The sequence below is a fragment of the Azospirillum argentinense genome, assembly GCF_000632475.1.
Lineage (GTDB): Bacteria > Pseudomonadota > Alphaproteobacteria > Azospirillales > Azospirillaceae > Azospirillum > Azospirillum baldaniorum.
In genome coordinates this window covers 1,435,001-1,489,904 of record NZ_CP007793.1, presented here as the reverse complement: position 1 = coordinate 1,489,904, position 54,904 = coordinate 1,435,001, and the positions used below count along the sequence as shown (strand labels likewise).

Below are 54,904 nucleotides of genomic sequence, written 5' to 3'. Positions count from 1 at the left end.
TGTCTACGGCTCCTTACGCCTTCCACAAGCGGGCCGTCCCGGTGTCTGACCTGCTCGCCGCCGGCTACGACCGCAAGCAGCTGGACGCGATCCCGTCTTATGGCGATGCGGAGACGGAGGAGGAGCAGGCCCGCCAGACCGACACCATGGGCTCCCCCGATCACGACACGCTCAACCGCTCCATGCGGGAGGTGGAGGTCACGGAGCATTACATCCGCATCGACTATGACGATGACGGCGTGGCCGAGCTGCGGCGCGTCGTCACCGCCGGGCCGCAAGGGGTGGTGCTGACGCGCGACGGCAAGCCGGAGAACGAGGAAATCGACCGGATGCCCTTCGCGATCATGTCGCCGATCATCATCCCGCACCGGGTGATTGGCCGCTCCGTCGCTGACCTTGTCATGGACATCCAGCGCATCAAGACGGCCCTGCTGCGCGCCCTGCTCGACAACGCCTACTTCGCCAACAACCAGCGCATGGAGGTGGCCGAGGCCTTCGCCACGGACCAGACGCTGGACGACATGTTGACCAACCGGCCCGGCGGCATCGTGCGTGTGAAGCAGCCCGGCGGCATCACGCCCATCGCCGTGCAGCCCATCGGCGGCTGGGTCCATCCGCTGATCGAATACACGGACAGCGTGAGGGAGTGGCGTACCGGTGTTACCCGGCAGGGCCAGGGGCTGGACGCCAACGCGCTCAACAACCAGACGGCTACGGCGGCGGCGCAGGCCTTCACCGCGGCGCAGGCGCGCATGAAGATGATCGCTCGCGTCCTGGCCGAAACCGGCATCCGCGACCTGTTCCTGCTGATCCACGAACTGACCCGCAAGCACAGCGACCGGCAGGCCGTCGTCAGGCTGCGCAACAAGTGGGTCACGGTGGACCCGCGCGAGTGGCGCACCCGGAACGACATGACGGTGAGCGTCGGGCTTGGCACGGGCAGCAAGGACCAGATGCTCGGGCACCTGTCGTCGCTGCTGGCCTTCCAGATGCAGGCGCTGGGCGGCGGCGGCATGGGGGGCATGATCACGCCCCGGAACGTCTACGCCACGCTCAAGCGCATGGTCGAGAACGCCGGGCTGAAGTCCATCGATCCGTACGCCCAGGACCCGGCCAACGTGCCGCCCGCGCCGCCGCAGCCTGATCCGAAGATGATGGAGATGCAGGCCCGCATGCAGCTGGAACAGCAGAAGGCCCAGGCGCAGGCAGAGGCCGAGCGGATGCGCGCCGAAGCGGACATCACCATCGCCCGCGAAAAACTGGCGGCGGAGGTGACACTCAAGCGGGAGCAGATGCAGGCCGAAATGCAGCTCAAGCGGGAGCAGATGATCCTGGAGGCGAACATGGCCCGCGCCCAGGCGGTGCTGAACGCCCAGACCAAGCCGGCCACCGTGTCGGCCGTGCAGCTCGGGGGAGAGGTCGGATGATGCGGCAGGCGGTTCCCGGCCTCTTCGGCGCGCTCGCGCCGCAGCCCCCGGAGGTTCAGGCCCCGGCGGTGGCGCCCGGCCTGTTCTCTGCGCAGGAGGACGGCCATTCTGCCACCATCCGGCAGGCGCAGAACGACCTGCAGTCCTTCTTCGCTGATCCGGTCAAGGCGATGACCTACACGACCCTCAACGGCACGGCCGGGCAAGGACCGGACGCGGCGCAGCGGAGCCTTGCGGGGCTGTCCGGGTCGTTCGACCACCGCGGCGGCTTCAGCGACAACAGCGGCCTGTCCGATGTGGCGTCACGCGCAACGAGCCTCGGCGGTTTCCTGTCCGAAGCGCTGGGGAACGTGGCAGCCATCGCCAACCCGACACCGCTCGGCTGGGCAGGGCTCGGCTTCGGCATCGCCAACAACAGAAGCACGCTCGGCGTGAAGGGCCTGTTCGATGCGATTGCTGAGTCGCTTGGTTTTGGCGACGGAGGCGGCTGGGACCGGGGCGGCATTGGTGGATACGGAACATCCGGCCGAGGCGCCTTCGACCCTGGTGTTGCTGGCATGCCCGGCGGCGTGACCGGTCGCGGCTCCGATGGCGGCGGTTACGGTTCCGACCCGACTGGCGGCACCGGCAACACGGGCGGCCCTGGCCACAGCGATGGGAATTGGTGACATGGACGAAGGCAAGCTTCGGCTGGAGGAGCAGCGGGGCGCCCAGGCGCAGGCCCTGCTGGACAACGACCTTTTGCGCGAGGCGTTCGCGGCCTTGCGCCAGGACTACATGCAGGCGTGGGAGGCCACCGGTGCCCGCGACACCGACGCGCGGGAGCGCCTGTGGCAAGCGGTGCAGATCGTCGGCAAGGTGCAGAGCCACCTGAAGGCCGTCGCTGACACGGGCAAGCTGGCCCGCCGGCAATTGGACGAGGTCGCCACCCTCGGCGAGAAGCGCTTCGGAATTTTCTGACGGGAGCCGCATCGGGCGGCCCACCCAACCACAGGTGACCGATGACAATCGAGACGACCCGGCGCGCCCCCCTGATGGGCGGCGTGGCCTTCCTCGCGTCCAGCTTCGGCGGGCATCGCATCCGCTTCGCCCCCGACATGGAGGGTGGCGGCGCCCCGGACGCGGGCGGCGGCGCCGAGCCGTTGTCCCTGGGCGACTACCTGCGCGGCCAGAGCGCCCGCACCGACGAGACGACCGGGCAGGAGGCCGCGACCGGCGCCGCCCATGAGCAGATCCCGGCAGGCGATGCCGGTGATGCCCCGGAAGGGGCCGAAAGCGGCCAGCACGAGGCGGATCAGCACGAACCGGGCGCGGAAGAGCCCCCGGCCATCGAGCCCCCGCCGACGCTGGACGCCAAGCTTCGCGCCAAATGGCCCTCTTTCGACCGCGACACACAGCAGGATTTTGCCCAGTGGGAAGCGGCGAGGCAGGAGGGCGTTCAGGCGAAGCTTCGAGAAGCCGCGGACACGCGCAAGGCCGGTGAGGCGGAGCGCAAGGCCGCGGAGCAGGAGCGGCAGCAGGCGGCGCAGTTCCGTCAGGTTCTGGACATGGCCGTCGCCGAACTCGGCAGCCAGCTCCAGCAGGAACCGGACTGGACGAAGCTCGCCGCGGACGACCCGCTCGGCTACATCCAGCAGCGGGCGACCTGGGACGCGAAGGTCCAGAAGTTCCAACAGCTCCACGCCGAGCAGCAGCGACAGACTGCCCAGCAGCAGGCGGAGCAGACGGAGCAGGTCAAGGCCTACGTCGCGGATCAGTCCCAGAAGCTGCTGGACGCCATCCCGGAGTGGAAAGCGGACCCGACGAAGGCCAAGGCCGAGCAGGCGGAAATCCGGTCGTTCCTGGAGAAGTCCGGCTTCTCGAAAGAGGAGATCGGGAAGCTCTACGACCACCGCATCGGCGTCATGGCGCGCAAGGCCGCCCTCTACGACAAGGCGCAGGCCGGCCTGAAGGCCAAGCCCGCCGCCGCCCCTGCCAAACCCGTCACCCCCGGCGCCGCCCCCACCAAGGGCGAGGCGAAGGCCGGGGAAATCCAACAGATCAGCGCCCGCCTCAGCAAGACCGGCACCATCGGCGACTACCTCGCCCTGCAGCGCGCCAAGCGGGCCTAACCGGAGACACGATCATGGCTCTTCCGAGCAACACCTTCTCGACCTACGCCGCCGTTGGCAACCGCGAGGACCTGACGGACGACATCTACCGCGTCGCGCCGACCGAGACGCCCTTCGTCTCGTCCGTCCAGAACGCCGGCCGCGCCAAGGCGGTCAACCACGAATGGCAGACCCAGGATCTCGCCGCCCCGGACACCGGGAATGCGGTGCTGGAGGGCGACGACGCCACCACGGACGCCGCGACGCCGACCGTCCGCCTGGGCAACATCTGCCAGATTTCGGACAAGGTGGCCCGCGTCACCGGCACCCAGCAGGAGACCGCCAAGGCCGGGCGGGACGACGAGCTGGCCTATCAGGTCGCGCTGAAGAAGCTGGAGCTGAAGCGCGACATGGAGGCGATCCTCCTGAACAACCAAGCCAAGGGCGCGGGCAACACGACCACGGCGCGCACGCTGGCCGGCGTCGAGAGCTGGATCAAGACGAACACCAGCATGGGCAGCGGTGGCGCCAACCCGTCCGCCGCGGACGGCACCGGCACCCGCACCGACGGCACGCAGCGCGCTTTCACCGAAGCCATGCTGAAGACCGTCCTGCAGTCCATCTGGAACGAGGGCGGTAACCCCGACACGATCATGGTCGGCGGCGTCAACAAGCAGCGGTTCTCGACCTTCACCGGCCGCGCGACGGTGCAGGAGGAGGCTAAGACCAAGAAGATCGTGGCCGCCGTGGACGTCTACGAGAGCGACTTTGGCACGCTGAAGGTGGTGCCGAACCGCTTCCAGCGCGCCCGGTCGGCGCTGGTCCTGGAAATGGACAAGTGGGCGCTCGCCTTCCTGCGCAACATGAAGGAAGTGCCGCTCGCCAAGACCGGCGACAGCGAGCGCAAGCAGATCATCTGCGAATACACGCTGGAGAGCCGGAACGAGAAGGCGTCCGGCGGCGTGTTCGACCTGACGACCACGTAACCAGCGTCGCCGTTCTGCCAGCATCAGGGCCGCCCCTCACCGGGCGGCCTTTTCCATGCCCGGAGGACCCCATGGGTATCAACCGCCTGTCCGCCTCTCAGCGCCTCAGCGTCGGGATTGCGTCCACCACGTCGACGGCGATCAGCATCGGCGTCAACGCCGTGCGCCTCGCGGCGAATGTCGGGTGCCACATCGTGATCGGGGACGGAACCCCGGTGGCGACGGCCGCTGCCGCCTACCTGCCGCCCAATGAGCCGGAGTCCTTCGTCGCCGCGCCCGGGCAGAAGGTGGCGGTGATCCGGGAGGCGACGGATGGCTTCCTCACGGTGACGGAGCTGACCCGATGAGCGACATCGCCACCCGCACCCATTACGACGCCGCGGAGCGCGCCTTCATCTTCGAGCGCGTCCAGGATTGCGAACCGATCCTGGAGCGCAACAAGGCCCTGCAGAACGAGCCGCGCGCGGACAGCGATTGGGGCCGGCACATCGCCTCCGTCCCGAACGTGATCCTGGAGCGCTGGATCAAGGAGGACGGAGTGAACCTGCTGGCCCTGCCGGCGCGGGAGTTCGGGGACCTGATCCGCCGCAAGCTCCGCGATCCGCAGTGGTCGTTCCTGCGCACCAACTCCAAGCCGATCTGAGGTCGCCATGGCGATCAGCACCTATGCAGAGCTGCAGGCGGCTATCGCCGACTGGCTCAACCGGGATGACCTGACCCCGGTGATCCCGACCTTCATCGCCCTGGCCGAAGCGGAGTTCAACCGGCGCTTGCGGACCCAACGCATGTTGAGCCGGGCCTCTACCACGGCCACGGACGAATACGAGGACTTGCCGGACAACTTCCTGCAGATGCGCAGCGTCCACGCCAGTGCCGATCCGATCCAGCGGCTTGAGTTCGTGACGCCGGCCAACTTCCTCGACCTTCCTTGCGTGGGGCAGGCGGGGCGGCCCGAGTTCTTCACGGTGCTGGGGGCGCAGCTCTGCCTTGCCCCGGTGCCGAAGAACGAGCCCATCAAGCTCGTCTACTTCTCGAAAATCCCGGCCCTGTCGGACGCCGCCCCGGCCAATTGGCTGCTCGACATGGCGCCGGAGCTGTATCTGCACGCCTCGCTCGGTCACGCCGCCCCGTACATCCGGGATGACCAGCGCGTCTCCGGCTGGAAGCAGCTCGCAGAAGACCAGATCAACGAGATCAACGAAGCCGACAAGCGCGCGGCCTTCAACGCCGGCCCGCTGCTCATGCGCACCGCAGGCCCGACCCCATGAGGAAGACATGACCCTTTGGACCAACGATCTGTCGGGCTCCGTCAACCGTGTCGGGCCGGACGTGACGGATGCGCGGGTGACCCCGACCGGGAGCGACATCCAGCTTTACGTCTCCGATTTGGCGGCGACGGTGGGTGGCACCACCGAAGACGTGACCGCGCTCCAGGTCGCCAAGCTGGATAAGGACGGCGATGCGGGGGCTGTCACCGTGGCCGGCCGCGCGCTTGCCGACCGCGCCGCCGATGTGGTCGACGTGATGGACGCCCCGTATTCCGCCGTCGGCAACGGCGTGGCGGATGACACCGCGGCGCTGGTCTCCGCGATCGCGGCGGCGACCAACGGCCGCATCTTGGTCATCAACTACCCGCTGTATCTGGCCTCTCCGCAGAGCGTCGTCGTGCCAACCAGCGTCACCCTGCGTTTCGAGGGAGCGGGCACGCTGAAGTGGGACTTCGGTCAGCTCCAAGGGATGGTCGTGGCCTCCGCGGGCGGCGATTTCACGTCGATGCCCGTGGTGTCGGTTGCCGGCTCGACCCTCGTCACCACGGCCAAGCTCAACCGCGTGGAGGTGGCGGCTGGCGGGTCCGGCTACGCGCAAGGCGACGTCCTGACGGTGCCCGGCGTGACCGGCACAGCGCCGCCCGTGGTCGTGGAGACGGTGGACGGATCGGGCGCCATCCTGCAGGCTCGGCCCGACTACAACGCCCTGGGCTCGGCGACGGCCATCCCGGCGAACCCCGTCTCCATCACCGGGGGCAGCGGCAGCGGCGCGGCGCTGACCCTGTATTGGAACATCAACACCGTGTCGGTCACGGCTGGCGGCGCCTACATTACCCCGCCGCCGGTGACGATCTCGGGGACCTACGTCCACAAGCCGGTCCTGATCCCCCGCGGGCGCTACCCGACGATCTTCGGCGCCATCGAGGCGCCGTCGATGAAGCCGATCTTCACGGGCAACTATCGCTATGTGCATGGTGCCATCCGCTCCCCGACCTGCCCGGTGACATGGTGGGGCGCTGCCGGCGGTGTCGACAGCACCCACGCCTTCCAGTGCGCCGCTTTCCAGGCGCAGGCGGTTGACGGGGTGGTTGAGGTGCCGCCGCAGAGCGTGCCGTACCGGATCGGCACCGTCGCGCTCGGCATTCAGTATGTGCTGCGCTCCTGCGCCGTCGTCGGGCCGTCGCGGCGCGATGTGCCCTACACGGGCACTGGGGTGCTGATCAAGCTGCTGGATGGGCACGACGGACACATGTTCATCAAGCCGATGCGGACCGGCGCAGTGCAGCTCCGCAATCTGCGGCTGGACGGCAACCAGCCCATGCAGGCGCCCGGCGCCAAGTCGTCCGCGATCTTCATCGAGGACGATTGGACCCGCAGCTACTATTGGGGTGGCTCCATTGAGTCCTGCTGGGTCACCGACACAGCGTGGCACGGCATCTATATCGGCTGGCACCAAGACGCCGGCCAGATGCGCGATGTCTGGGTGCAGTATGCCGGCGGCGGGAATTGGGCCTCAACCAGCACAATCACCGACAACGGCGTCCACGGCATCCTCAACCGTGCCTACGATTGGAAATATTCCAACGTCGATGTTGGCCGCTGCTACGGCGACGGCCTGCACATCGAGCGCGGGTCGCAGATACAAATCACCTCGCTCGCCAGCTATGGCAACGGCGGTTGCGGCCTGTCTCTGGACGCAACGTCAACCGATCTGATGATTGCGACGAGCGCTTTCGACCACAACAAAAAGCACGGCGTCTATCTGGGCGGTGCGGTTGTTGGCAGTATCCGTTCCGGTCGATCCATCGATGCGTGTGTGTTCCGTGGAAACTCTCGCTCGTTGAGCAACGAATACTCCGATATCTACGTGGCGAGCGACCATGACCTTTCGGTTTCGGGGTGCTCCTTCGATGGGTCTTCGGACAGCACGAGGCCGAAATACTGCATCGAGTTCGATGCAGGCTTGTCCCCGTCCTCGGTTGCGTGGTCGGGCAACTCGTATGGGACAAGCGGACGTCTCTCGTACGGGACCGCGCTCACGAATAACTTCTCCAAGCTGTTCGTGGCAGGTGGCGCGGGGGTTGGCCTGCACTTCGACACGGCGGCCAACAACTTCGCCATGGAGGGAGTGACCCGGTTCGCGTCCGGGCTCACGTTCGGCGACGAGGCGTTGTCTGCCTACGATGTCGGATCATGGACGCCGACGCTGACGGCCTCCACGACGTCCGGAACCCACACGTATTCGGTCCAGGCTGGCGAATACGTCCGGATCGGCAATCTGGTCTTCGTGTCGGGCCGGTTGGAAGTGACCGCCAAGGACGCTGCGCTCAACGGCAACGCTCGGATTTCCGGCCTTCCGTTCGTGTCGTCAAACGCGATGGTGAGCAATCACGACAGCGGCGTTCAGCTCACGTCCGTGACCGGGCTGACGCCGACGGCAGGCTATGACCGCGACGTGTTCGGCGGCATCCCCAAGGGCGTGTCGTACATCAGCCTGAAGGCCTCCGGCACGTCCGGCACCGGGACCATCAATCACACCAACCTGGGCTCGGCGCCCACCTTCCAATTCAGCGGCATGTACCGCGTCTGAGGGGGATTACAGAAATGCTGACCGAAAGCCGCGAGCTGCTGTCCGTGAAGATCGTGCCGCCCGTGTCCCTGGAGGTGTGCGTGGTCACCGTCGTCCGGCGCGACGGCGCGGAGATCGCCCGGAGCGAGCGTCACCGCTATGTGTTGGAACCGGGCGACGACCTTTCCGAAGAGCTGCCCGTGGTGGTGGCGCAGGCGCAAGCCCTGTGGACGCCGGAAGCGGTGGCGGCGTGGCGGGGGGCGCAGTCGGTGGAGGAGGCCCCGGAGGCGGGGGCGGGCCAGTAATGGCCCCCCTGCTCTCCGTTCGGGCTGGGGAGCAGGTCGCGAGCGGCCTGTTCGTCTCCACGAACCCGCTCGATGCCCCGCTTTGGGTGGATGGGCGGAACGTCATCTTTCGGGACGGGGGCGTTGAGAAGGCCCCCGGCTTCGTCTCGCTCCTGACGGTGGCCGATGCCGGCACGCTCCGCGGCATGGACGCGATGACGGACACGGCGCTGATCCAGCGTCTGTTCCTGGGGGATGCTGGGAAGCTGTACCAGTGGACGGCGGGCACGCTCTCCACGGTCGGCACGGGCTACGCGGGGGAGGTCGACGAAGGAGGGGCGGCGCCGGCCTCCTGCTGGAGCTTTGCCGGCTACGGCGATTGGATGCTCGCGGCCAACGGGAAGGACCCGGTTCAGGTCTGGAAAAAGACGGTCGGGACCTTCGCCGCCCTCGATGTGGACGGACAGTTCGCGGCGGCAGAGGTGCTTGTCCGGCGCGGTCCGCACCTTCTGGCGTTCGGCACGGCCGGCGGCGCGGCGGGGGCCGCCGGCATGTACCATTGGTGCAGCGCCGACGATCCCGAGAATTGGGACCCTGACGCCACCGACAGCGCGGGCTTCCAGCCCATCGCGGAGCTGCAGGGGCCGATTGTCGCCGCGGTGCCGCTGGGCGACATGATCGCGGTGCTGGGGCGAAACCAGCTCTTCCTGGTCCGCTACACGGGCGCCCCGTTCTACTTCCCCTATCAGCCCGCCTTGACTGGCGTGGGAGCGGTCGGCAAGCGGGCCGTGGTCGAGGCCAACCGGCGGCTCTACGGCATGAGCCGGGCGGGCTTCTGGACGGCGGACGGCACGCAGTACCAGTACATCGACACCCCGGCCCTGCGGGATTACCTGCTGCCCCGCCTCAACACGGCGCAGCTATCCAAGGTGGTGTGCTGGTACGATCAGGCGAACCAACTCGTCCTGTGGTCGGTCCCAACGGTCGGCGCCGAACCTGATGTGACGGTCGGCTACCATGTGGCGTCGGGCGTCTGGACCATCTTCGATTGGGCGCGCAGCGCCGCGGTGCCGCAGGTCGGCGTGTACCGCCAGCCCTACACCGCCGGCGCCGGTGGCGAGGTCTACACGCACAACAGCGGCGTCGATGCCGGGGCCGGTGTCGGCATGGCGGCCTATGTGCAGTCCAAGCCGCTCGACTGCGGCGACGCGGGCGTGTGGAAGGCGGTCACCGAAGTGCGGGCGCGGCTCCGCCGGCTGGCCGGAACGGTCAACCTGCGGATCGGCACGCAACGCAACAGCGATGATCCGGTGACGTGGCTCCCGGCCAAGGTGCTGGACGACGGCAACGAAAGCCTTTGGCTGCGCGCCAGCGGGCGATACCTCACGCTCCGGATCGAAGGTTCCGCCGTCGGCGCTGATTGGGCGCTGACCGGCTTCGATCTGCTGGGCGCCTCTGCGGGAGAGCGGCGATGAACGGCTTTGGGGCGGTGTTGCCCACGCGGGGTCCTGGCGAAAGCGCAGAGGCCTTCCTTGACAGGCTGATGCCGGCGCTGGAGGGCGCCTTCTACAGCATCACCGGCCCGGCGGCGGCGAACACCTACGACAGTCAGGGGCGGGTGATCCTGTCCCCGGCCGGGCACACGGTCTATCGGGATGATGGGTCGGTGGCAATCGCACCCAACGTGATCCAGATCGACACGGACGATCTGGCCGAGGGGGCGGTGACGCTGGCGCAGACGGACATTCCCACGCTGGTCCTGGCGAACAGGGCCGTCATCGGCGATGCCCTGGTGCTGAACCTGCTGGCCGGCGACGTCGAGGCCGTCACCGCGAAGATCGACAACCTGGAAGTCAACGACGCCAACGTTGCGAACATGTCGGTGACGAAGCTCCTGGCCGGCACCATCGGCGTCAATGGCGTCTATGTCGGCTCCCCCGCCTTCGAGCTGGCCGGCGCAGACCGGCAGTTGCGGGTGAAGGACACGCAGGCTGTTCCGGTGACGCGGGTTGAGCTGGGGCGCACGGGCGCCGGATCGGCGGATTACGGCCTTCGGGTTCGCGCCGCTGACGGGACCGAGATCCTCAACGCCAACGGCCTGGGCGTGCATGTGGTCGGAACGGGCAATCTCGCCTATGCCGCCGCGACGGCGCCGGTCTCGGCCTTCACGCAACTGCAATCGACGATCTGGCCATGGTGGACTTCGGCGCAGTCCGTAACCATCACGGTCACGGAGCCAACGAGCATAGTCTACCTTTCGTTCGTCTGCTCCGTCGCAATCATCAGTGACCCTACGGCCGACTGCACTGTGCAGGGCCGGTTGATGCGTGGCGGATACGCCTTGGTCACAACGTCGAATGTCGCGTTCGCTCCGCTCGGCAGCGGCTCCTACCAATCCGTCGTGATGTCCATCAACGACATGCCGGGGGTCGGGACATGGACGTACTCCGCTGATCTGCAAAGCGTCGCCGTCGCGCCACCATCAACGTGTCTGGCCCAGGCCAAGCACATATTCGCGGTGGAGTTGAAGCGATGATTAGATACGCCGTCTACATGCCGGACACCGGGCAAATCCTCCGCACCGGCTTTTGCGCGCCGGACGCTGCGCCGCTCCAGGCCGGACCCGGCGAGGCCGTCACGGAGGTGCCGGCCAACGTGACCGACGAAACCCACCGCATCATGGACGGCCAGGCCGTCGAGAAGGAGTGAACTCATGGGCCTGTTCGACAGCCAGACCACGGTGAGCAACACGCCCGATTGGGCCACCGATTATATGAAGCAGAACCTGGGCCTCGCCGGTCAGGTCGCTGCACAGCCCTATCAGCAGTATGGCGGGCCGCGCGTCGCCGAAAACCCGATGCTGCCCGGCCTGCTCAACCAGTCCTTGGCCCTGGCCGGGGTGCAAGGGATGATCCCCGGCGGCTACAACACCGCGGCGGGGGTGGCCGGCTACAAGCCGGAGACGGTGGCCGGGAAAGACCTGTCCGGCTACATGAACCCGTTCACGCAAAACGTCATCGACAGCACGGCCGGCGAGATGCGCCGACAGGCGGCCATGACCGATCAGCAGATCGGCGGGCAGGCAGGGCAGGCCGGGGCTTACGGCGGCGCTCGCCACGCTCTGCTCCAGGCGGAGAACCAGCGCAACCTGAATGACCAGATCGGCAACATGACGGCCGGCCTGAACCTTCAGAACTTCCAGAATGCCCAGACGCAGGCTGTGGGCGACATCAATCGGGGCCTGCAGGGGCAGGCGCTGAACCTGCAGGCCGCCGGGCAGATGGACCAGTCGGCCGCCGCCGACCTTGCCCGCCAGATGAGTTCGCTCGGCTTCGCCAACCAGCTCGGCCAGCAGCAGCAACAGCAAATGCAGAGCATCTACGACACGAATTACCAGTCGTGGCAGGACCAGCAGAACTACCCGCTGAAGCAGCTCCAGACCCGGTTGGCGGCGGCGGGCAGCCAGCCGATGCCCACGCAACAGACCTACTTTCAGAACGGCGGCGCGAACGCGATCGGCGGTGCGCTGGGCGGGCTGCAACTGGCGAGCAGCCTGGGGGCGGGCGACTGGGGCAAGGCGGCGGGCGCGACCCTCGGTGGCCTTGCTGGACTGTTCGGCTGATAGGAGGGCATCATGGCGTTCATTCCCGGCCTGTTCGGCACGGACGACACCGCAAGCACGTCACCTCTGCTCGGCGGCGCTTTGCCGTCCATGCAGGACTATGCGTTTTCCGGCGGGCTGCAAGCCATAGCGCCGCTCATGGGGCCGCAGCGCGCCCCGGTTGGCATGGGGCAGGTTTTGGCGTCGCTTGGCGGTGGAATGGCCGCCGGGCGTCAGCAGGGGCAGCAGGACAGCCTGCAACTGGCCAGCCTTCAGCAGAAGCTGCGGCAGCAAGAGGCCATCCGGAAGTATGCCGAAGCCCTTCCCGAGGCCGAGCGCGGCGCCTTCCTGGTGGACCCCGCGGCCTACATCAAGGCCAAAAACGAGGGCTACACGCTGGGCGAGGGGCAGAAGCGCTATCAGGGCGGACAAGTCGTGGCCGAAGGGCCGGAGAAGAAGCCGTGGGAAGGCGCAGTGAAGGGGCCGAACGGCCAATGGATCATGGACCCGAACTATCTGCAGGGTCGGACGGCCATTGCGGCGGCGGGCCGGCAGACGACGAACGTCACGGTGAATGGCGACAACGCCCTGCAGAAGGGGTTGGGCGAGGGCATCGCCAAGTCAATCGTTGAAGGGCGCGCTCGGGCGGAGTCTGCGCTGTCGCAGCTTTCCGCGATCAACGAGGCGCGCAAGTTGCTCGACAGCGGCATCATCTCCGGTTCTGGTGCCGGCTGGAAACTCGCCCTGGACAAAGGCCTGTCCAGCATCGGATTCGCCGACGGGACGCGGGCGGCCAACACCGAAGCGTTCATGGCGAACATGGGCCGGCAGACGCTGGAGCTGGTCAAGGGTCTTGGGTCTGGGTCCGGCATCTCGAACGCCGACCGTGACTATGCGGAGAAGGTCGCGGGCGGCAGCATTGAGCTGACCGAACAGAGCATCCGGAAGATCCTCGACATCAACGACCGGGCGGCGCGGTCGGCGGTCCGTCTCCACAACACCAACGTCAAGCCGGTCATCGATGACCCGAACACCCCCGCGACGGCGCGGACCTATCTTGGGGTTCCGGAGCCTGCTGCCCCTGCGTCGGCGCCTGCGGGACTGCAGCCAGGGGCCGTGCAACCCGCCGCGCGGCCGGGTCAGAAGGCCGGGGTTCCGACCTTCGCCAGCCCGAACGACGCGGCGTTCAAGGCGCTGCCGAGCGGGTCCGAGTTCTATGACCCCAACGGCGTCCTCAGGAGGAAGCCATGACCGATCCCGCCGACCCCTGGGCCGCCTATCCCGTCGTGGAGCAGCCTGTTCCCGTCGCCGCGCCCCAGGACGACCCTTGGGCCGCCTTCCCCGTGGTGCAGGACGCTCCGAAGACCGGGGCCGTCATGAACGCGGGGGCGGGTATCAACGAGTCGTTGGCGAACACGCTGGGGATGCCCGCTGATATCGCCAACTGGATACTCAGTGCAGCAGGGGTGCCCGTCGCCGAAAAGCAGTGGCTCGGCCGGGAGTGGTGGAAAGACCGCATGGGCGACATCGGCGCCGATCCGCGTAACATCGCCCCGGCGGACACCGCGGAGAAGGCCATCCGCGGCGCAGCGCGCGGAACCACGGACGCGTTGTCCGTGGCCCTGCCAGCCGGTGTTGCAGCGAACGCCCTGCGGGCCGGGACGATGGGCGAGGGCGTCGCTTCGGCCCTGGCCGCCCAGCCGGTCACGCAGGCGGCGGCCGGGGCTGTCGGCGGGGCCGCGGGGGAGGCGACGGACAGCCCAGCCCTTGGTCTGGTCGCGGCCATGGCCACTCCCTTGGCGGGCGCGGCGGTCCCGCGCGCCGTCACCCCCATCCGGTCGCAGCTCACCGCGGAGCAGGCACGCCTTGCCGGTGTGGCCGCGAAGGAGGGGATTCCCTTGACGCCAGCGCAGGCGACCGGCAGCCGGCCCCTTCAGACCATGGAGGCGGCCTTCTCCACGTTGCCGATGACGTCCGGTCCTCAGCGGTCGATCCAGGACGCGCAGCGTGCCGCCTTCAACCGGGCGATCCTGAAGCGGGCTGGCGTTGACGCCGACCGCGCCACCCCGGAGGTTCTGGACGACGCCTTTCGCGCCCTCGGGCAACGGTTCGAAGACCTCGCTGCCCGGACGACGGTCAAGGTCGACGACAAGCTGTTCTCGGATGTCGATGCCGTCGCCAAGGAGTATGGCCGGAGGCTGCCGTCCGACGTCGCTCCGGTGTTCCAGTCCTATATGGACGACCTGAACGCCATGCGGTCGGCCGTGGGGCAGGGTCAGACCGTCACGATCGAGGGGCGGGCGTTCCAGAACGTCGTTTCCGACGTTAAGGCGTCGGCCCGATCCGCGCAGAACAACCCGGCGCTCCAGAACGCCCTGGGCAAGCTGGCGGACGCTCTGGACAACGGGATGATTCGCAGCTCGCCGCGGGACGTGGCCAACGACTGGCTGAGGGTGCGGCGCGACTATCGGAACCTGCTGACCATCGATAAGGCGATGTCCGGCGGCACGCAAGCGGACCGGGTGGCCGGCGACATCCCGTTCAGCACCCTCCGGATGGCTGTGCGGAAGGCCGACCCTCGCGGGTTCTCTCGGGGGCGCGGGGAGCTGAACGATCTGGCGCGCGTCGGCGACTTCATCGGCGAGACGCGGGTCCCCTCAAGCGGGACATCCGAGCGCAGCACCATGACCGGCATGTTGACGGGCGGCGGCATCGGCGCTGCCGGCACCGGCACGCTCGCGAGCACCGGGGACCCCCTCCTATCGATCGGCGTTGGGCTCGGGGCTGCGGCGCTGCCGCGGGTCGTTCAGGCGCTCTACAACAGCCCAGCGGGTCGGGCGTGGCTGACGAATCAGGCCGCTGCTCAAGCGGGGCCGACCGTCAATAAGGGCTTGGCGGCGGCGCTGCTGGCCGGTGAGGTAAAGGGGCTGCTGGATTAGGGCTTCCAGCTCATGGACTTTGCGGCCTTCCGGCCATAGCGGATCAGGACGTAGAGCTTCATGAGCAGGTAGCTGCCGCCAACACCAAAGAGCAGCGAGCCAAACAGCCTCGCCTTCTCATTCTCGACTTCGTCAACGGTCATTTGCCAGTAAACCGCACACCCAATCACGATAGCAATGCCGCACTGGACGATCTGCCAGACCAGTTCGCTTCGGCTTTCTTTCATGACCCGCCTCATTCAACCCCCAGCAGCGTAGCCGAAGCGCTGCCGGGTGTCACGATCGCGACAACACTCCAACAGGCCGCCTTCCGGGGCGGCCTTTTTCTATGCCCGCAAGGAGGCATCATGAACACCTTCGAATCGGCCCTCGCCTTCGTCCTGCAGAAGGAGGGCGGCCCGGCGATCACCGACGATCCGCGCGACCCCGGCGGCCTTACCCGCTGGGGCATCTCCAAGCGCGCCTACCCGGATCTGGACATCCGCAACCTGACCCGCGATCAGGCGGCGGCGATCTACCGCCGGGACTACTGGGACTGGGCCGGCTGCGGCAACCTGCCGGCGGGCGTGGCGCTGTTCCATTTCGACACCGCCGTGAACCAGGGCGCGGGCACCGCAGCGAAGTTCCTCCAGCTCGCCGCCGGCGTCGAGGCCGACGGCAAGATCGGCCCGAAGACGCTCGCCGCCGTGCAGCGCGCCCGGTCCGCCGACCTGCTGGTGGAGTATGCCGCGCGCCGCGCCGACCACTACGGCCGCCTTCCGCACTTCCCGACCTACGGCCTGGGCTGGATGCGCCGGCTGGCCGCATGCCTCGCCCTGGCCATCACTGCCTGATCACGAACTTGCGCGAAATCGCAAGCTGACCCGCCGCCCGGCATCCCGCCCGGCGGCTTTTTGCTGCCTGAAAGGAGGCATTCATGCCCATCGCCCACCGCAAGAAGCTCGCCCTGGTCGCCTTCGCCGTTGCTGCCGGTGCGGTCGACTACTTCGCTGGAACCAACTTCCTCCCCATGGCGCTCCAGGCTCTCATGGGGATGTGAGAGGGCAGGGGGCGCCCCCGCGCCCCGCTACCTCCATTTGGCACACACGAGGAACGCCATGGACAAACATGGTGGAAAACAATCAATCTAACCATATGAAAATCAAAGGTTTCTGCACACGCTTCAAGTACCTCGACACCGGTCTCCTGCTCACCCTGGCCGTCCTGGGGGCGGAGCGCGGGAAGCGATTGCCGACAGGCTGACGGAAGTGCATACTTATGCGTGTTGAAACATTTCCGTGATCGTTCCATCGTGGAATCTCCGTCCATCCTGTTCGTCAACCGCGTGTTTCCTCCGGACAAGGGGGCGACCGGGCGTTGCCTGTTCGATCTGGCGCAGCGGATGGCCGCGATGGGCTGGCGCGTCACCGTCGTCGCGGACGGCGACGGTCCCAGCGATGCGCCGCCCGGCGTCACCGTCCGCCGCACCGGCAAGGGGCGCCCGCCGGAGTCGGGGGAATCGGCGGGAGACGCGAAGCTGACCACCCGCGGCTATCTGGCCGCCGCGGTGCGGCTGGTTCAGCGGGCGTTGCGCCTGCCACGGCACGACGTCGTGGTGACCATGACCGACCCGCCGCTTCTGGGGTGCGCCGGGCCGCTGATCGCCGCCCGCCATGCTGCGGCCTCCCTTCATTGGAGCCAGGATGTGTTTCCGGCCCTGCTGCCGGTGCTGGGCGTCCGCTTCCCGGAACCGTTGATGCGGATGGTCGAGCGGGCCAGCGTCCAGGCGCTGTGCCGGCAGGACGCGGTTGTGGCCATCGGGCGCTGCATGGCCGGGCGGCTGGCGGCGGCGGGTGTGCCGACCGAGCGGATCACCGTTCTGCCGAACTGGCCCGATCCGCGCATCCGGCCGATTCCGCGCGTCGACAACCCGTTCCGGCGGGAGCATGGACTGGGCGGCCGTTTCACCGTGGCCTATTCGGGAAACATGGGGCTGGCCCACCCGATGGCCCCCCTGCTGGACGCGGCGACTCTGCTGGCGCGCAGCGACCCCGACATTGCGATACTGTTGATCGGGGAGGGGCGGCGGCGGGCCGCCGTGGCGGAGGCGGTGGAGCGGCGTGGGCTGACGAACGTCCAGGTGTTGCCGCTCCAGCCGCCGGACCGGCTCGCCGAAAGCCTGTCGGCGGCCGATCTGCATCTGGCGACCATGGACCCGCGGGCCGAAGGGCTGCTGGTGCCCAGCAAGGTGGCCGGCGTCTTGGCGGCCGGGCGGCCCTGCCTGTTCCTCGGGCCGGCGGGCAGCGATGCGGCAGCCATGCTGGAGGGCTGCGGGCAAAGGCTGGCGCCGGACGACGTGACGGGGCTGGCCGCCGCGATCCGCCGCTATGCCCGCGATCCGGCCCTGTGCGCCGCGCAGGGAGCGTGGGCGCTGTCCGTCGCATCGGCTTGGGACGCCACGGTGGCGGCGCGGCGCTTCGCGGCGCTGGCGGACGGGCTGCGCCGGGCGAAACGGCGCGGTGACGCCGTTCTGCCGGGGCGGAGTCTGCCCCATGCCTGACGGAATGCCGTTGCGCCGCTTTCCGTTGGAGGCCGGAGCCGCGGAGGCGGGACGACGGCTGCGGCGCTTCGTGTGGACGATGCGGCAGGGTTGGCCGATCCTGCTCGTCGGGGCGGCGCTGGGCGTGGTGGCGTCGGTGGCCGCCTTGCGGCTGGTGGCGCCGCAATACACCGCGGTGATGGTGATCGGGCCGACCGCGCGCGTCGGCGCGGCAGCCATGGGGGCGCGGCTGCCCGTTCTGATCGGCCGGGAAACCGCCGCCGCGGCGTCGGAACCCGGTCCGGGGGACGAGATCCTTTCGGATTTCGCGCGTTACCTCCAGCTTTTCACCTCCATTCCGGTGGCGGAGCGGATGATGGCCGATCCGTTGCTGCTGCGTGGCCTGTTCCCCGACCGCTGGGACGAGGAGGCGGGGGCTTGGCGCCCCGTGCCCGGTCCCACGGCGTCCGCCAAGCGGCTGTTCCTCGCGCTCGTCGGCCGGTCGGACTGGGTGGAGCCCGATGCCGAGCGCGTGGCGAGCGCGCTGCGCGAGCGACTGACCGTCGACATGGTGGGCAGCGGGCCGATGCGGCGGCTGCGCCTGCGTCACGCCGACCGCGCCATGGCGTTGCGGCTTCTGTCCGCCGCCGCCCAGGCGACCGACGCCCATCTGCGGGCGGAGGCGTCCCGCCGCAGCGCCGCGCAGATCGCCCATGCCCGCGCCCGTCTGGTCGGAATCACCGTGGCCGAGCACCGCCGCGCCCTTGCCGGCCTTCTGTCGGAGCAGGAGCGCATCGCCATGATGATCGAGGTCGATCTGCCCCTGGCGGCGGACGCCATCGAACCACCCGCCGCGGCACAGCGCCCGGACTGGCCGAACCCGCTGACGGTGGTTCCGATGGCGGCGCTGGTCGGGCTGGTGGCCGGGGCGTTCGCCGCCAGCCTGCGGCGCCTGTGGCGGGCCGGTGGGGAGGCGGGACCGTGATCCCCGTATCGGTCGTGGTGATGACCCGCAACGAGGCGGTCAATCTCCCCCACTGCCTGTCCGCGCTCGACCGTTTCGCCGAACGCTTCGTGGTGGACAGCGGAAGCACCGACGGGACCCCGGCCATCGCCACCGCGACGGGCGCGCGGGTGGTGCCCTTCCAATGGGACGGGCGGTACCCGAAGAAGAAGCAATGGTGCCTGGACCAGCTGCCGTTCTGCCAGGATTGGGTTCTGTTCGTCGATGCGGATGAGCGGCTCGGTGGTGCTCTGGTGGAGGAGATCGCCGCGCTGATGGCGACGGGGCCGCGGCATGCCGGCTACTTCATCGACGGCCGTCCGGTGTTTCTCGGCCGGCGCCTGCGCTTCGGAACGGGCAACCGGAAACTCGCCCTGTTCGACCGCCGCAAGGCCCGCTTCCCCCCGGCGCCCGATCTGGACGTCGCCACCATGTGGGAGGTGGAGGGGCACTACCAGCCGGTGATCGACGGCACTGTCGGACGGCTGCGCCACAGCCTGGACCACGCCGACGACAAGCCGGTCGCCGCTTGGTTCGAACGGCACGCCCGCTACGCCGACTGGGAAGCGGCGCTGCGTTCGGATGGGCGGATGAGGGACCTGATTGGGCTGGAATCCAGGGCGCGGCGGTGGCTGAAGATGGGCTTCAACCAGTTGCCGGCCCGTCCGCTCCTGGTCTTCCTGTATGGATATGTTTTGCGGCTGGGCTTCCTGGACGGCGGTCCGGGACTCCAGCACGCGCTGGCCCGGGCCTTCTATTATTGGCAGATCGGCGTAAAGATCGCGGACACGAGACGGCGGGCCGGGCTTCCCGCGTCCACCGATGACTGAGGGCCGGATGACGGTGCCGTGCCTTACACCGCCTCGTCCAGGGCGCGCTCGCCGCCCAGAGCCTTGAGAAGGTCGAAGGTGCGCTTGCGCACGGAGGAGTCTTCGATGCGGTAGTAGGCCCGCACCAATTCCAGGGTCTCGCGGCGGGCCATCGACTCGAACTCTTCCGTTTCGGACGGCGGAACGTCGGGCGACGGGGTGGCGATGTGTTCCGGCGACGGCATGTCTTCGAAGAAATAGCTGACCGGGACGCCCAGAACCTGCGACAGGTTGAACAGGCGGCTGGCGCTGATGCGGTTGGAGCCCCGCTCGTACTTCTGAAGCTGCTGAAAGGTGATTCCCACGGCCTCGCCCAGCTTCTCCTGGCTCAGGCCGAGCAGGGTCCGGCGCAGCCGCAGCCGGGCGCCGACATGGATATCGATCGGGTTGGGTCCCTCGCCACGGCGTGACAGCGTGTGGGCGGGTGATAGTTTGGATTTCGTGGCGCTCATAATAGACCCTCAGTATGGAGGTGGCGCGCGCCACCAGGGAAATTGGTTAGTTCAGAAAGTAAATTCTATGCAACTTTTCGTGCGCATCAATAGCTAGATGCGTGAAATCGTCGTCAAAGTTTATGAAAGAAATGATCGTTCATTTGATGAGAAACGATATTTCGCGTAAAGCCATGGAGTTGTCTGCCGCAGGGTAAGGGCAAGCCATTGTAATGCCCATAATGTTGCGTTGGCCGTGTGGCCGAGCCCAAGCAACTCGCGACGGATGATCGCCTGCTCCCGACGGCCGCGCGCCGGGTCCTGCTGGGACCGTCCGCCAGGGGCGAAAATGCATACTGAAAGTGGCAGGCGGTGCGCCGGGGTCCCCCGTCCGAGGACCGTCACGGTAAACGCATAATCGGCGGCCAGCCCGTGGCGCAGATCGAATCGGATGTCGGACAGACCCGCCAAACGGTAGACCATAGCTTGGTGGTGCGTGAACATGCCCAGCAGGGCGCGGCGGTGCGACCGTGCCCGTTTCACCACCAGCCGTCCGCCGGAACGTTCCTCCAACGCGTCGCCATAGAACAGGCCGGTGTCCGGATGTTCGGCCAGGATCGGGAGAAGCCGCTCCAGAACCCGGTCGTCGGCCAGCCGGTCGCCGGCGTTGAGGAACAGGACGTGGCTGCAGGCGCGGAGAGGCGACCGTTCGGCGATGGCGTCCAGGGCGATGTTCATGGCGTCGTACAGTCCACGGTCAGGGGCCGAGCGCCACCAGACCGCCTCGTGGCCGTGGCGGGCCAGCCAGCGGCCGGTTCCGTCGACGGAGCCTCCATCCGCCACGAACCAGTCGTAGGCCGCCGTGGTCTGGGCGCGCAGGCTGGCGCGGGTGGCCATCAGGCCGGTCCGGTCGTCGCGGACCACGGTCACCACGGCCAGCCGGAGCCGTCCCGCTCCGTCCGTCATTCGGAGATCACCGCGATGGCCGCGGCCGAGATGGCGAGCTGGCCGAGGATCGTTCCCATGTTCTTGGAGAATTCCATCAGGTCGAACGGCTTCGGGTCGCGCGGCACCACGATGGAGGAGCCGGGCGGGATCGCCGTCACCGTGTGGTTCCAGGAGGACAGGGAGAGCGGCTGCGCCCGCCCGTCCGGTAGAACCAGGAAGATGCGGGCGTCATCGGCGTTGCGGCTCGCTCCCCCTGCGTCGCGCAGATAGCCGTCGGCGGTCTTGCCGCTGACGAACTGGGCGGCGGTCGGGTGCAGAACTTCCCCGGTCACGGTGACGGTAAGCGGGCGTTTTGGGATGACGATGCGGTCATCCGGCTCCAGCAGCACATCCAGTTCCGGCCGCTGGCGCAGCACCAGAGGATCGGCCTCGACCACGATGCGGCCCAGCGGCTCCACCCCGCGCAATTGGGTGGCAAGCTGCCGGGCCAGCCCGACCACGTCCGAGCGCGCGGCCTCGCCCTTCTCGACCTCCTGCACCATCCAGCGCTCCAGGTCGCGGGCCTGCTGGTCGAACCAGGCGCGCTCGCGCTTGCGCTCGCTGTCGCGCAGGAAACTGGTCCCGGCGGGATAGGCTTCCTCCGTCAGGCCGCCGGCCCGGTCGATCAGGGACGAGAGCGTCTCGCCGCGCGCCACGTCGTAACTGCCGGGGCGGCGCACCGCACCGGAGATGGTGACCGCCCGCGCCTCCAGGGCCTGCGGCACCGGGTTGATGCGCAGGCTGTCCCCCGGATGCAGCGCCGTCCGGGCCGATGCACCGTCGCGGAGGTCCAAACGGCGGCGCTGGCCGGCGGCGGTGGTGATCTCCACGCTGGAAAAGTCGGCGGTCGTGGCGGGGCCGCCGGCGGTTGCCAGAAGAGCCTCGACGCTCGCCGTCTCCGCCACGGGATAGGTGCCGGGGATGCGCACGGCACCCCGCACCTGCACGCCGCGTTCCCGCACCAGCGCCGTGACGCCCTCGGGGAGCGTTTGCCGGGCGTCGGCGGGTTCGGAGTCGGTCGGCGGCGCCTGGGGCTTGCCATCCTTGTCGGAAAGGCTGGTCAGCGAACGAACCTCGGCGATGGAGAGCAGCCGCACCCGATCGCCGTCGGCGAGCGCGCGGTTGGCCTGTCCGGAGGCCACCTCCTGCGGCGAGAACGGAAGCAGACGATGGGAGAGGGTGCGGCGGTCGAAGCGCTCGATGACGCCCAGCAAGGGGTAGACATCCCGCCTCAGGGCATCGCCGCCGGACAGCGCGTCGCGCAGCGTGGCGACCCCCGCCAGCGGACGGACGCCGGGGCGGCGGGCGTGACCGATCAGCTCGTAGACGGGGGTGTCCGGCTCCAGAATGCTCCCCGCTCCTGCCGGGCGGCGTTGCGCCGCGCCTCCGATCGAGGGAGGATCATCGTAGGGGCCGGCCTCCGGCCCCCCGGCGGCAATCGCCAGTTCCGTCGCGCTTCCCCGTCCGGCGGAGGGATAGAAGCCGGGACGGGGGACGCCGCCCATCAGCAGGGAGGCATGCTCCAGCGCGAAGACGAGCAGGTCCGGAACGGCGTCGAACAGGGGTGGGCAGGGCGTGCGGCCTCCGGTGAGTCCCGCCGCCGCCCGTGCCTGAGGTCCGCTGGACAGCGGACCATCCGGCTGCGCCGTCAGCGCGCGGGCCAGCACGACCAGTCCGCGGCACGCGTCCGGGGCCGGCTCGCGCGCGCCGCGCAGCAGCTCCAGCACCGGTTCGGAAGTCAGGAAGTCCACGTCGTCCGCGCCCAGAACGTAAAGAACGTCGTTCTCGGCGAGGGTGCGGCGGTCGCGGCCGTTGAGCACGGCCCCCAGATCGACCGGCTGGAGAACGCGCGCACGGCCGCCCGGACGGGTCGAGGCCAGAACCGCGAAGGGAAGGTAGGGCGACGGCCCCAGATCCGCCGCCGAGACCAGGGCCGTGATGCTCGGGGTCCGCTCCAGCGCCCGCGGACCGGGGCGCAGGACATGGCCGTCCAGCCGCAGGTCGCCGCGCCGGTCCTCGCGGCGTGGCGCCATCAGCAGCAGGTCGCCGTCGCTCAACCGGGTCGCGTCCGCGTCCGCCAGTTCCTCGGCCAGCTCCTCGCCGTTGGGTCCGATGGCGTAGCGGAGCGCCCTATGCGCGCCGGGCCGCAGGAAGCCACCGGCCATGTCCCGCGCCGCGGCGGCCGGCAGCCGATCCTGATCGGGAGGAAGCTCATAAACGCCGGGGCGCTTCAGCGGACCGGCCAGCGCCACGGTGGGGCCAAGCGGCGGCACGAAGATGCGGTCGCCGTCGCGCAGGCGGATGCCGGCGCTCGCGCCGTCCCCGGTCATGAACAGGTCGTACAGGTCGACGGGCAACCCTGTGGACGGGACGTCTCCGGCGGTCTGGGCATGGAACAGGCGGATGCGGCGCAGGGACCCGGCGCGGGTGACGCCGCCCGCAGCCGTCAGCGCGTCGATCAGCGTGGCGAAGGCCCCCACATCCTGCCGGCCCGGACGCGCCACGGCGCCGGTCACCAGCACGCCGATCCGCCGGATTTCGGTCACCGAGACATAGACCTCGGTGTCGGGAAAGGAGGCGGTCACGGCGTTCGCCAGTTGGGCGCGCAAGTCCGCCAGGGTCAGACCCTGCGCCACGACGGGCCGAACGTCATCGGCGGTGAGCAGCCCCGCCGCATCGATGATGTGGCGCTTGCTGGAGGATTTCTGGCCGCGCAGGGTCACCAGGAGCTCGTCGCCCGGTCCCAGCGTGTAGTCCGCCTGCACGCCGCCCGATCCGTCCCGCCGCGGCGGTTCCGCGCCGAACTGGTCGTAGCCGAACTGCAGAAGGACGGACCCCGCCCGTTCGCTGTAGGCGGCCTCGATCGCGGACAGGGCTCCCGGGAGCGGGGCGGGTTTCGTCTGGGGCAGCGGCTCGGGCGGGCGGGCGTGGAGCGCCGGAGGGGGCGGTTCCGCAGCCGATGTGGCGAGCCCCCAGACGATCACGGCCAGCGGCACCAAAAGAGCGAGGATTCTGCGCAAAGAGTCACACGTGGATTGTGGTGGCGCCGCACCTCTGCCCCATAGCGGGTGTTCAATCCGGGTGCTATGAACACTATTGCGTGCGTGTTCGTGAAAAGGCAACGGCCAAGCTGCGTTGCCGCGCCGTCCCGCGGCGTGTAGACTGCTGGGCATCGCGTGGAGCGCGCAGGAGCCGCGAGCCCATGGTTGCCGGTGTATCGTCCAGTGGCGTTTACGGCGTGCCGCTTCAGCGGCCCGGCCAGCCGGCGCGTGACCGGAGCCAGGACGGCGCTCGGGACACCGCTCAGACCGGCACCGGGCGCACCATCGCCGACCAGCCGGGCACGCTGACCGACGATCAGCAGCGGCAGGTTCAGGACCTCAAGCGCATCGACGCCAGCGTCCGCCAGCACGAGGCGGCGCACCAGGCGGCCGGCGGCCCCCATGCGGGTGGCGCAACCTTCACCTTCACCCGTGGGCCGGACGGCAAGAACTACGCGACCGCCGGTGAAGTGCAGGTGGATGCCGGCGCGGAGAGCGACCCCGAAGCCACCGTCCGCAAGATGGACACGGTCAAGGCGGCGGCCCTGGCACCCTCCGACCCGTCCGCTCAGGACCTGCGTGTCGCCCAACAGGCCGACGCCGCCAAGATGCAGGCGCAGCAGCAGTTGCGGCGGACGGGTTCGGGATCAAGCGCACGCAACGGCGGTCCGTCCGACCGGCAGGATGGCGGCGATGATGCCGCGATGCTGAGGGATACCGCCGCGCCGGCGCTGGCGGCGCGCGGCGCGGCGGCTTATGCGTCGGCGTCCGGCATCGGCCAGCGCACCGGCAGCGCCGGCATCATGGTCTGACGCCGGACGGTCCGGTTGCGGGGCTCAACGGCGGACGGGGGACTCGCCGTCGAGGGTCAGCAACGGGCCGTACAGCTCCGGACGGCGATCGCGGAAGATGCCCCAGGAGGCCCGCTGGGCGGCGATGCGGTCGAGGTCGAAGCTGGCGGTCAGGACCGTCTCGCTCTCCCGGTCGGCCTGCGCGACCAGCTCCCCGGTCGGCCCGGCGATGAAGGAGGAGCCGTAGAAGGTGATCCCGCAGGTGTCCCCCTCTTCCCGGCCGATGCGGTTGGAAGCGACCAGCGGCATCAGGTTGGCTCCGGCGTGGCCCTGCATGACCCGCGTCCAGTGGGCCTGGCTGTCCAGCGAACCGTCCTGGGGTTCGGACCCGATGGCGGTGGGGTAGAACAGGATTTCCGCGCCCTTCAGCGCCATGGCGCGGGCCGATTCCGGAAACCACTGGTCCCAGCAGATCGCGCAGCCGATGGCGGCGTAGCGCGTCTTGTAAACCTGGAAGCCGGTGTCGCCGGGGTTGAAATAGTATTTTTCCTGATAGCCGGGGCCGTCCGGGATGTGGGACTTGCGGTAGACGCCCAGCACCGAGCCGTCCGCGTCGATCATCGCCAACGAATTGTAATAGGCGTTCCGCGCCCGCTCGAAGAAGCTGGTGGGGATGACCACCGACAGTTCGCGGGCGAGCGCGCTCATCCGCGCGATCACCGGGTGATCCTCGACCGGGTGGGCGAGGGCGAACAGATCCTGCTTCTGATCCTTGCAGAAGTAGGGCGTTTCGAACAGTTCCTGAGGCAGGATGATCTGGGCGCCGCGCGCCGCCGCGTCGCGCACGAGGCGTTCGACGCCGTTCACATTGGCGTCTCGGTCCCAACCGCAGGCCATCTGGGTCGCCGCGACGGTGACGGTGCGTCCGGTGCTGGGGCGCATAGGCTGATGCTCCTGTGCTCTTGCGTGGTGCTGTGCCGTGTTAAGGGGCGGATGGCTGGGCGCGCAACCCCATCTCCGCCCTGTCACAAACCTTTCAGATTCGTCCATGTTTCAAAGCTGGGCAACATCCTTTCCCAGTCGTTGCCGACATACGGGCGCAGACCATGAAGGTCATACGCATAAATACGAAAAAATGCCCTTCAGAGGTCGCGCGACGGTTACGTGACATATTATTGCATGCACGAGAAATTTATATCCGCAATCTCTTTGCGATTTTTCCGGGAGTGGATATGATCGGGCAAGTTGATTTCGTCCGCTGCACCGCACCACGGCCTGACGGACGTCTGCCGAGAGATTGTCGTCATGGTTGGGCGTTTCAAGAGACAGGAACCGATGGTCGCCGAGCCGCACAGGGAGGACGCCGACGGGCTTCCCCAGTCCGGGGCGGCCCTGCCGCGGGCCGTGCGCGAGGCGCACCGTGCCATCGCGCGCGCTTTGCAACTCCGCATCGCCGATCATGGCGTCAGCATGGGGCAATGGTATTTCCTTCGTGCCCTGTGGGAGGAGGACGGGCTGACCCAGCGTGAATTGAGTCAAAGGGTCGGCATGATGGAACCCACCACCGTAACCGCGCTGAACAATCTGGAGCGGTGCGATCTCGTTCAACGGGTGCGCAACTCCCACGACCGGCGCAAGGTGAACATCTATCTGACGCCGAAGGGCAAGGCGTTGCGGGCCGACATCCTGCCCTGCGCGGAGGAGATCGACGAAACCGCCACCCAGGGCATTTCCCCGGGCGAACTGGCGCTGACCGTCAGCGTGCTGCGCCGCGTCTCCGCCAACCTCGGCGGCCTGCCGTCGATCAGCGGGGACGACGATCTGGCGTGACGGACGCTGCGGCGACCGACCTCTCCCGATCGGTCGTCGCGGTCAATCGTCGAGATCGGGCGGCGGCGGCAGGCTGGCGCCGGTCAGGTTGGCCCCGGTGAAGCGCGCGTCGCGGATGTTCGCGTCGCTGAGAATGGCCCCGGTCAGGTCGGCGCTGGAGAAGTCGCAGCCGGCAAGATTGGCGCCGCGCATGTTGGTGCGGATGCAGGAGGCTCCGGTGAAGTTGCTGCCGGTCAGATTCGCCGCCCACAGGCGTCCGGTTGGCCGCCCGTCCGGACCCTTTATATCGACCCAGCCGATACCCGCCCCGTCGAACCGGGCCCCGGAGAGGTTGGTGCCGCGAAGCGTCGCCCCGTCGAGGATGGCGCCGCCAAAATCGCTGCCGGTCAGGTCGGCGGCGGAGATGTCGCACATGATGAGCAGGGAATCGCGCATCTTGGCGCCGACCAGCCGCACCCCGCGCAGGTTTGCTCCCGACAAATTCACGCCGTGAAGGTCGATGTGCGACAGGTCCGCCCCGCTGAGATCGGCGCGCGACCCCATGGCGCCGTTGGTGTTGATCCAGGTGTAGTGATTGTGCAGGGCTTCCTGGATCTGGATCGAGAAATTCTCGGCGGAGCGCGCCATGTTGGCGCCCGTCGTGTCCGCCCCGGCAAGGTCCGCCCCCTCCATCTTGGCGCCTTGGAGGTCGGCGTTGCGCAGGTTGGCACCGGCCAGCACCGCGCCGTTCAGGTTGGCGTCGCGCAGGATGGCGCCCTGCAGGTTGACGCCGGACAGGTTGCAGCCGCGCAGGTCGGCGCGGGCGAGGTTGCAGTTCTTCATGGTCGAGCGCATCAATGTGGCCCCGGCCATCAGCGCGCCTTCGCAATCCGCGCCGTTCATCGACACGTCGGTCAGGTCGGCGCCGGACAGGTTGGCGTTCGACATCATCGCATCGTCCATGTCGCTGCCCGACAGGTCGGATCGCACGAAGTCGAGGCCTTTGCTGCCGTTCGCCCCGTTCCCGCCGTACAGCAGCGCGCCGCCGCGCAGGTCGGCCTCCTTCAGAATGGCGCGTTTCAGCTTGGCCCCGCGCATGTGGGCGCCGCGCAGATCGGCCCGGTAGAAGTTGCAGCCGGTCAGGTCGGCCTTGGTCAGATGGGCGGCGAACAGGTCGGCGTGGCTGAGATTCGCGTTGGACAGGTCGCAATGGGCCATGTTGGCCCCCGACAGCTTGCCTTGCGTCAGCTCCACCCCGGCGAGATTTGATCCCTCCAGGTTGGTCATGGTCAGGTTGGCGCGGGTGCCGCCCGACCGGTTCTTCAGCCAACGCTCGTGCTTTTCCAGCACGGCGACCAACTCATGTGGCGTCATGACCCCGTCCGACAATCGGCCCGTTCCCGGCGCGAGGGGAGGTGGGCGCGGTTACTCCAGCGCTTTGGCAGTGTCATAAGATATTCTGGTTTATTTGTTAACATGCCGTTCCGTTGCCGGTCGCAATGCGAGATCGGACCGGTGCGCCGTGGACTGGTGCGCATGGGCGATGTCGCGAGTTCGGTCGCCAAGCGCGCGGTCACCCTGGCGGACCTGCAGGTGGAAACCCCCGTCGCGTTGCTGTTCTGGATGGGTGAAACGGTGCTCGGCATGATCCTGGTGGCCGCCTATGACGAGCAGGATGCCGAACGGGCGATGGCCGTCCGCAACCGGGACGGTCAGGTCGATGCGGCCTACACCAGCCTGTTCCGCGAATTCCTGACCTACATGATGGAGTCGCCGTCGCACATCACCGGCTGCACCCATCTGCTGTTCGTGGCGAAGTCCATCGAGAGGGCTGGGGATCACGCCACGAACGTGGCCGAAAACATCTGCTACATCGTCCGGGGACGTTTGCCGTCCGAGGAACGGGCCAAGGGCGACCTCAGCAGCTTTACGGTGGTGGAGAGGCAGTAGGCGCGCCGGGCGCGCCCACCGGTTTGTCCGTGGCCGTTCTGTTCGGGGCCGTTCTGTTCATGGCTGTGGTGGCGTCTCAGTGTTTGGGGCGCCAGCCGCCGTCGTCCGGTTCGTAACGCCGCCGGACCGCGGCCCAGGCGACCTTGTGGGCCAGCCGTTCGCGCTGCAGGGCCTGACGGGCCTCCGGCGACCGGCACGCTTGCCAAGTGTGATTGAAGGCTGACCGGTAGATGTCCTGCGCGGGCGACGGCAGGCATCGCTTCACCGATTCGGGCAATTCGGTGTTTCGGCGGAAGGTCATCGGGCGTTCCTCCGGCTTATGATTGCTTGGTTGCCTCCAGTATAGCCGTTATTCCACTGGAGTCCGTAGGGCTTTTTCCTGCGGCGTTGGAGGTAGGCGGTGCCGGCGAATGGTCTAGGTCAAAGGTCTGAAGCCTGATGTTCGGGCATGAAAAAAGCCCTTCCCCAAGCGGTGGGGAAGGGCTTTTTCGTAACCCAAGCAGTGTTGCAAAGACCCGTTCTGATGGCCTGCCTTACGGCGTGCGGCGTGCGGTGCGGTGCGCCGGGATCGGAATGGGCCGGATCGCCTGTTCCTCGCGGCGGCTGGCCGACATGTCGATCTCGATGCGGGCCAGGGCCTTGCGCAGTTCGTGTACCGCTTCCGACAGCGTCTGGATCGACGCTTCGCCCGGTTGCTGGCGCCAGCCGCGGTAGGCGTTCAGGCAACCGCGTGCGGTGTCGCGCAGCCGGGCCTCGACGGCGTCGACCGGCGGGGGATTGGTGCCGGCCGGGCGGCTTCCGTCGGCGGAAGCGGGCTGCGGAGCGGCTTGGGCGGGGGCCGCCGTCGGCTGGACCGGCGTCGGCTGAGCCGGAGCCGGAGCCGGTTGAGCGGCCGGCTGTGCCTCCGGACGGTTGAGGCGCAGAGTCTCGGTCTGGGCCGGAGCGGCCGGAGGCACCGGCGCGGGCTGCGGAGCCGCGGTCGGGGCTGCCGCCGGAGCGACCGTCTGGGCAGCCGGAGCAGGAGCCGGGGCCGAAGCCGGAGCGGCGGCGCGGCGCGCAGGCTTCACCGGTGCCGGCGCTTCCGGAGCTGCAACCGGAGCGGGCGGCGGCTCCTCGGCCATGGCGTCGCCGGCCGGCGCTTCCGCGGCGGCGTCGCTGGCGGTGCCCTCTTCAGCCGGCACGTCCTTCTCGCCGGCCGCCTCGTTGGCCGCTTCCGCCTTGCGGATGATGTAGGAAATGGCGCTCGGCGTGCATTCGAATTCACGCGCGATTGCCGACAGGGTAGCGCCGGAACGGTAACGCTCAAGAATCTGCGGCCACGCCGACTGGGGGATTCGTCCGCGCTTCTTCGGAGCCTCCGGTTCGGACCCGGTTTCTGCGTTCATTATGTCGCTCGGTTGCCAAAGTGAATTTTGAGTCATGCGTACGCTGCTTGGGCCGTATCGCGCGCCTTCTGACGCAGCGGCACGCGGGCGCGTGCACGAGCATCACGTCAGGAGCCGTTTTTGCGTGCGATGTTGTCGGTATGGATGAATATCGGGAACTTGCTGGGAAAATACCAGAAGAACTTTGCGCCGCATGGAAAAATTGCGCTTAGGCGGGTTGCCGGAGCTTTAGTCCGAAGGCCGGATTGCCTTGCGGCGCTGCCCGTGCGAACCGCATAGGAACATCCGCGGACGAGAATTTTAAAAACTGTATTTCACGAATCGGTCGTGCAGGAAGCGGTTGCAAAGAGGTTTGAAAATCGGCGGCGGGCCGGAATGCGTTGCGGAGCGTTCTGTTGACATGAAGCGCCACTTGCATGGCGCGCGCTGTCCGACAGGCGGAGTTTCTTTATGCCGCATTCCATCGATCGATTCCGGCCCCGGTCCGGTCCAGTCCGGCGGCAAGCCGGATTGAAGACCGGATTGACGAGCGGATCTGCATCGCGTTCGGCGGTGCCCACCGTGTCCGTGGGGTTTTTCGCCGCCATCCTGGCTTTTTCGGCACCGGCCTTCGCGCAGGATGCGGGCGGAGCCGCCCCGGCCCCGGCCGCGCCCCCGCTGGCGTCCGTCCTGCCGCCCAACGCCCCCCCGACCTTCGCCGATCTCGCGGAGAAGCAGTTGGACGCGGTGGTCTTCATATCCACGACGCAGGCGCCTCCGCAGGGCGGTCCGCAGGCGGGGCCGCGTGGACCGGAGCTTCCCGGCTTCCCGCCCGGTTCGCCCTTCGAGGAATTCTTCCGCGAGTTCCGTGACCGCCAGCGCGGCCAGCCGCAACAGCAGCAGGCGCCGCGCCCGACGGCGGCGTTGGGCTCCGGCTTCATCATCGACCCGGCGGGCTTCGTGGTCACGAACAGCCATGTCGTGTCCGAAGCGGCGGAGATTTCCGTCACCATGCACGACGGCACGAAACTGCCGGCGAAGCTCGTCGGCGTGGACGGGCCGACCGACCTTGCCGTTCTGAAGGTCGACACCAAGAAGCCGCTGGTCTCCGCCCCCTGGGGCGACAGCGAGGCGCTGCGGGTCGGCGACTGGGTGGTCGCCATCGGCAATCCCTTCGGCCTCGGCGGGTCGGTGACCGCGGGAATCCTGTCCGCGCGGCAGCGCGACATTCAGCAGGGACCCTACGACGACTATCTGCAGACCGACGCCTCGATCAACCGCGGCAATTCCGGCGGGCCGCTCTACAACCTCAACGGCGAGGTGATCGGCATCAACACGGCGATTTATTCGCCGACTGGCGGTTCGGTGGGCATCGGCTTCGCCATCCCGTCCTCCGTCGCGCGCCCGGTCATCGAGCAGTTGCGCGACCATGGGCAGGTGCGCCGCGGCTGGCTGGGGGTCCAGGTGCAGAGCGTGACCCCGGACATCGCCGAAAGCCTGGGCATGCAGGAGCCGGCGGGAGCCCTGGTCACCAGCGTGTCGCCGGAAGGCCCGGCGGGGAAGGGCGGTGTCCGGCAGGGCGACGTCATCACCCGCTTCAACGGCGAGTCCATCGAGCAGATGCGCGAACTGCCGCGCGTCGTCGCCGCGACGAAGATCGGCTCGGCCGTGCCGCTGGAACTGCTGCGCGAGGGCAAGGCCGAAACCTTGACCGTGACGGTGGGCGAACTGGAGCCGCAGGAGCAGGTCGCCCTGTCGGGGGCGAGCGGGGCGCCGCGTCCGGAGACGACGGTCGACACCAAGCAGGTCCTCGGCCTGACCCTGTCGCAGCTGACCCCCGGTCTGCGCGACAGCTTCTCCATCAACCCCGACGTCGAGGGCGTGGTGGTCACCGAGGTCGGCGACGCCAGCGCCGCCAGCGAGCGCGGGATTGAGGCCGGCGACGTCATCGTGGAGGCCGGGCAGGAACCGGTGAAAACGCCGGAGGATCTCAACCGTCTGGTCGACGACGCGCGCAGCCAGGGGCGCAAGACCGTGCTGATGCTGCTCAGCCGCGACGGTGACCTGCGCTACGTGCCGATGCCGATCGAGGACCGCAAGGGCTGAGGGCTGAGGGCAGCGGGCCGCCGTCCCAACCTTTTCCTCTACCGTTTGCCGGGCGGCGGGAGTAATTTGCCCGCCACTTGGCGAATGGGATTAATCCAGTGAGCGTAGATTCCGAGGGCCGTCCGCCCGTGCGGCTGTCGGTCGTGGTTCCGGTCTTCAACGAGGCCGAAAACGTCCTTCCCCTCCTTGAAGAAATCGAGCGCGCGCTGTCGCCGGCCGATGCGCTGGGCCGCGCCTTCGAGGTGATCTATGTGGACGACGGGTCCAGCGACGACACGCTGACGCGCCTTGCGCCGGTCGTCGCCGCGGGCCGTCTGCGGCTGATCCGCCATGTCCGCCGATCAGGACAAAGCGCCGCCGTGCGCACCGGGGTGAAAGCGGCGCGCGGGGAGTGGATCGCCACCCTCGATGGCGACGGCCAGAACGATCCCGCCGACATCCCCGCTCTGTTCGCGCTGGCCGCCAAGGGCGGCCCGGACGCGCCGGTGCTGGTCGGCGGCCTGCGCAAGAAGCGGCAAGACACGCTGTCCAAGCGGCTGGCTTCGCGTTTCGCGAACGCGGTGCGGCAGTCCTTCCTCCAGGACGGCTGCACCGACAGCGGCTGCGGGCTGAAACTGTTCCGCCGCGACGCCTTTCTCGATCTGCCCTTCTTCGGGGCGATGCACCGCTTCCTTCCCGCCCTGTTCCGGTCGCACGGCCATCCGGTGGCCTATGTGCCGGTCAACCACCGCCCGCGGGAACGCGGCGTGTCGAAATACAACAACTGGCGCCGCGGGCTGATCGGGGTGGTCGATCTGCTGGGCGTCTATTGGCTGAAGCGGCGCACCGCGCTGTCGCCCGCGGTCGAAGACCGCTGAGCCCTTTTCCGTCCGAACCGGCCGCCGCCCGATGCTCGAACGCGCCATCGCCTGGTACCAGAGCCAAAGCACCGCCGACCTGATCTGGGTCGGCGTCGGCTTTTTCGCGCAGACGCTCTTCATGATGCGCTTCGTCGTGCAATGGATCGCCAGCGAGCGCGCCCGGCGCAGCATCGTGCCGGAGCTGTTCTGGTATTTCTCCATCGGGGGCGGGGTTCTTTTGTTGGCCTATTCGATCCAGCGGGGTGATCCGGTGTTCATGTTCGGGCAAGGGCTGGGCCTCATCATCTATTCCCGGAATCTCTATTTCGTCTGGAGCAACCGCCGGAACGGCGGAGCGGACGGCAGCGCGGCGGGCACGCCGTGAGCGCCGTGCCGGACACCCCCGCCACCCGCCTGCCGGTTCTGGCCTATCTGCTTCTGGCGGTGATCAGCGTTCTGCTGTTCCTGCCCGGCTTCTTCGACCTGCCGCCCTTCGACCGCGACGAGGCGCGCTTCGCCCAGGCGTCGCACCAGATGCTGGAAAGCGGCGACTATGTCGACATCCGCTTCCAGGACGAGGCGCGCCACAAGAAGCCGGTGGGCATCTACTGGCTGCAGACCGCGGCGACGCGGCTGGTCGAGGGGGCAAGCGGGCTGCCGAAGGACATCTGGACCTTCCGCATTCCCTCCCTGATCGGCGCGGTGCTGGCGGTGCTGGCGACAGCCTGGACCGGGGCGCGGATGTTCGGCGGGACGGTCGGGTTCCTCGCCGGGCTGATGATGGCCTCCTGCGTCGTGCTGGGCGTCGAGGCCCGCATGGCGAAGACCGACGCTGTGCTGCTCTCCACCATCGTGATCGGGCAGGCGGCCCTGGCCAGCCTCTATCTGAACCGCCATGCGGAGCGGTCCGGCTGGGCGGCGCCGCTCGCCTTCTGGATCGCCGCGGGTGTCGGCATCCTCATCAAGGGTCCCATCGTTCTTCTGGTGTCCGGCACCACGGCGCTGGTGCTGGCGGTGGTGGACCGCCGGGCCGGCTGGCTGAAGCGGCTGCGCCCGCTGGTCGGGCTCGCCATCGTGGTCGCCATCGCCGCGCCCTGGCTGATCGCCATCACGGTGAAGACCAAGGGCGCCTTCTTCGCGGAATCGGTCGGCCACGACATGATGGGCAAGGTGGTCGGCGGCCAGGAGGCGAAGGGCCTGCCGCCCGGCTATTACCTGGGCACTTTCTGGGTCACCTTCGCGCCCTGGTCCTTCCTGGCGCTGCTGGCCGTTCCCTGGGCGTGGCGCCACCGCAAGGGCACCGGGCCGATGGCGGACGCCGTGCGCTTCTGCGTCGCCTGGATCATCCCGAGCTGGCTGGTCTTCGAGGCGGTGCCGACCAAGCTGCTGCACTACACGCTACCGGTGTTCCCGGCCATCGCCATCCTCACCGCCGCCGCGGCGCGGGAGCATTTCCTGCGCCGCGCCGACGCGCCGCGGTGGGGGCTGTTCTCGGTCGCCACCGTTCTCGGGGCGGTCGGATTCGGCGCACTGACGGTCGCGGTCGCGGTGATCCCCTATCTGGTGGACGGGCGCGTCGATCCGGTGGCGGTTGCCATGCTGCCGGTGGTTCTGGTGTTGTACGCGCTGGCCGTGCGCCTGTTCGCCCAGCGCCGGGAGACGCAGGGTTTCGCGGCGGGGCTGGCGGCGGCGGCGGTGCTGTACGCCGGCACCTATGGCGCGGTCCTGCCGGGCATCGACGGCGTGTGGATCAGCCGTCAGGCGGCGCGGACGGTCGCGGCGGTGCGCCCGTGCGCCGACAGCGTGGTCGCCTCCGCCGGCTATTCGGAACCGAGCCTCGTCTTCCTGCTGGGGACCGACACGCGCCTGACCCATGGGGCGGGGGCGGCCGCTCATCTGGTGGAGAACCCGTCCTGCGGGCTGGCCCTGGTGACCGACCGCGAGGAGGCGGAGTTCCGCACCGCCCTGAAGGGGGCGGAGCCGGTGCCGCTCGGCCGCTTCACCGGCTTCAACTACAACACCGGCAAGCGGCTGACCCTGACGCTCTACGGCGCGGCGCGACCCTGAACGAACCGGAATGGGGTGTCCGTCGGATGGAGGTTTCCGGACGGAGGTTGCGGGCTGAGTAACCCGCCTCCTCCCTGGACATGCGCGGCCGCATCCGGCGGAATCCGTCTTCCACACGCAAAAGGATGGAAGGCCGCCGTGTCATGCTTCGAACGATGACTGTAGCGACCCTCGCGGTGCTGGCCTTTGCCGCACCCGCCGAAGCGCAGAGGCAGGAATACCCCTCCTGGGTCTATGAGGAGATGGTCCCGACCGGCCCCCATATGCGCCGCATGGAGGAGGCCCAGCCGATTCCCGGCGCGCGGCCGTCTCACTGGGGCGCCATGGGCAACGGCGAGCAGTTCCGCGCCGGCTCGCGCGGTTACGGCACCGATCCGGCCCGCGCCACCCCCTCCTACTCCCGGACCAATTCGCTGACGCCGCCGGTCCGCGACGGGCGCGGCGCCGCTGCGGCGGCGCGGCGTGGCGGTGGCGGCGACAATGTGCCGGGCACCCCGCGCGAGGTGACGCTCAATCCGGAGTACAATTTCGAGCGTTGACCGCGGCCTCTTCGGGCCGCCACAGCCAGGCGGCTCCGCGGACCCCGCTCGAATCGCCGTGGACGGCGCGGCGGACCGGCGTGTCCAGACTATCCGTGAAGGCCCAGCGGGCGATGACCGGGGGAAGGGCGGCGTAGAGGAACTCCAGGTTCGACAGTCCGCCGCCCAGCACGATCACGTCCGGGTCCAAGACATTGACGATGCCCGCCAGCCCGCGCCCCAGCCGCTCCACCAGCCGGTCGAGGGTGGCGCGGGCCGCGGCGTCCCCGCGCTCCGCCAGCGCCGCGATGGCCTCCGCGGTCAGGTCCGCCCCGGTGACGCGGCGGTGGTCGCCGGCGACGGCGGGGCCGGACACGAAGGTTTCCAGGCAGCCGGTCTTGCCGCAATAGCAGGCCGGGCCGGGGCGCTCCTGGTCGGCGGGCCAGGGCAGGGGGTTGTGCCCCCACTCGCCGCCGATGGCGTTGCGGCCGCCAAGGGGGCGGCCGTCGACGACGATTCCCGCCCCGCAGCCGGTGCCGAGGATCGCCGCGAAGACCACGCCGCAGCCGGCCCCCGCCCCATCCGCCGCCTCCGACACGGCCAGACAGTTGGCGTCGTTCTCGACCCGCACCGGCCGCTTGAGCGCTGCGGCAAGATCGCGGTCGAAGGGCTTGCCGATCAGCCAGGTCGAGTTGGCGTTCTTCACCAGCCCGGTCGCCGGCGAGATGGCGCCCGGAATGCCGATTCCGACGGTCGCGTTCGCCGACCCCGTCGCGCTCTCCAGCCGCGCCACCAGATCGGCGATGGTCCGCACCGTCGCGCCGTAGTCGCCGCGGGGAGTGGGCACGCGGAGGCGGGTGCGCTCTTCTCCGGCCGCGTCGAGCGCGATCCCTTCCGTCTTGGTGCCGCCGAGGTCGATGCCGATGCGGATGAGAGAAGAGGGAGGGTCGGTGCGCTTCATGAGGAAACTGCCCTGATGTGTGGCCTGCGTCACAGACGCACGCCGAGGCTGTTGCAATACTGGGAAAGACCGGCAACCCGCAAGCCAAGCAACCGCCCGACCTCTCCGGCGACTCCCGCGCCACAGGCTGGGACAAATGGTCTTTGCTCGGGCGATATGGGTTGACCGTCTGTCGGGATCTTGTAGAACCAGCGAAGGAGAGGGCGTGATCCGTCGGATTCCGCCCGTCAATCAGGGCCACCGGAGCCGGACCAACGATGAATCGCCAGCGCGCCGCCCATCGCATTCCTTCCTTCACCTTGCGCAGCGCCGCCGCCGTCGGCCTCGCCGTGCTGTTCGCCGGCACCGCGCTGCCGGCCGTCGCCAAGGAGGCGGCGAAGCCGGCTGCTGAAAAAACGGCCGCGAAGGCCACCGCGAAGCCGGCCGCCGCCAAGAGCACTGCTGCCAAGAGCACCGCGACCAAGCCCGGCGCCTGCTACAGCCGCGCCGAGCACGCCGCGGAGCAGACCATCCGCATGCACACCGAGATGATGGTGGTCGGCCTGACCTGCCAGCAGGTGAATCCGGACAAGAAGCCGTTCAACCTGTACCAGGACTTCACGGTCAAGAACCGCTCGCTGATCTCCAACTCGGAAGCGTCGATGATCGACCACTTCCGCAAGAAGGGCGGCGGCAACGCGACGCGGCAGTTCGACATGTTCCGCACCGAGCTGGCCAACGAGGTCAGCCGCCGCGCCGCGGTGATCGGCACCGGCCTCTATTGCGCCAACTTCGTGGACCGTTCCAAGGCGGCGATGGACCTGACGGCGGACGACCTCCGCGTCCTGACCGGCGATGAAAAAAGCGCCGGCCTGATGCATTTGTCGTCAAAGCCGCTGTGCGACGTGCAGGTCGTCAGCAACCCCGACGTGAATTACGACGTCGCCCAGGCCCCGGCCTCGCGCAGCGGCAGCGCGGCGGCGCCGTCCAAGTCGACCGGCAAGGCAACGGCCAAAGCCCCTGGAAAGCCCAAGGACCCGGCGAAGGCGCAGGTGGTCTCCGCCAAGCGCTGATCGGCCAGTACCGATGGTGATGCCGGAGGTCATAGGCGATCCGGCATCATGCATCGCAGCAGTGGCACAGTTGTTGCGAAACCCTCTTCACCACAGTGAAGAGGGTTTTTTCATGCGATGCATTCGCTATGGTAGAACGCAAGCGCAAAGTTCACGGAACTGACATGAATCGATATTGCAAATTCTCGGAAAATTGGTATTACCGCAGATAGAGTGCGGGTTTGCCCTCTTGCTCTGTTGAGAGCCGCTGGGCTAACGTTCCGCTCACACAACAATCTTGGCCCCGCGCTCAAGAGCACGGGTAAGCCAATTCGGGGAGTGGCACTTCACGTGACTGGTGTACGAGCGCGCTTGTCTCGCTCGCCGAAGCCTGCGCATCGCGCCGAGGCGAGGTAAGACAATGGAATACTTTCTTCAGCAGCTGATCAACGGCCTGTCGCTGGGCGCCATCTACGGCCTCATCGCGATCGGGTACACGATGGTGTACGGCATCATCGGCATGATCAACTTCGCCCACGGCGAGATCTACATGATCGGCGCCTTCGTGGCCCTCATCACCTTCCTGGCCATCGGCAGCCTGGGGATCACCTGGGTTCCGCTCGCCCTTCTCGTCATGCTGGTTGCATCGATGCTGTTCACCGCCGTCTACGGATGGACGGTTGAGCGCATCGCCTATCGTCCGCTGCGCAGCTCGCCGCGTCTGGCGCCGCTGATCTCGGCGATCGGCATGTCGATCTTCCTGCAGAACTACGTGCAGATCCTGCAGGGCGCCCGCAGCAAGCCGCTGCAGCCGATCCTGCCGGGCAACCTGACCCTGATGGACGGCGCGGTGTCGGTCAGCTACGTGCGTCTGGCGACGATCGTCATCACGATCGCGCTGATGTACGGCTTCACCCAGCTCATCACCCGGACCTCGCTCGGCCGCGCCCAGCGCGCCTGCGAGCAGGACAAGAAGATGGCCGGCCTGCTGGGCGTCAACGTCGACCGCGTCATCTCGCTGACCTTCGTCATGGGCGCCGCCCTGGCCGCCGTGGCGGGCATGATGGTCCTGCTGATCTACGGCGTGATCGACTTCTACATCGGCTTCCTGGCCGGGGTTAAGGCCTTCACGGCCGCGGTGCTCGGCGGCATCGGCTCGCTGCCGGGCGCGATGCTGGGCGGCGTGGTCATCGGCCTGATCGAAGCCTTCTGGTCGGGCTACATGGGCAGCGAATGGAAAGACGTGGCGACCTTCACGATTCTCGTGCTCGTCCTGATCTTCCGTCCGACCGGCCTGCTGGGCCGTCCGGAAATCGAGAAGGTGTGAGGCCATGACCGCGATTTCCATGTCTTCGCCGCGGGCCATCGCCTGGCCCGCGATCCTGAAGGAGGCGGCAATGACCGCCTTCGTCGCCCTTCTCCTGACGATCCCGCTGGTCGGCCTGCGCACGGTGGACCGTCCCACCGGCCTCGGTCTGGAAACCCGCTGGAACGAGGTGGCCGCCGCCGTCGGTCTGGTCTTCCTCGGCCGTCTCGGCCTCTGCCTGATCCGCGAGGGCCACGCCGTCACCGTGCTGGTGCTTGCCGCCGCCGCCACCGCCGCCGGCTTCTTCATCGCCATGCCGACGGAGGCCCTGCGGATCATCCTGATCGCCGGTGGCGCGGTCATCGCGATCCGCGCCGTCCTGGCGATCCGTACCGGCCGCTCCAAGCTGTCGCAGGCGGAGCGCGACAAGCGGATGGACCACATCGCGGCGCAGGTGCAGCACGCCTCGCGCTGGCTCGGTCCGATCGCCGTCGTCGTGGCGCTGGCCTTCCCGTTCACGCCGCTGGCCGACCGCCAGCTGCTGGACATCGGCATCCTTCTGCTGACCTACATCATGCTGGGCTGGGGGCTGAACATCGTGGTCGGCCTTGCCGGCCTGCTCGACCTCGGCTATGTGGCCTTCTACGCGGTGGGCGCCTACTCCTACGCGCTGCTGGCCCATTATTTCGGCTTCAGCTTCTGGGTCTGCCTGCCGCTGGCCGGCTTCCTGGCGGCGATGTCGGGCGTTCTGCTGGGCTTCCCGGTCCTGCGTCTGCGTGGCGATTATTTCGCCATCGTGACGCTGGGCTTCGGCGAGATCATCCGCATCATCCTGATCAACTGGTACCAGTTCACCGGCGGCCCCAACGGCATCTCCGGCATTCCGCGCCCGAGCTTCTTCGGCATCGCCGACTTCACGCGGACCCCGGCGGAGGGCACCGCGGCCTTCCACGAGATGTTCGGCCTGGAGTTCAGCCCGCTGCACCGGATCATCTTCCTCTATTACCTGATCCTGGTGCTGGCCCTGGTGGTGAACCTGTTCACCATGCGCGTCCGCAAGCTGCCGCTGGGCCGCGCCTGGGAAGCGCTGCGCGAGGACGACATCGCCTGCGCCTCGCTGGGCATCAACCGCACGAACATGAAGCTGGCGGCCTTCGCCATCGCGGCGATGTTCGGCGGTTTCGCCGGGTCCTTCTTCGCCACCCGCCAGGGCTTCATCAGCCCGGAGAGCTTCACCTTCATCGAATCGGCGATCATCCTCGCCATCGTGGTGCTGGGCGGCATGGGCAGCCAGATCGGCGTCGTCGTGGCCGCCTTCCTGGTCATCGGCCTGCCGGAAGCCTTCCGTGAGCTGGCCGACTACCGCATGCTGGCGTTCGGCATGGGCATGGTGCTGATCATGCTGTGGCGTCCGCGCGGCCTGCTCGCCCACCGCGACCCGACCATCCTCCTGCACGGCCGCCCCAAGGGTGGAGCTGGCGGCCCCGCCGCGGGCACCGCCGCCGCCGGCGGCCAGGGCATCGCCGGGGGGAGCGCGAAGTGATGACGACACAATCCATGACCCCCACCACGCCCCTGCTGACGGTCGAGCACCTCACCATGCGCTTCGGCGGCCTGGTGGCGGTCAACGACGTCTCCTTCTCCGCCAACAACGGCGAGATCACCGCGATCATCGGCCCGAACGGCGCGGGCAAGACCACGCTGTTCAACTGCATCACCGGCTTCTACACCCCCACGGTGGGCCGTTTGACCCTGCGCCACGGCGACGGGAAGGAATTCCTGCTGGAGCGGATGCCGGGCTACCGAATCTCGCAGAAGGCCAGCGTCGCCCGCACCTTTCAGAACATCCGCCTGTTCGGCGGCATGAGCGTCCTGGAGAACCTGATCGTCGCCCAGCACAACAAGCTGATCCGCGCCTCGGGCTTCTCCATCGCCGGCCTGCTCGGCCTGCCGTCCTACACCAAGACGGAGCGGGAGGCGGTCGATCTGGCCAAATACTGGCTGGACCGCGTCCGCCTGCTGGAGTTCGCGGACTGGGAGGCGGGCAATCTCCCCTACGGCGCCCAGCGCCGGCTGGAGATTGCCCGGGCCATGTGCACGGAGCCGGTGATGCTCTGCCTGGACGAGCCGGCGGCGGGCCTCAACCCCCGCGAGTCGGGCGAGCTGGCCGATCTGCTCACCTACATCCGCGACGAGCACAAGATCGGCGTCCTGCTGATCGAGCATGACATGAGCGTGGTGATGACCATTTCCGACCATGTCGTGGTGCTGGATTACGGGCGGAAGATTTCCGACGGCGATCCGGCCTTCGTGAAGAACGACCCGGCGGTGATCCGCGCCTATCTGGGCGAGGAAGAGGACGAGGAACTGCCGCCGGAGATCAAGGCCGACCTGCCGGAGGTCGCCAAGCGAGCCGAGGAGGGGGCCTGAGCCATGCTGAAGGTATCGGGCGTCCACACCTTCTACGGCGCCATCGAGGCGCTGAAGGGGGTCGATATCGAGATCGGGGCCGGCGAGATCGTCTCGCTGATCGGCGCCAACGGCGCCGGAAAGTCCACGCTTCTCATGACCATCTGCGGCAGTCCGCGCGCCCGCATGGGCCGGATCACCTTCGAGGGGCAGGACATCACGCAGATGCCCACCTACGAGCTGGTCCGCCTGGGCATCGCCCAGTCGCCGGAAGGTCGGCGGATCTTCCCGCGCATGAGCGTGCTGGAGAATCTGCAGATGGGCTCCATCACCGCCAAGCCGGGCAGCTTCGCCAACGAGCTGGAGCGGGTCCTGACCCTGTTCCCGCGCCTGAAGGAGCGCATCAGCCAGCGCGCCGGCACCATGTCGGGCGGCGAGCAGCAGATGCTGGCCATCGGCCGCGCGCTGATGAGCCAGCCGCGGCTGCTGCTTCTCGACGAGCCGTCGCTGGGCCTCGCCCCGCTGGTGGTGAAGCAGATCTTCCAGGCGGTGAAGGACATCAACCGCGAACAGAAGATGACCGTGTTCATGGTCGAGCAGAACGCCTTCCACGCGCTGAAGCTCGCCCACCGCGGCTATGTGATGGTCAACGGCAAGGTCACCATGTCGGGGACCGGCGCGGAACTGCTGGCGAACGAGGAAGTGCGTTCGGCCTATCTGGAGGGAGGTCACTGATGGACGGCGTTCTCGGGTCCTCTCTGCCGGTGTTCCTGGGCCTGACGGTCCTGGTGTTCGGCGGCTGCGGCGTTTTGACCGGCCAGACCCTGGCCGAAGGCTGGAAGCCGCTGTCGAGCGCCATCGCCTACTCCATCCTGCTCGGCTTGGGCGACCGGTTCCTGGTCTGGGGCCTGTTCGGCGGCCAGCTCCTGTCGGTGTATGGATTCGTGGTGCACACCCTGGTGATCGGCGCGATCACCCTGACCACGTACCGCATTTCCATGGCGCGCCGGATGGTGTCCCAGTATCCTTGGCTGTACGAGCGTTCGGGACCCTTCGGCTGGCGCGAGCGCGTCGGCGGAACGCTCGCTGAATGATTGCGAATTCCATGGGGCCGATCGCGACCAGGACGTGGGTGAAACTGTCGCACTTGGCGATGATCGGACTATAGTGGAACCTTGTCGGCACCGGTGCCCCCAGCCCTTGGGGGACCGGTGAAAAGGCCCCGGCGGGGCCGGCGTACGACTCATAACAGGGAGCCAACGAAACTATGAACTACAAGCTTTCCCTCCTCGTTGCGGTTGCGGCGACCGCTATGACCGCCTCGGTGGCGAAGGCCGACATCGCGGTGGCGACCGCCGGCCCGATCACCGGCCAGTACGCCACCTTCGGCGAGCAGATGAAGAAGGGCATCGAGCAGGCGGTCGCCGACATCAACGCCGCCGGCGGTGTCCTGGGCCAGAAGCTGAAGCTGGAAGTGGGCGACGACGCCTGCGACCCGAAGCAGGCCGTCGCCGTGGCGAACCAGCTTGCCAAGGCGGGCGTGAAGTTCGTCGCCGGTCACTTCTGCTCGGGCTCCTCGATCCCGGCCTCGCAGGTCTACGCCGAGGAAGGCGTCCTGCAGATCTCCCCGGCCTCGACCAACCCGAAGCTGACCGAGCAGGGCCTGAAGAACGTTCTGCGCGTCTGCGGCCGTGACGACCAGCAGGGCCAGATCGCCGGCAAGTATCTGCTCGACAACTACAAGGGCAAGAACGTCGCGATCCTGCACGACAAGTCGGCCTACGGTAAGGGTCTCGCCGACGAGACGCAGAAGGCGCTGAACGCCGGCGGCCAGAAGGAGAAGATCTACGAAGCCTACACGGCGGGTGAGAAGGACTACTCGGCGCTGGTGTCCAAGCTGAAGCAGGAAGCGGTCGACGTCGTCTATGTCGGCGGCTACCACACCGAGGCCGGCCTGCTGGCCCGCCAGATGAAGGATCAGGGCCTGAACGCCCCGATCGTGTCGGGCGACGCGCTGGTGACCAACGAGTATTGGGCGATCACCGGTCCGGCCGGCGAGAACACCATGATGACCTTCGGCCCCGACCCGCGCGAGATGCCGGAAGCCAAGGACGCCGTGGAGAAGTTCCGCAAGGCCGGCTATGAGCCGGAGGGCTACACCCTCTACACCTACGCTGCCCTGCAGATCTGGGCGGAGGCGGCCAAGCAGGCCAACTCGACCGATTCGGCCAAGATCGCCGACGTGCTGCGCAAGAACACCTACAACACGGTGATCGGCAAGATCGGCTTCGACGCCAAGGGCGACGTGACCTCTCCGGCCTACGTCTGGTACCGCTGGAACAACGGCCAGTACGCCCAGGTCAAGTAATCTGGCCGTACGATTCGTTGTCTTTCAGGGACATGATGTCGTGCAAAGGCCCGGCGGGAAACCGCCGGGCCTTTTGCTTGGCGTGGTGTCTGCGGAGTGGTTCAGAGGGTGGCCGGATGCGCCGACATGGGGGGCGCCATGGGGGGCGACGTGTGAGGGGGTGCCACAGCCGGGGAGCGCTCCGCCAGAAGCCTCTCCGAAGTGTGCATCACGTCCCGCCAGAAGGCGGCGGCGCGCAGGTTGTTCGCAGCCGTGAGTTCGACGAGGCGGACGCGGCTGATGCGGATGGCGGACTCGCCCAGTTCTTCCACGAGGCGGGTCGCGAACAGGAGCACGTCGTGATCGATTTTCATGACGGCATCAACACGCCGGACCGGCGGTTTGTTCCGCAGGTGCGAAGGCGGTTGTTGCAGCACCGCTACATCACGGCTTCGGTATGCGTGGCGCACACAACGGACACTCGCCAACCGGGGGCGGTTTGGTGTTTGAATGGTCCGCCGTATCCGCAAGGTTGGCGGGTTTGACGTTTTTGGGTTTTGGAGATCGGATATGCGCAGAAAGCGCGAAGTCGTCGAAGGTCAGATGTTCCGCAAACTGGGTCCCGGCGGCGGCATCTGGCAGGTGATCGCCATCCGCAAGGATGGGTTGGGCACCCAGCACGCCCAACTTCAGCGGTCCGACGACCATAAGACGTTGAAGACTTTGGCAGTTTCCGCCTTGCTGGACGTGAACCAGTTCGAGATGGTCGCCGAACCGCAGGATTGATCCGCGCTCCGGCGCCGCTTCCCTTTTTATTTTTTGAACCGTCACGGACGCACGTGCCCTGCCCGAGTCCGGGTGCCGCCCTGTGTCCGTTTCGTTGGACGTAGGCACAAATCCACCCCGAAAGTTATGAATATCATCCTTTTGTGTTAGGAAGAATTCGCTGTCCGAATGCTTCGAACTCAAAGGAATAGGAAGAGTAAGACAAACGTTCGAGTAATGCAGAAATGCAACATCTCTGCGCGTCTTATCACAGAGCCCTTGTGACGGTGGGTGGTTGCTGTTATTTCGAAGTCATGACGCTTCAACCGCCGACGGAATGCGGCGGGCTCGCCCGATGAAGGTCGGTGTGATCAGACACCAACCTTCCGAACGGTTCGCATCGACAGCCCCGGCAACGCCGTGCACAAAGGAAAGAAGAAAATGACTCTGCGTGGGATTCTGCTCGGAACGGCGCTCGCGGCGATGCTGCCGACCGCCGCCATGGCCGCGACCGAGGGCTTTTACGTCGGCGCCGGCGCCGGCGTGAACTGGACGCGCGACGCCGATCTGCGCTTCGAGAACACCCCGACGGACGCCAGCACCAGCTTCAAACTGGGCGGCATCGGCGACATCTCCGCCGGCTATGCGACCGCCGCCGGCCCGCGCGCCGAACTGGAGTTCGCGTGGCGCTGGCGCAATTCGATCGACAGCACCGACAGCTCCAACGCGGCGGTGAACGGTCTGGGTGGCAAGGCCAGCTCGCTCGCCTTCATGGGCAACGTGCTGTACGACATCAAGACCGGCACCGCCTTCACGCCCTACATCGGCGTCGGCGCCGGTATCGCCCAGGTCCGTCTGGACCTCGGCGGCTTCGATGACCGCGACTGGGTGTTCGCCTACCAGGGCATCGCCGGCGTGTCCTACGCGCTGACCCAGAATCTGGCCCTGACGCTGGACTATCGCTACTTCGCGACCCTCGATCCGAAGTTCGATCTGGGCGGTCCCGCCGGCCTCGCCACCTCCACCGTGAAGGGCGAGTACCAGAACCACACCATCCTCGCCGGCCTGCGCTACACCTTCGGCGCCCCGGCGGCCGCTCCCGCGGCGGCCCCGATCGCACCGGCGGCTCCGGTCCAGGCGCAGCCGCAGTCGGAGTATCTGGTGTTCTTCGACTGGGACAAGGCCAACATCACGGCGGCGTCCGACAAGATCATCGGCGATGCCGCCGCCTCGGCCGGTCAGGTGCGGGCGGTCAGCATCCATGTGGTCGGCCACACCGACACCTCGGGCTCGCCGGCCTACAACCAGCGGCTCTCGCTGCGCCGCGCCGACGCGGTGAAGAACGCGCTGGTCGGCAAGGGGGTCGCCGCCAACCAGATCACCGTCGAGGGCAAGGGCGAGACCCAGCTCCTGGTGAACACCGGTGCGAACGTCCGCGAGCCGTCGAACCGCCGCGCGCAGATCCTTATCCGCGTGCAGTGATCCGGCGGGCCGGCGGTCCCGTTCCGGGCCGGTCGGCGCGATCAGAACAGGGAAAGGGCGTCGCCACCGCGGCGCCCTTTTCGCATCTGCGGCAGAAACACGCGCGGCATTGCGGAATCATGCATCAATTGTGGCATGAAACCTCCGGTCGGCGTATGAGGTTCATACCGGAAGCCGCACTTTGGTTTGAGACGACCGAGGCCGGCCCGGTCCCAGCGGACCCTGTCCCATCGGGTCATCCCCTCCAGCCGCCTTCGCCGAAGCAGGGTTGTCATGCAGGTATTGATCGCCGACGATCACTCCATCGTTCGCAGTGGCCTGACCCATCTGGTTGGGGAGCTGGACGAACAGGCCAAGGTGGCCGCGGCGACCAGCTTCGGCCAATTGACCCAGCTGCTGGATCAGGGGACCTACGACCTCGTCATTATGGACCTGCGCATGCCGGGCCTCGGTGGGCTGGACGATGTGGAGGCGGTGGTGAAGCGGGTGGCGCCGGTGCCGGTCGTCGTCTTCTCGATGATCGATTCGCCGGACGAGATGCGCGCCGTGCTGTCGCGGGGGGTGCGGGCCTTCATCCCGAAATCCACCGACGACGTGCTGGTCGTGAACATCCTGCGGCTGGTCATGGCCGGCGGGTCCTACGTGCCGCCGGTGCTCGGCATGCCGGGGATCGGCCAGACGCCGGCCGCCGCCAAGCCGCATGAGCCGAGCGTCTTCGACGGCATGACCCGCCGCCAGCTGGAGGTTCTCGACCTGCTGGCTCGGGGCCTGTCGAACCAGGAGATCGGGGAGCGGCTGGGCCTGAACCTCTCCACCGTCAAGACCCACGTCACCGGCGTGCTCAAGGCGCTGGGGGTGGGCAGCCGGACCCAGGCGGTGCTGCTGGTCAAGGAATCAGGCCGCGACCGTCTCGTGTAGGCTGCGGACCAAGGGGACGCCCACGGCGAACACCGTTCCGCGCCCCTCGACGGAGCGAAGCTCCAGCGGGTGGCCGAGCAATCGGGCCAGCCGGTCGACGATGGCCAAGCCCAGACCGATCCCCTCGCTGCGGTCGCGGTCGGGCCGGTCGAGCTGGACGAACTCCTCGAAAATGCGCCGGCGGTCGGCCTCGGCAATGCCCCGGCCGGTGTCGTAGACCTCGATCCACGCCGTGCCGCCGCGGTGCCGGCAACCCATCAGCACACCGCCCTGTTCGGTGTAGCGCACCGCGTTGGTCAGCAGGTTGCGCAGGATGCGTTCCAGAAGGAACGGGTCGGTCCGCACGGAGAGGTCCGTCGGCACGACGCGCAACCGCAGCCCCTTGTCCTCGGCGATCCCGGTGAATTCCGCTTCCAACTGGTCGAACAGGGCGGACAGGGCGACGTCGGCGGGCTTCGGCTCGACCACGCCGGATTCCAGCTTCGAGATGTCCAGGATGGCGTTCAGCAGGTCGTGCATGGAGCGCTGGGCCAGCCGCAGATCCTTCACCAGCGCCAGGGCGCGGGGCTTGTCGAGCTGCCGTTCCAGCATGCCGGTGAACATGTTGATGGCCTGGAGGGGCTGCTTCAGGTCGTGACCGGCGTGGGCGAGGAAGCGCGACTTCGCCAAGTGGGCCTGTTCCGCCGCCACCTTCGCGGTGTGCAGCTCAGCGGTGCGGGCGCGCACCTGGGCTTCCAGAGTGACGTTGGTCTGCTCCAGCGCCTGCGTCATGCGGGTGATGTCCGCGAACTGGCGTTCGACCTGCCGGACCATCGGGCGGAAGATCACCAGAACCTCGGCGCACAGGGTCAGCAGCGTCAGGATCAGGGCGGCGAAGCCGAGATTGTGCAGGGTGGCGAAGCCGCGTTCGCCGGCCTCCTGGTAGCGCGCCACCATGTCCTCCAGACCCGCCAGCAATGGGCCGAGCGCCTGATGGGTCACGAGGTCGGCCTCGGGCATGTCGGGTGGCAGACCGGCGGGGCCGGCGGCGATCACCGCGCGCAGCGCGGCGATATGGCGGAGCACCAGATCGTTCAGCGGCTCCGGCCCGTCGAAATAAAGGCGCCGCACGTCCTTGCCCATGGCCGGCCCCTCGTCGGCGCCGGTCAGGCGCCGGTGGGCGCGCTCGAACATGTCCGTCGCCTCGGCCAGGCGGGCGGTCAGGGCGCTCCGCTCGGCATCGGTCCGGGCGTTGCGGAGCTGCTCCGCCAGCAGGGCGGTGCGCTGGGACAGCATGCGCTGGCGGCCCGAGATGTTCACCACCTCCAGCATGTCGGCGTGCTGGTCGATGACGCGTTCGGTCATGACGAAGCCGGCCAGCGTGCACAGCGCGATCACCCCGAGCGCCAGCCCGTAGCGAAGCGTCATCCAGCGCGCCGTGGTGTTGCCGATGGGGACCATGCCGTCCGTCCTTCCGGTGCGGACCTTGACGACGATCAAGGTCGGGTGGTGCACGAAGGATCACTGTACCGCCATCGCCGATGCGCGGCATTCGCGAATGCAGCAAACGAATGCAGCAAACTCTGGGCGACGGATAAGGAAGGGGAGGGCGACCATCATGGCGATCAGTCGCGCGGATCTGTTTCGGGGACGCCTCCGGTCCGAGCCCGTTCCGTCCGAGGCGCCTCAGGCCATGGTGGCGCGCATCGGTGCGGCGTGCCTGTCCTACACCGGGACCGATTGCCGGATGTGCGGCGACCATTGCGACCACGCGGCGATCCGCTTCCGCCCGCTGGGGCGCGGGCGCTGGCTGCCGATCATCGAAGAGGGTGGTTGCACCGGTTGCGGCGACTGCGCGACCGTGTGCCCGGTCAAGGCCGTGACCATGGAGGTGGCGACCGCCTGAATGTGCCGGCCGGGGTTGCCGGCCGAATCTTGGAACGCTGCTTCTAAACCCTCTGTTGGTAAGGCGGTTTCATCCCCTGTCTGCCAACGGAGACACACATGTGGTGGCGCAACGTAACGCTGGTCTACGCCGCGGCTTTTACGGCGATCGGCATATTGGGCTTCATTCCGACCTTCCTGTCCCCGCCCCCGGAAGGCATGACCCTCGCCGTCGAATCCTTTCACGGCTATCTGCTCGGGCTGTTCCCGGTGAACCTGCTGCACAACGTCGTGCATCTCCTGTTCGGCCTGTGGGGCTTCTTCGCCTACTTCTCCAGCCGTCTGGCCTCGCGCAGCTATCTGCGCAGCGTCGCCGTGGCCTACGCCGTCCTGACCGTCCTCGGTTTCATCCCGGGTCTGAACACGCTGTTCGGGCTGGTGCCGCTGCACGGCAACGACATCTGGCTGCACGCCGTCCTCGCCATCGTGGCCGGCTATGTCGGCTTCATGGTGCATGAGACTGAGGCCGGCACGGAGAAGCGCGCCGAGTGGCGGGCGTAACGGCCCGGCCGTCAGGCCGCGTCGTCTCCTTGAAAGCCGCAGGCGGCGAGCGCCGCACGCATGTGGGGCGGAACCGGCGCCACTGCGCCGACCGCCTCGCGGGAGGGGTAGAGGGGCAGCGAAATGGCCCGCGACTGAAGGTGCAGCGGATGCCCCTCCGGCCCGCCATACTGCGGATCGCCCAGCAGCGGGCAGCCCAGCGCCGTGGCGCAGTGCACGCGGATCTGGTGCGTGCGCCCGGTGTGGGGCTTCAGTTCCAGCCACGTCATGCCCTCACCGCGGCCCAGGACCCGGTAGTCGGTGACGGCGCTCTGCCCATCGTCGGCGACGACGATGCGCCAGCCGCCGGTCTTGTTGGTGACCTTCTTCAAAGGCAGCTCGATGCGGCCCTGCTCCTCCGGCGGGGTGCCGGCGACGACCGCCCAGTAGGTCTTGTCGACCTTGCCGTCCTGAAACAGCTTGCCCAGCTTGCGCAGGGCCTTCGGGTGCCGTCCGAGGATCAGGCAGCCGGAGGTGTCGCGGTCGAGCCGATGGGCGAGCCCCGGCGGCTTCGGAAAGCCGAAGCGCAGGGCGTCGAAATGGCGCTCCAGATTCGGGCCGCCGCCCGGACCCGCGTGGACGGGCAGCCCGGCGGGCTTGTCGATGATGAGCATCAGCCCGTCGCGGTAGAGAACGCGGGCCTGGATTTGTTCGGGTGTCATGATGCCTTAACGGACGAGTCGGTCAGTCTTCCTCATCCTCTTCGGGGTTGAAAGCGGCTTCGTCAACCATTGTCAGCACGTCGGGCCGGATCGCGGCCAAGGCAAGCAGCACCGCCCGGACCGTTTCCGGAGGGTGGGCATCGCCCGCGACCTCGGCCACCAGCGCGTCGGTCACCGGTGGAGCGGCCGGAAGACGGCAGCGGATCGCGCGGATTTCCTTCTCGATGGCCTTGCGCTCCTCCGCCACGTCATTGGCGTAGTGCGTCTGGTGGCGCATCGAAAAATCGTGAAGGCGCCGATTGACGATCACCTCGGCGGCGAACAGGGCGCGGCGCTGGGCGTCGGCGATCTTGGCGGCCAGGTCGTCAGACATGGCAGGCCCTTGAACGGCAGACACTTGCCCCCACCCTGACCCTCCCCCGCTACCGCAGGGGAGGGAAAAGGCACGGGCGTCAGGCCAGCTTCAATTCCTTGAAGAAGTCGTTGCCCTTGTCATCGACGATGATGAAGGCCGGGAAGTCCTCGACCTCGATGCGCCAGATGGCTTCCATGCCGAGTTCCGGATACTCGATGCACTCCACCTTCTTGATGCAGTCCTGGGCGAGACGGGCGGCGGCGCCGCCGATGGAACCCAGATAGAAGCCGCCGTGAGTCTTGCAGGCCGCGGTCACCTCGGGGCTGCGGTTGCCCTTGGCCAGCATGACCATCGAGCCGCCCGCCGCCTGGAACTGCTCGACGAAGCTGTCCATGCGCCCGGCGGTCGTCGGACCGAAGGAGCCCGAGGCGTAGCCTTCCGGGGTCTTGGCCGGGCCGGCGTAGTAGATGGGGTGGTTCTTGAAATAGTCCGGCAGCGGCTCGCCGGCATCCAGCCGCGCGCGCAGCTTGGAGTGGGCGAGGTCACGGGCGACGATCAGCGGACCGCTCAGCGAGAGGCGGGTGCGGATCGGATACTGCGTCAGCGTGGCGAGGATCTCGCGCATCGGCTGGTTGAGGTCGATCTTGACCACCTCGCCGGCCAGATCGCCGTCGGTGATCTCCGGCAGATACTTCGCCGGATCGGTCTCCAGCTGCTCTAGAAAGATGCCGTCCTTGGTGATCTTGCCCACCGCCTGACGGTCGGCCGAGCAGGACACGCCGATGCCGATCGGCATGGAGGCGCCGTGGCGCGGCAGGCGGATGACGCGGACGTCGTGGCAGAAGTACTTGCCGCCGAACTGGGCGCCGATGCCCATGCTCTGGGTCAGCTTGTGCACCTCGGCTTCCATGGCGAGGTCGCGGAAGGCGTGCGCGTCCTCGCCGCCCTCGGTCGGCAGGTTGTCGAGGTAGCGGGCCGAGGCCAGCTTCACCGTCTTCAAATTCTGCTCCGCCGACAGGCCACCGATGACGATGGCGAGGTGGTAGGGCGGGCAGGCCGAAGTGCCGAGGTAACGGATCTTGTCCTCGAGGAACTTCAGCAGCCGGTCCGGCGCCAGCACCGACGGGGTGGCCTGATGCAGGAAGGTCTTGTTGGCCGACCCGCCGCCCTTGGCCATGAACAGGAACTTGTAGGCGTCCTCGCCCTCCGCGTAGATCTCGACCTGGCCCGGCAGGTTGTTGCGGGTGTTCTTCTCCTCGTACATGGAGATCGGGGCGAGCTGGCTATAGCGCAGGTTGCGCTTCAGGTAGGCGTCGCGGGCGCCTTCGGACAGGGCGGCCTCGTCGCCGCCCTTGGTGAAGACGCGGCGGCCCTTCTTGCCCATGATGATGGCGGTGCCGGTGTCCTGGCACATGGGCAGCGTGCCGGCGGCGGCGATGTTGGCGTTCTTCAGCAGGTCCAGCGCCACGAACTTGTCGTTCGGCGAGGCCTCCGGATCGTCGAGGATCGCGCGGATCTGGCCGAGATGGCCGGGACGCAGCAGATGGTTGATGTCCTTGAAGGCCTCTTCGGCCAGCAGGCGCAGGCCCTCCGGCTCCACCTTCAGGACCTGTTCGCCGTCGAACTCGACGACCGAGACGTGATCGGAGGTCAGCTTGCGGTAGGTCGTGTCATCCTTGGCCAGCGGAAACAGCGTCGCGGCGCCGCGGGCGGGGCTGATGTCATCGGGCATTCGGGGGGCTTCCTTCCTGTTTTTGGGTCACAGGCCCCGATGCGGCGCGTTGGAGCGCGCAAAAGGGCCAGGGCCACGCTCGCGCACCGTTATACACCCCTGCGCCCGCCGCACAACGGGAACGGAACGCCCTGCGGCGTTAAGGAAAGGGTCTGACCTCGGCCTCGAAACGATGCGGCCCGGCCCCATCGCCGAAGCGCTGGATGCCGGGCCGCAACACACCAACACGGACAAGACCTTACGCAGCGCTCTTGAACTGTTCGTTCAACTCCACCTGTCCTTCGACCACCGGCTCCGCCGGGGCGCCGACCCATTCGGTGTGGGCCGGGATCTCCTCGCCCTTCATGACCAGGGTCAGCGGGCCGAGTTGGGCGTAATCGCCGACGCTGGTGTCGTACAGCACGGTGGACCCGGCGCCGATGGTGACGCCGCGGCCGACCTTCACGCAGCCGACCTTCATCACGCGGTCCTCGTAGAGGTGCGTCTGCAGGGCCGACAGGGCGTTCACCGCGCTGTGGTCGCCGACCGAGACGCAGTCGAACTCGGTGATGTCGGTGGTGTCCATGAAGACACCCTCGCCGAACTTCGTGCCGAACAGGCGCAGCACCCAGGGCAGCATCGGTGTGCCGCGCAGATGGTCGAGCAGCACCTTGCCGGCGAGACCCCAGTAGAGCACCGCCACCGCTTCGGTCTTCATGGCCCACCAGGACCACATCGGCTTCACGGTCGGCGTGTAGCGGCCCATCAGCAGCCACTTCACCAGGATGACCACCGCCACCATCGCCACCGGGATGGCGACGCTGACGCCCAGGAACTGCGCCAGGAAGGCGCCGTAGCGCTGCTCCAGGATGGCCGGGGCAAACAGCTCGACGGCCAGCGTGCCGAAGGTGATGAACAGCATCGTCGGCATCGACAGGCTGAAGGCCTCGAACACCGCGCGGCCCAGGCGGCGGGCCTTGGACGGCTCGTAGGTCCAGTTGGCGCCGACCCCGTCGAAGCGCTGGCGCACCGGCAGCTTGATCGGCGGGCTGCCGAACCACGTCTCACCGGCGGACATCGCCTCGTTGGCGGGCGGCTTCGACTTGATGCCGATCAGCGAGCCGGTGGGGATGCAGGCGCCCGCCGGCACCACCGCGTCGTTGCCGACGAACACGCGCGCCTCGGTCTTCACCGGCTTCAGGAACATCCAGCCGCGGCGGATGTCCTCGTCGCCCAGAACCACCTCGTCGGCGATGAAGCACTTCTCGCCGATCTCGACGAGGTCGTAGCGCCCGGCGAGGTTGGTGGAGATTTCGGCGTCCTTGCCGATCTTGGCGCCCATCAGCCGGTACCACGCCCGCATGTAGACCGTGGCGTAGAGCGAGCTGAGCGTGTCCAGCATCACCTCGGTGGACAGCGCCACCATCCATTTGCGCAGGTAAAAGCCGCTGTGCACCGAGTAGGTGCCGGCCTCGACGCGCGGCAGGACGATCCAGCGCACGGCGGCGATCATGCAGACCGTAACCGCGACCAGCGCCATGGCGGTCGGCCAGGCGATCAGCGGCAGGTAATAGAGGTAGCTGACGCCGAACACCGACCCCAGCACCCCGTCGAGATTGTCGAACAGGTAGAAGGCCGGAAAGATCGGCATCAGCGAGATCGGCGGCAGGGCCAGCAGCATCGCCGTGTAGAAGGCGGTGTTCAGCCCGCGGCGCAGCCGTCCGGCGGTCGCCGGGGCGGGCAGCTCCGCCCGGTCGACGCTGCCGACGCGGCGGGCGGGCGAACCGTCCCAGCGCTCATAGGCGCCGGTGCGGGCGCCGGCGGGCAGGGCGGTCAGGTCGGCCAGCTCCGTGCCGTGACCGACCACCGCGTCCATGCCGATGACGCAGGACGTGCCGATGTAGGCGTCAGCGCCGATCTCCACCGCGCCGATGACCAGCTCGTTGCCGATCACCTCGGCGTTCGCCAGCTTCACCTTGCCGCCGATCGAGGCGCCGGCACCGATGGTCACGAGGTCGATGGCGCCGGACTCGAATTCGCCGATCAGCGCCTCGTCGCCGACCTTGGCGCCGAGCGCGCGCAGGAGGACCCGCATGACCGGCGAGCCCTGGAACCACTTCAAATGGACGAGGCTGATGAAGCGCTGCGCCAGCCACCAGCGGTAATAGTAGGTTCCCCACAGCGGGTAGCGCCCGGGCTTCGTCCGCCCGATGACCAGCCATTTGGCGGCGACGGCGATCACCACCGTGGCGGCGTTGATGACCATATAGACGCCAAGCAGCGTGACGATTTCCTGAAGGAAATTGGCGTCCTCGCCGGACAGCAGCATGTAGCTGACGAAGACGCCGAGCCACTGTGCCGTCATCAGCGCCAGGATGAAGGGCAGGGCCGCCGCCTGTGCAGCACCGCAGAGGAAGCGACGCAGCAGGGGAGGCGGCGTGAAGGAGCGGTCCTTGCGTTCGGCTCCGCCGCCATTGCCGCCACGCGGCGCGCGGGCGTCCAGCCGCTCGGCCATGGCGCGCAGGCTGCGGGCGCCGTAGACGTCCTGCAGGGTCAGCCCGTCGAGATGCCGGGTCTCCCGCACCGCCGACACGAACCGCGCGGCGAGCAGCGAATGCCCGCCCAGATCCATGAAAAAGTCGGCCTCCAGCGGCACCGCCTGACCGGGGAAGACGCGCTTGGCGGCCTCCAGCAGGGCGGCCTCCGTCGGGGTCTGCGGCTCGTCCTGTTCGCCGGGGCCGGCGTCGTCGGTCAGCGGCGCGGCCTGCAGCGCCTTGCGGTCGGCCTTGCCGGAGGTAAGGCGGGGCAGGCGGTCCGTCACCTCGAAATGCGACGGCACCATGTAGCTCGGCAGTTGGGCGCGCAAGCCGTCGCGCAGGGCCGTTTTGTCCAGCGTGGCGCCGGCCTGCGGCACCAGGAAGGCGACCAGCCGATCCAGCCCGTTATCGTTGCGCAGCACGACGGTGGCCTGGCTCACGCCGGCCATGTCGGTCAGCTTGGCCTCGATCTCGCCCAGCTCCAGCCGGAAGCCGCGGAT

General features: G+C 68.0%; 56 protein-coding genes (2 of these 56 cut by a window edge). 41 read left to right on the top strand and 15 right to left on the bottom strand.

What is annotated here, in order from left to right; genetic code table 11:
* The 16 genes from ABAZ39_RS07060 to ABAZ39_RS06990 all read left to right on the top strand — a co-directional run.
* Positions 1-1,427, top strand: the 3' portion of a protein-coding gene (locus ABAZ39_RS07060) for a portal protein (protein WP_051657851.1). It extends 697 nt beyond the left edge of the window; only the last 1,427 of its 2,124 coding nucleotides appear in the window; the start codon falls outside the window, past its left edge; the stop codon is at positions 1,425-1,427.
* Positions 1,424-2,095 (top strand): hypothetical protein, encoded by a 672-nt coding sequence (locus ABAZ39_RS07055; protein WP_038527984.1) that lies wholly within the window; start codon positions 1,424-1,426, stop codon positions 2,093-2,095. The genes ABAZ39_RS07060 and ABAZ39_RS07055 overlap by 4 nt, the downstream gene beginning before the upstream one ends.
* Before the next feature lies 1 nt (position 2,096).
* The gene (locus ABAZ39_RS07050) at positions 2,097-2,387 is read left to right on the top strand and encodes a hypothetical protein (RefSeq protein WP_038527981.1); all 291 of its coding nucleotides are present in this window, start codon (positions 2,097-2,099) and stop codon (positions 2,385-2,387) included.
* A 41-nt stretch (positions 2,388-2,428) separates the two neighbouring features.
* On the top strand, positions 2,429-3,538 hold the full coding sequence (locus ABAZ39_RS07045; protein ID WP_038527978.1) for a hypothetical protein: 1,110 nt from the start codon (positions 2,429-2,431) through the stop codon (positions 3,536-3,538).
* Between the two features lie 14 nt (positions 3,539-3,552).
* On the top strand, positions 3,553-4,503 hold the full coding sequence (locus tag ABAZ39_RS07040; protein ID WP_038527976.1) for a DUF5309 domain-containing protein: 951 nt from the start codon (positions 3,553-3,555) through the stop codon (positions 4,501-4,503).
* 71 nt (positions 4,504-4,574) lie between these two features.
* A complete protein-coding gene (locus ABAZ39_RS07035) occupies positions 4,575-4,850 on the top strand; it encodes a hypothetical protein (RefSeq protein ID WP_051657850.1) in 276 nt (91 codons plus the stop codon).
* Complete coding sequence (locus ABAZ39_RS07030; protein WP_038527974.1) at positions 4,847-5,146, top strand: hypothetical protein; 300 nt, start codon at positions 4,847-4,849, stop codon at positions 5,144-5,146. The genes ABAZ39_RS07035 and ABAZ39_RS07030 overlap by 4 nt, the downstream gene beginning before the upstream one ends.
* Before the next feature lie 7 nt (positions 5,147-5,153).
* The gene (locus ABAZ39_RS07025) at positions 5,154-5,771 is read left to right on the top strand and encodes a phage adaptor protein (protein ID WP_038527972.1); all 618 of its coding nucleotides are present in this window, start codon (positions 5,154-5,156) and stop codon (positions 5,769-5,771) included.
* 7 nt (positions 5,772-5,778) lie between these two features.
* Complete coding sequence (locus ABAZ39_RS07020) at positions 5,779-8,361, top strand: right-handed parallel beta-helix repeat-containing protein (protein ID WP_038527970.1); 2,583 nt, start codon at positions 5,779-5,781, stop codon at positions 8,359-8,361.
* 14 nt (positions 8,362-8,375) lie between these two features.
* Positions 8,376-8,645 (top strand): hypothetical protein, encoded by a 270-nt coding sequence (locus ABAZ39_RS07015; RefSeq protein ID WP_038527967.1) that lies wholly within the window; start codon positions 8,376-8,378, stop codon positions 8,643-8,645.
* The gene (locus ABAZ39_RS07010; protein WP_038527965.1) at positions 8,645-10,099 is read left to right on the top strand and encodes a hypothetical protein; all 1,455 of its coding nucleotides are present in this window, start codon (positions 8,645-8,647) and stop codon (positions 10,097-10,099) included. Before ABAZ39_RS07015 ends, ABAZ39_RS07010 begins: the two co-directional genes overlap by 1 nt.
* Positions 10,096-11,160 carry a hypothetical protein gene (locus ABAZ39_RS07005; RefSeq protein WP_144243470.1) on the top strand — a complete coding sequence of 355 codons (1,065 nt, stop codon included), beginning with the start codon at positions 10,096-10,098 and terminating at the stop codon, positions 11,158-11,160. Before ABAZ39_RS07010 ends, ABAZ39_RS07005 begins: the two co-directional genes overlap by 4 nt.
* Positions 11,157-11,333, top strand: coding sequence for a hypothetical protein (locus ABAZ39_RS36065; RefSeq protein WP_160174803.1), 177 nt, complete (start codon positions 11,157-11,159; stop codon positions 11,331-11,333). Before ABAZ39_RS07005 ends, ABAZ39_RS36065 begins: the two co-directional genes overlap by 4 nt.
* A gap of 4 nt (positions 11,334-11,337) precedes the next feature.
* Positions 11,338-12,246, top strand: a complete 909-nt coding sequence (locus ABAZ39_RS07000; RefSeq protein ID WP_038527952.1) for a hypothetical protein — start codon at positions 11,338-11,340, stop codon at positions 12,244-12,246.
* Between the two features lie 12 nt (positions 12,247-12,258).
* The gene (locus ABAZ39_RS06995) at positions 12,259-13,476 is read left to right on the top strand and encodes a hypothetical protein (RefSeq protein WP_038527950.1); all 1,218 of its coding nucleotides are present in this window, start codon (positions 12,259-12,261) and stop codon (positions 13,474-13,476) included.
* Entirely contained in the window at positions 13,473-15,164 is a 1,692-nt protein-coding gene (locus ABAZ39_RS06990; RefSeq protein WP_038527948.1) for a hypothetical protein, read from the top strand. The genes ABAZ39_RS06995 and ABAZ39_RS06990 overlap by 4 nt, the downstream gene beginning before the upstream one ends.
* On the opposite strand, the gene ABAZ39_RS06985 is transcribed toward ABAZ39_RS06990, so the two are convergent.
* On the bottom strand, positions 15,161-15,391 hold the full coding sequence (locus tag ABAZ39_RS06985; RefSeq protein ID WP_038527946.1) for a hypothetical protein: 231 nt from the start codon (positions 15,389-15,391) through the stop codon (positions 15,161-15,163). The genes ABAZ39_RS06990 and ABAZ39_RS06985 overlap by 4 nt on opposite strands.
* Positions 15,392-15,511: 120 nt before the next feature.
* Here ABAZ39_RS06985 and ABAZ39_RS06980 point away from each other — a divergent pair, with 120 nt between their 5' ends.
* From ABAZ39_RS06980 to ABAZ39_RS06965, 5 genes are all read left to right on the top strand, one after another.
* Positions 15,512-15,997 carry a glycoside hydrolase family 108 protein gene (locus ABAZ39_RS06980; protein ID WP_038527944.1) on the top strand — a complete coding sequence of 162 codons (486 nt, stop codon included), beginning with the start codon at positions 15,512-15,514 and terminating at the stop codon, positions 15,995-15,997.
* 83 nt (positions 15,998-16,080) lie between these two features.
* Entirely contained in the window at positions 16,081-16,203 is a 123-nt protein-coding gene (locus tag ABAZ39_RS37385) for a hypothetical protein (RefSeq protein ID WP_014241519.1), read from the top strand.
* A gap of 252 nt (positions 16,204-16,455) precedes the next feature.
* Positions 16,456-17,703, top strand: coding sequence for a glycosyltransferase family 4 protein (locus tag ABAZ39_RS06975; protein ID WP_038530897.1), 1,248 nt, complete (start codon positions 16,456-16,458; stop codon positions 17,701-17,703).
* Positions 17,696-18,667, top strand: coding sequence for a GumC domain-containing protein (locus ABAZ39_RS06970; RefSeq protein WP_247881643.1), 972 nt, complete (start codon positions 17,696-17,698; stop codon positions 18,665-18,667). The genes ABAZ39_RS06975 and ABAZ39_RS06970 overlap by 8 nt, the downstream gene beginning before the upstream one ends.
* Entirely contained in the window at positions 18,664-19,515 is an 852-nt protein-coding gene (locus tag ABAZ39_RS06965) for a glycosyltransferase family 2 protein (protein WP_081862904.1), read from the top strand. The genes ABAZ39_RS06970 and ABAZ39_RS06965 overlap by 4 nt, the downstream gene beginning before the upstream one ends.
* Before the next feature lie 23 nt (positions 19,516-19,538).
* On the opposite strand, the gene ABAZ39_RS06960 is transcribed toward ABAZ39_RS06965, so the two are convergent.
* From ABAZ39_RS06960 to ABAZ39_RS06950, 3 genes are all read right to left on the bottom strand, one after another.
* Complete coding sequence (locus tag ABAZ39_RS06960; RefSeq protein WP_014240329.1) at positions 19,539-20,006, bottom strand: helix-turn-helix domain-containing protein; 468 nt, start codon at positions 20,004-20,006, stop codon at positions 19,539-19,541.
* A 120-nt stretch (positions 20,007-20,126) separates the two neighbouring features.
* Complete coding sequence (locus ABAZ39_RS06955) at positions 20,127-20,951, bottom strand: glycosyltransferase family protein (protein WP_038527940.1); 825 nt, start codon at positions 20,949-20,951, stop codon at positions 20,127-20,129.
* Entirely contained in the window at positions 20,948-23,968 is a 3,021-nt protein-coding gene (locus ABAZ39_RS06950) for an SLBB domain-containing protein (RefSeq protein ID WP_247881650.1), read from the bottom strand. The genes ABAZ39_RS06955 and ABAZ39_RS06950 overlap by 4 nt, the downstream gene beginning before the upstream one ends.
* A 206-nt stretch (positions 23,969-24,174) precedes the next feature.
* On the opposite strand from ABAZ39_RS06950, the gene ABAZ39_RS33905 reads away from it, so the two are divergent.
* Positions 24,175-24,825, top strand: a complete 651-nt coding sequence (locus ABAZ39_RS33905) for a putative metalloprotease CJM1_0395 family protein (RefSeq protein ID WP_081862903.1) — start codon at positions 24,175-24,177, stop codon at positions 24,823-24,825.
* Between the two features lie 24 nt (positions 24,826-24,849).
* Here the strand turns inward: ABAZ39_RS33905 and aguB are convergent, their stop codons facing one another.
* The gene (aguB, locus tag ABAZ39_RS06940) at positions 24,850-25,746 is read right to left on the bottom strand and encodes an N-carbamoylputrescine amidase (RefSeq protein ID WP_038527936.1); all 897 of its coding nucleotides are present in this window, start codon (positions 25,744-25,746) and stop codon (positions 24,850-24,852) included.
* A gap of 393 nt (positions 25,747-26,139) precedes the next feature.
* Here aguB and ABAZ39_RS06935 point away from each other — a divergent pair, with 393 nt between their 5' ends.
* Complete coding sequence (locus tag ABAZ39_RS06935; protein ID WP_247875023.1) at positions 26,140-26,634, top strand: MarR family winged helix-turn-helix transcriptional regulator; 495 nt, start codon at positions 26,140-26,142, stop codon at positions 26,632-26,634.
* A gap of 42 nt (positions 26,635-26,676) precedes the next feature.
* Here the strand turns inward: ABAZ39_RS06935 and ABAZ39_RS06930 are convergent, their stop codons facing one another.
* Positions 26,677-27,987, bottom strand: coding sequence for a pentapeptide repeat-containing protein (locus ABAZ39_RS06930; RefSeq protein WP_038530890.1), 1,311 nt, complete (start codon positions 27,985-27,987; stop codon positions 26,677-26,679).
* 162 nt (positions 27,988-28,149) lie between these two features.
* On the opposite strand from ABAZ39_RS06930, the gene ABAZ39_RS06925 reads away from it, so the two are divergent.
* Positions 28,150-28,563, top strand: coding sequence for a phosphate signaling complex PhoU family protein (locus tag ABAZ39_RS06925; protein ID WP_247881642.1), 414 nt, complete (start codon positions 28,150-28,152; stop codon positions 28,561-28,563).
* Between the two features lie 76 nt (positions 28,564-28,639).
* On the opposite strand, the gene ABAZ39_RS06920 is transcribed toward ABAZ39_RS06925, so the two are convergent.
* Both ABAZ39_RS06920 and ABAZ39_RS32870 read right to left on the bottom strand, forming a co-directional pair.
* Positions 28,640-28,864 (bottom strand): ChaB family protein, encoded by a 225-nt coding sequence (locus ABAZ39_RS06920; protein WP_038527932.1) that lies wholly within the window; start codon positions 28,862-28,864, stop codon positions 28,640-28,642.
* Positions 28,865-29,096: 232 nt separating this feature from the next.
* Complete coding sequence (locus tag ABAZ39_RS32870; protein ID WP_051657849.1) at positions 29,097-29,948, bottom strand: hypothetical protein; 852 nt, start codon at positions 29,946-29,948, stop codon at positions 29,097-29,099.
* 561 nt (positions 29,949-30,509) lie between these two features.
* On the opposite strand from ABAZ39_RS32870, the gene ABAZ39_RS06910 reads away from it, so the two are divergent.
* The 5 genes from ABAZ39_RS06910 to ABAZ39_RS06890 all read left to right on the top strand — a co-directional run bounded on the left by ABAZ39_RS06910 (position 30,510) and on the right by ABAZ39_RS06890 (position 35,478).
* Complete coding sequence (locus ABAZ39_RS06910; RefSeq protein ID WP_247881641.1) at positions 30,510-32,033, top strand: Do family serine endopeptidase; 1,524 nt, start codon at positions 30,510-30,512, stop codon at positions 32,031-32,033.
* A 98-nt stretch (positions 32,034-32,131) separates the two neighbouring features.
* Positions 32,132-32,890, top strand: a complete 759-nt coding sequence (locus ABAZ39_RS06905; RefSeq protein ID WP_081862901.1) for a glycosyltransferase family 2 protein — start codon at positions 32,132-32,134, stop codon at positions 32,888-32,890.
* Positions 32,891-32,921: 31 nt separating this feature from the next.
* Positions 32,922-33,257 carry a lipid-A-disaccharide synthase N-terminal domain-containing protein gene (locus ABAZ39_RS06900; RefSeq protein WP_038527927.1) on the top strand — a complete coding sequence of 112 codons (336 nt, stop codon included), beginning with the start codon at positions 32,922-32,924 and terminating at the stop codon, positions 33,255-33,257.
* Complete coding sequence (locus tag ABAZ39_RS06895; RefSeq protein ID WP_051657848.1) at positions 33,254-34,939, top strand: ArnT family glycosyltransferase; 1,686 nt, start codon at positions 33,254-33,256, stop codon at positions 34,937-34,939. The genes ABAZ39_RS06900 and ABAZ39_RS06895 overlap by 4 nt, the downstream gene beginning before the upstream one ends.
* Positions 34,940-35,094: 155 nt before the next feature.
* Positions 35,095-35,478 (top strand): hypothetical protein, encoded by a 384-nt coding sequence (locus ABAZ39_RS06890; RefSeq protein ID WP_051657847.1) that lies wholly within the window; start codon positions 35,095-35,097, stop codon positions 35,476-35,478.
* On the opposite strand, the gene ABAZ39_RS06885 is transcribed toward ABAZ39_RS06890, so the two are convergent.
* Entirely contained in the window at positions 35,450-36,418 is a 969-nt protein-coding gene (locus ABAZ39_RS06885; RefSeq protein WP_051657846.1) for an ROK family protein, read from the bottom strand. The two genes, ABAZ39_RS06890 and ABAZ39_RS06885, sit on opposite strands and share 29 nt — an antisense overlap.
* Positions 36,419-36,675: 257 nt before the next feature.
* Here ABAZ39_RS06885 and ABAZ39_RS06880 point away from each other — a divergent pair, with 257 nt between their 5' ends.
* From ABAZ39_RS06880 to ABAZ39_RS06850, 7 genes are all read left to right on the top strand, one after another.
* Positions 36,676-37,470, top strand: coding sequence for a hypothetical protein (locus tag ABAZ39_RS06880; protein WP_038527925.1), 795 nt, complete (start codon positions 36,676-36,678; stop codon positions 37,468-37,470).
* A 400-nt stretch (positions 37,471-37,870) separates the two neighbouring features.
* Positions 37,871-38,776 carry a branched-chain amino acid ABC transporter permease gene (locus tag ABAZ39_RS06875; RefSeq protein ID WP_014240349.1) on the top strand — a complete coding sequence of 302 codons (906 nt, stop codon included), beginning with the start codon at positions 37,871-37,873 and terminating at the stop codon, positions 38,774-38,776.
* A 4-nt stretch (positions 38,777-38,780) separates the two neighbouring features.
* Positions 38,781-40,298, top strand: a complete 1,518-nt coding sequence (gene livM / locus ABAZ39_RS06870; RefSeq protein WP_038527923.1) for a high-affinity branched-chain amino acid ABC transporter permease LivM — start codon at positions 38,781-38,783, stop codon at positions 40,296-40,298.
* On the top strand, positions 40,298-41,185 hold the full coding sequence (locus ABAZ39_RS06865) for an ABC transporter ATP-binding protein (RefSeq protein ID WP_051657845.1): 888 nt from the start codon (positions 40,298-40,300) through the stop codon (positions 41,183-41,185). The genes livM and ABAZ39_RS06865 overlap by 1 nt, the downstream gene beginning before the upstream one ends.
* Before the next feature lie 3 nt (positions 41,186-41,188).
* On the top strand, positions 41,189-41,899 hold the full coding sequence (locus ABAZ39_RS06860) for an ABC transporter ATP-binding protein (RefSeq protein WP_014240352.1): 711 nt from the start codon (positions 41,189-41,191) through the stop codon (positions 41,897-41,899).
* Positions 41,899-42,258 (top strand): DUF6867 family protein, encoded by a 360-nt coding sequence (locus tag ABAZ39_RS06855; protein ID WP_038527921.1) that lies wholly within the window; start codon positions 41,899-41,901, stop codon positions 42,256-42,258. Before ABAZ39_RS06860 ends, ABAZ39_RS06855 begins: the two co-directional genes overlap by 1 nt.
* A gap of 173 nt (positions 42,259-42,431) precedes the next feature.
* On the top strand, positions 42,432-43,532 hold the full coding sequence (locus ABAZ39_RS06850; RefSeq protein ID WP_038527919.1) for a branched-chain amino acid ABC transporter substrate-binding protein: 1,101 nt from the start codon (positions 42,432-42,434) through the stop codon (positions 43,530-43,532).
* A gap of 101 nt (positions 43,533-43,633) precedes the next feature.
* On the opposite strand, the gene ABAZ39_RS06845 is transcribed toward ABAZ39_RS06850, so the two are convergent.
* Positions 43,634-43,885 (bottom strand): hypothetical protein, encoded by a 252-nt coding sequence (locus ABAZ39_RS06845; RefSeq protein WP_038527917.1) that lies wholly within the window; start codon positions 43,883-43,885, stop codon positions 43,634-43,636.
* Between the two features lie 196 nt (positions 43,886-44,081).
* On the opposite strand from ABAZ39_RS06845, the gene ABAZ39_RS06840 reads away from it, so the two are divergent.
* From ABAZ39_RS06840 to ABAZ39_RS06830, 3 genes are all read left to right on the top strand, one after another.
* Positions 44,082-44,297, top strand: a complete 216-nt coding sequence (locus tag ABAZ39_RS06840) for a hypothetical protein (RefSeq protein WP_038527915.1) — start codon at positions 44,082-44,084, stop codon at positions 44,295-44,297.
* A gap of 420 nt (positions 44,298-44,717) precedes the next feature.
* Positions 44,718-45,758 (top strand): OmpA family protein, encoded by a 1,041-nt coding sequence (locus ABAZ39_RS06835; RefSeq protein WP_038527913.1) that lies wholly within the window; start codon positions 44,718-44,720, stop codon positions 45,756-45,758.
* A 273-nt stretch (positions 45,759-46,031) separates the two neighbouring features.
* On the top strand, positions 46,032-46,676 hold the full coding sequence (locus ABAZ39_RS06830; protein WP_038527911.1) for a response regulator transcription factor: 645 nt from the start codon (positions 46,032-46,034) through the stop codon (positions 46,674-46,676).
* Here the strand turns inward: ABAZ39_RS06830 and ABAZ39_RS06825 are convergent.
* A complete protein-coding gene (locus tag ABAZ39_RS06825; protein WP_247881640.1) occupies positions 46,653-48,170 on the bottom strand; it encodes an ATP-binding protein in 1,518 nt (505 codons plus the stop codon). The two genes, ABAZ39_RS06830 and ABAZ39_RS06825, sit on opposite strands and share 24 nt — an antisense overlap.
* 178 nt (positions 48,171-48,348) lie before the next feature.
* Between ABAZ39_RS06825 and ABAZ39_RS36485 the strand changes: the two genes are divergently transcribed.
* A complete protein-coding gene (locus tag ABAZ39_RS36485; protein WP_103040980.1) occupies positions 48,349-48,561 on the top strand; it encodes a 4Fe-4S dicluster domain-containing protein in 213 nt (70 codons plus the stop codon).
* 98 nt (positions 48,562-48,659) lie between these two features.
* Positions 48,660-49,100, top strand: coding sequence for a DUF4383 domain-containing protein (locus ABAZ39_RS06815; RefSeq protein WP_014240362.1), 441 nt, complete (start codon positions 48,660-48,662; stop codon positions 49,098-49,100).
* A gap of 11 nt (positions 49,101-49,111) precedes the next feature.
* On the opposite strand, the gene ABAZ39_RS06810 is transcribed toward ABAZ39_RS06815, so the two are convergent.
* The 4 genes from ABAZ39_RS06810 to ABAZ39_RS06795 all read right to left on the bottom strand — a co-directional run.
* Positions 49,112-49,801, bottom strand: coding sequence for an RluA family pseudouridine synthase (locus tag ABAZ39_RS06810; RefSeq protein WP_038527907.1), 690 nt, complete (start codon positions 49,799-49,801; stop codon positions 49,112-49,114).
* Between the two features lie 22 nt (positions 49,802-49,823).
* Complete coding sequence (locus ABAZ39_RS06805; protein WP_038527905.1) at positions 49,824-50,174, bottom strand: hypothetical protein; 351 nt, start codon at positions 50,172-50,174, stop codon at positions 49,824-49,826.
* Positions 50,175-50,253: 79 nt separating this feature from the next.
* Entirely contained in the window at positions 50,254-51,888 is a 1,635-nt protein-coding gene (locus ABAZ39_RS06800) for a fumarate hydratase (RefSeq protein ID WP_038527903.1), read from the bottom strand.
* 238 nt (positions 51,889-52,126) lie between these two features.
* A protein-coding gene (locus tag ABAZ39_RS06795; protein WP_038527901.1) for a Pls/PosA family non-ribosomal peptide synthetase crosses the window boundary here: on the bottom strand, positions 52,127-54,904 show its 3' portion. 1,206 nt of this gene lie beyond the right edge of the window; 2,778 of the gene's 3,984 nt are visible here — the last part of the coding sequence; its start codon lies beyond the right edge, outside the window — the gene reads right to left on this strand; its stop codon occupies positions 52,127-52,129.

What these genes read in the sequence shown, in the direction of transcription:
- ABAZ39_RS07045 (WP_038527978.1), top strand. Translation starts at nt 2,429, where the DNA reads ATGACAATCGAGACGACCCGGCGCGCCCCCCTGATGGGCGGCGTGGCC.
- ABAZ39_RS06800 (WP_038527903.1), bottom strand. Translation starts at nt 51,888, where the DNA reads ATGCCCGATGACATCAGCCCCGCCCGCGGCGCCGCGACGCTGTTTCCG.
- ABAZ39_RS06810 (WP_038527907.1), bottom strand. Translation starts at nt 49,801, where the DNA reads ATGACACCCGAACAAATCCAGGCCCGCGTTCTCTACCGCGACGGGCTG.
- ABAZ39_RS07025 (WP_038527972.1), top strand. Translation starts at nt 5,154, where the DNA reads ATGGCGATCAGCACCTATGCAGAGCTGCAGGCGGCTATCGCCGACTGG.
- ABAZ39_RS06985 (WP_038527946.1), bottom strand. Translation starts at nt 15,391, where the DNA reads ATGAAAGAAAGCCGAAGCGAACTGGTCTGGCAGATCGTCCAGTGCGGC.
- ABAZ39_RS07005 (WP_144243470.1), top strand. Translation starts at nt 10,096, where the DNA reads ATGAACGGCTTTGGGGCGGTGTTGCCCACGCGGGGTCCTGGCGAAAGC.
- ABAZ39_RS06885 (WP_051657846.1), bottom strand. Translation starts at nt 36,418, where the DNA reads ATGAAGCGCACCGACCCTCCCTCTTCTCTCATCCGCATCGGCATCGAC.
- ABAZ39_RS06850 (WP_038527919.1), top strand. Translation starts at nt 42,432, where the DNA reads ATGAACTACAAGCTTTCCCTCCTCGTTGCGGTTGCGGCGACCGCTATG.
- ABAZ39_RS07040 (WP_038527976.1), top strand. Translation starts at nt 3,553, where the DNA reads ATGGCTCTTCCGAGCAACACCTTCTCGACCTACGCCGCCGTTGGCAAC.
- ABAZ39_RS06970 (WP_247881643.1), top strand. Translation starts at nt 17,696, where the DNA reads ATGCCTGACGGAATGCCGTTGCGCCGCTTTCCGTTGGAGGCCGGAGCC.
- livM (WP_038527923.1), top strand. Translation starts at nt 38,781, where the DNA reads ATGACCGCGATTTCCATGTCTTCGCCGCGGGCCATCGCCTGGCCCGCG.
- ABAZ39_RS36485 (WP_103040980.1), top strand. Translation starts at nt 48,349, where the DNA reads ATGGTGGCGCGCATCGGTGCGGCGTGCCTGTCCTACACCGGGACCGAT.
- ABAZ39_RS06890 (WP_051657847.1), top strand. Translation starts at nt 35,095, where the DNA reads ATGACTGTAGCGACCCTCGCGGTGCTGGCCTTTGCCGCACCCGCCGAA.
- ABAZ39_RS37385 (WP_014241519.1), top strand. Translation starts at nt 16,081, where the DNA reads ATGCCCATCGCCCACCGCAAGAAGCTCGCCCTGGTCGCCTTCGCCGTT.
- ABAZ39_RS06845 (WP_038527917.1), bottom strand. Translation starts at nt 43,885, where the DNA reads ATGAAAATCGATCACGACGTGCTCCTGTTCGCGACCCGCCTCGTGGAA.
- ABAZ39_RS36065 (WP_160174803.1), top strand. Translation starts at nt 11,157, where the DNA reads ATGATTAGATACGCCGTCTACATGCCGGACACCGGGCAAATCCTCCGC.
- ABAZ39_RS07050 (WP_038527981.1), top strand. Translation starts at nt 2,097, where the DNA reads ATGGACGAAGGCAAGCTTCGGCTGGAGGAGCAGCGGGGCGCCCAGGCG.
- ABAZ39_RS06815 (WP_014240362.1), top strand. Translation starts at nt 48,660, where the DNA reads ATGTGGTGGCGCAACGTAACGCTGGTCTACGCCGCGGCTTTTACGGCG.
- ABAZ39_RS06920 (WP_038527932.1), bottom strand. Translation starts at nt 28,864, where the DNA reads ATGACCTTCCGCCGAAACACCGAATTGCCCGAATCGGTGAAGCGATGC.
- ABAZ39_RS07010 (WP_038527965.1), top strand. Translation starts at nt 8,645, where the DNA reads ATGGCCCCCCTGCTCTCCGTTCGGGCTGGGGAGCAGGTCGCGAGCGGC.
- ABAZ39_RS06900 (WP_038527927.1), top strand. Translation starts at nt 32,922, where the DNA reads ATGCTCGAACGCGCCATCGCCTGGTACCAGAGCCAAAGCACCGCCGAC.
- ABAZ39_RS06955 (WP_038527940.1), bottom strand. Translation starts at nt 20,951, where the DNA reads ATGACGGACGGAGCGGGACGGCTCCGGCTGGCCGTGGTGACCGTGGTC.
- ABAZ39_RS32870 (WP_051657849.1), bottom strand. Translation starts at nt 29,948, where the DNA reads ATGAACGCAGAAACCGGGTCCGAACCGGAGGCTCCGAAGAAGCGCGGA.
- ABAZ39_RS06835 (WP_038527913.1), top strand. Translation starts at nt 44,718, where the DNA reads ATGACTCTGCGTGGGATTCTGCTCGGAACGGCGCTCGCGGCGATGCTG.
- ABAZ39_RS06935 (WP_247875023.1), top strand. Translation starts at nt 26,140, where the DNA reads ATGGTCGCCGAGCCGCACAGGGAGGACGCCGACGGGCTTCCCCAGTCC.
- ABAZ39_RS06990 (WP_038527948.1), top strand. Translation starts at nt 13,473, where the DNA reads ATGACCGATCCCGCCGACCCCTGGGCCGCCTATCCCGTCGTGGAGCAG.
- ABAZ39_RS06830 (WP_038527911.1), top strand. Translation starts at nt 46,032, where the DNA reads ATGCAGGTATTGATCGCCGACGATCACTCCATCGTTCGCAGTGGCCTG.
- ABAZ39_RS06980 (WP_038527944.1), top strand. Translation starts at nt 15,512, where the DNA reads ATGAACACCTTCGAATCGGCCCTCGCCTTCGTCCTGCAGAAGGAGGGC.
- ABAZ39_RS06995 (WP_038527950.1), top strand. Translation starts at nt 12,259, where the DNA reads ATGGCGTTCATTCCCGGCCTGTTCGGCACGGACGACACCGCAAGCACG.
- ABAZ39_RS06855 (WP_038527921.1), top strand. Translation starts at nt 41,899, where the DNA reads ATGGACGGCGTTCTCGGGTCCTCTCTGCCGGTGTTCCTGGGCCTGACG.
- ABAZ39_RS07055 (WP_038527984.1), top strand. Translation starts at nt 1,424, where the DNA reads ATGATGCGGCAGGCGGTTCCCGGCCTCTTCGGCGCGCTCGCGCCGCAG.
- ABAZ39_RS07000 (WP_038527952.1), top strand. Translation starts at nt 11,338, where the DNA reads ATGGGCCTGTTCGACAGCCAGACCACGGTGAGCAACACGCCCGATTGG.
- ABAZ39_RS07035 (WP_051657850.1), top strand. Translation starts at nt 4,575, where the DNA reads ATGGGTATCAACCGCCTGTCCGCCTCTCAGCGCCTCAGCGTCGGGATT.
- ABAZ39_RS06805 (WP_038527905.1), bottom strand. Translation starts at nt 50,174, where the DNA reads ATGTCTGACGACCTGGCCGCCAAGATCGCCGACGCCCAGCGCCGCGCC.
- ABAZ39_RS06930 (WP_038530890.1), bottom strand. Translation starts at nt 27,987, where the DNA reads ATGACGCCACATGAGTTGGTCGCCGTGCTGGAAAAGCACGAGCGTTGG.
- ABAZ39_RS07030 (WP_038527974.1), top strand. Translation starts at nt 4,847, where the DNA reads ATGAGCGACATCGCCACCCGCACCCATTACGACGCCGCGGAGCGCGCC.
- ABAZ39_RS07015 (WP_038527967.1), top strand. Translation starts at nt 8,376, where the DNA reads ATGCTGACCGAAAGCCGCGAGCTGCTGTCCGTGAAGATCGTGCCGCCC.
- ABAZ39_RS06840 (WP_038527915.1), top strand. Translation starts at nt 44,082, where the DNA reads ATGCGCAGAAAGCGCGAAGTCGTCGAAGGTCAGATGTTCCGCAAACTG.
- ABAZ39_RS07020 (WP_038527970.1), top strand. Translation starts at nt 5,779, where the DNA reads ATGACCCTTTGGACCAACGATCTGTCGGGCTCCGTCAACCGTGTCGGG.
- ABAZ39_RS06865 (WP_051657845.1), top strand. Translation starts at nt 40,298, where the DNA reads ATGACGACACAATCCATGACCCCCACCACGCCCCTGCTGACGGTCGAG.
- ABAZ39_RS06880 (WP_038527925.1), top strand. Translation starts at nt 36,676, where the DNA reads ATGAATCGCCAGCGCGCCGCCCATCGCATTCCTTCCTTCACCTTGCGC.
- ABAZ39_RS06960 (WP_014240329.1), bottom strand. Translation starts at nt 20,006, where the DNA reads ATGAGCGCCACGAAATCCAAACTATCACCCGCCCACACGCTGTCACGC.
- ABAZ39_RS06875 (WP_014240349.1), top strand. Translation starts at nt 37,871, where the DNA reads ATGGAATACTTTCTTCAGCAGCTGATCAACGGCCTGTCGCTGGGCGCC.
- ABAZ39_RS06925 (WP_247881642.1), top strand. Translation starts at nt 28,150, where the DNA reads ATGGGCGATGTCGCGAGTTCGGTCGCCAAGCGCGCGGTCACCCTGGCG.
- ABAZ39_RS06860 (WP_014240352.1), top strand. Translation starts at nt 41,189, where the DNA reads ATGCTGAAGGTATCGGGCGTCCACACCTTCTACGGCGCCATCGAGGCG.
- aguB (WP_038527936.1), bottom strand. Translation starts at nt 25,746, where the DNA reads ATGCGCCCCAGCACCGGACGCACCGTCACCGTCGCGGCGACCCAGATG.
- ABAZ39_RS33905 (WP_081862903.1), top strand. Translation starts at nt 24,175, where the DNA reads ATGGTTGCCGGTGTATCGTCCAGTGGCGTTTACGGCGTGCCGCTTCAG.